The sequence below is a fragment of the Azospirillum oleiclasticum genome (genome assembly GCF_013423485.1).
Taxonomy (GTDB): Bacteria; Pseudomonadota; Alphaproteobacteria; order Azospirillales; family Azospirillaceae; genus Azospirillum; species Azospirillum oleiclasticum.
Genome location: NZ_JABFFR010000002.1, coordinates 1 through 56,501 on the forward strand (window position 1 = coordinate 1; position 56,501 = coordinate 56,501).

Consider the following 56,501-nt stretch of genomic DNA (forward strand, 5'->3'; position numbering starts at 1 on the left):
CGCGCGCTGATCGGCAGCGACTTCGCCTTGCGGCTGGTGGACGAGCAGGGCCGCGTCCTGGCCTCGGTCCAGACCCCTGCGGAGGTGTGGGGCGTCGTCGCCTCCGGCGATGGGCGGCTGGCGGTGGCGGCGCTCGGCGACGGAACGCTGCGCTGGTACAGCCTGAACGGCGGTGTGCGTCCGCTGGAGGAGCTGGCGGTGCTGTTCCCGCACGGTGGCGGGCGGCAGTGGGTTCTGTGGACGCCGGAAGCGCTGTTCGACCATTCCGACGATGGCGGGCAGGAGCTGGTCGGCTTCCACTTCAACAACACGAAGAAGACGGCGCCCCAGTGGGTGGAGTTCAAGCGCGTCTACGAGGTCCTGTTCAATCGGGAAATGGTGCGCGACCGGCTGCGGCAGGTGAACCGCGACGCGCTGACGGCGAAGGTGCAGCGCATCGGCGACTTGCGCGCTCTGACCCAGCGGGCTCCGAAGCTCACGCTCGTCGATTACTGCGTGGTCCAGCGCGACACGCGGGGCGTCTCGCGGGTGGCACCGGCGAACCAGCAGGGTGCCGTTTCGGCACCGGTTGAAAACTGCCGGCCCATCGACACGTCGCCGCTGACCCGCGCCTTTTCCCGCGTGTCGGCCGCCGCTACGGCGGCGCCGGGGGCGGGGGGTGATGCGGGCGGTCCCCGCTCCGTCCTCGACCTGCCGGAGGATGCCGGCGCGGTGCGCATCCGCTACAAGCTGGAGGCGGCGGGCGACGGCGTCGGCGATGTGCAGGTGTTCCACAACGACCGCGACGTGACCGGCAGCGGCACCCGTGGCTTCAGCCGCGTGTCGGCTCCTGGACCGGCCTCGGCGCCGTCCGCGGCCCCGGAAACGCCCGCGGCACAGGAGTTGCGCGAGGCGCTGGTGCGGGTCGAGCCCGGCTCCAACCGGGTAACGCTGCGCGCCTACAACAGCAACGGCGCCATTTACGAACAGTCGCCGGTGGTGGAGTTCGCGCTTGCCGCCCCGACACGGGCGGCCGAGCCTGCCGAGCCGCCGCCGCCGCCCGCGAAGCCGCGACTGATCTACATCGCGGCGGGAATCGATGCCTACCAGCCGCCCTTCCCGAGGCTGCAACGCGCGGCGACGGACGCGCGCACCTTCGCGAAGACGCTGCGCGAGCGGATGCCGGACGCGTATGACGCCGCGGAGTCGATCAAGCTGTCGCACGAACTCTACGACGGCGACGCCAGCCGCATGGCATTGATCGAGGCGCTGAGCGCCGTCGCACGGGAGGCGCGGGAGGAGGATACGGTGGTGATCTATCTCGCCGGCCACGGCGTCGTCGATCCGCTGCCGGAGGACAATGTCGACCTCTACTACTTCATCACCCAGAATGTGGCCGGCGGGGATACGGCGACCGTGGCGCGCGAGGCGCTGTCGGAACGCGACGCGATGAAGCTGCTGCGCGACATCCCCGCCCGGAACAAGGTGCTGCTGCTCGACACCTGTCATTCCGGAGCGGTGCAGGAGTTCACCAACTACGCGGCGTCCAAGATCGAGAAGCTCAAGGAGCGGGTGGGGCGCGGCCCCTACATCCTGGCGGCGGCGGCGGGTGACCAGACAGCGCTCGACAGCTCCGCCGACCGCTCACGCAGTGGTCCCTTCGCGCGCGCCGTCATCGAAGCCCTGGCGGAGACCAAGGGCGAGCCGGGCGAGACGGTGGACCAGATCCAGTTGGCCCGCTACATCCGGGCGAAGGTGCCTGTCTACGCTCAACAGGACCGCTGGAACCAGACGGCGGTGGTCAGCTTCGGCGGGGGCGACGTGGACTTCTTCCCGGTCGCTCAGGTGAAGTGAAGCACCCCCTCGCCCGCCGATTGCGGGAGAGGGGGTGCTCCCGCGCTTACGGGTTGATGGTGATCCGCTCGGCCGTGCCGCGTTCGCCGGTCATCACCGGGGTCTGCTTGGACTCGGTCACCGAGGCGACGCGGCGGGAGGTGGTGGAGAAGACGTCCACCATGGTTCCGGCCTTCTTGACACCGGCCAGCGATTCGATAAGCGCCAGCGTGAAGATGCTGCCCTTCGACCCTTCCAGGGCCGACTGGTCCTCGCGGGCGGCGGCCAGCGTCGTGCCCTTCGGCGTCATCTTCGGCACTCCCAGCGTGCGCGTCGCCGGTGCGGCGGTGCCGGGCCGGATTTCGCCGCGGATGAAGAACTTCGGCGTGGCGCCCATCAGCACGTCGCCGAAGCCCCGCTGCAGCCCGCCGCTGTGGCAGGCGTCGATGACGCTGAGCACTTGGCTGGTGCGCAGCCCGTTGACCCAGGTCGCATACTCGTCGTCGCGCACGAGGTCGCGGACCGAGGGGTTGGCCTTGCCCTCGACGTCGAAAGTGACGAAGGCCTCGTCGCTGCCGTCCTGCTCGTCACCGTTGTCGTCGGGGATCTGCGCCCCATGCCCGGAATAATAGATGACCACGAAGTCCTGCGGCTGCGCCGTCTTCTGCAACCACTCCATGCCCGCCTTGAACTGGTTGCGGTAAACGTCCTTGTAGACGCGGATGTTCTGGTTGGGGATCGAGAACATCGTCTTGAACACGTCGACGAACATGGCCGCATCCTGGTTCGACTTGGTCAGCGGCTCGACGTTCGAGCCCATCGCCAGGATGTAGAGCTGCGGGCGGGCCGCCTGCTGTTGCTGAGGTTGCTGCTGCTGCGGTTGTTGTTGCTGCTGCTGCTGCTGTTGCTGCGGTTGTTGTTGCTGCTGCTGTTGCTGCAGTGGGGTGGGAGCCGGTGGCGGCGGGGGCGGCGGCAGGGTGGAGCTGTTGTTGACCGGTGGCACCGGCGGCGGTGCGGCACCGTTGGGACCGACCACCTCGTAGGCGGTCTTGTAGGTGGCCCAACCCGCCGGGGTCTGCTGGCGCATCGCCTCGAAGGCGGAGGCCATCGCCGCGGGGTTGGGGAAGCCGGTGGCCTGTGGCTGCCGGTCGGGGGTGGCGGTCCAGGCGATGTAGAGCTCGTCGCGGCCCGGCGGTCCATCGACGCGGAAACGGAAGGGATCGCCGCCCTTGCCGGCGCAGTAGCGCTGTCCGCCCGTCACCTGCATCGCCACCGGATCGCCGCCGCTGTAGGCGTTGGGGAAGATGCGCGCCGTCTGCCCGCTGGATCCGACGTTCCACAGCGTGACATAGCCGGTGCGCGATGCGGCGAAACACAGCTCCAGAATGTCGCCGATTCGCGGTTGCCGGTGCGACACCGACAGCTCCAGCGCAATGTCCGGGTTGGCGTTGTACGGGACCGGCGTCAGCGTCCGCCCGTCCGTACCATCCAGCAGCGATTGGGCCTGCGCCACCGCGCCCGTGGCCGGTATGAGTGCGGCGAGCATGACCGAAGCCAGCAGGGAGCCGGTCAGGGAACGGGACATGGGGTGGTCTCCGCGGTACGGGGGAAGAAGGGCGGGCGGGGGCGCGGTGTCGGACTCGGCAGGCCGAAAGCGTACCTATGCAATTTCAGCGATTCAACTCCGACTCTCGAAATCCCGCATGTGTCCATCGCAACAGTGGTTGACCTTTGTTGCCAACAACATGGGCGTTACCTGAGGGGGTGGTTGATGGTACATAGGGGAAGGTTGCGGCGTCTGCCATTACGAAGCCGAACCGGTCCCGCCGCCGATTCCCTGGGGAAGCCGCAATGAGCCGCCATGGAACGCCTCCCGTGACGTCCCGCAACCTGCGAGTGGCCGCGCTGGCCGTGGCCGTCCTGCTGCCGATGGCCGGTCCGGCCCTGGCCGACTGCGCGGCCCTGCAGGAGAGCGCACGCAGCCTTCAGCAGGCGGGCGACGCCGACGGGCTGAAGGCGGTCTTCGAGAAGGTCGTGGTCGAGCCGGACTGCACCGCCGACTTCCGCACGGCGCTGGGCCGTGCGGTCCTGCGCGCGGTGGAGAAGCGGGTCGTCGCCATGGGGCGGGACGGAAAGCCGCTGGCCTTCTTCGAGCCCGAGCTGAAGGACGCGCTGCGCTACGGGCAGAGCTGGCTGGTGCACGCCTGGCTTGGCGACATCGCGGCCGAACGCAAGGACCATGGGGCCGCGACCCGCGGCTACCAGGACGCGCTGGCCGCCATCGACGACGAGATCGCGACGCCGAAGGCCCCGCCGCCGGAGGTGATCGAGCAGATCTTCCGCAAGGCCGAGCGCAGCCGGCTGCTGGCGGCCGACTTCGTGCCGGGGCCGACCACCCGCTCCGCCCAGCCGACCGGTCTTGCCGCCGCCAACCTGCGCGGCTTCAAGCCGACCAAGGTCGCCCTGCCCATCGAGTTCCAGTTCGACAGCGTCGCCTTCACCAAGAAGGGGCAGGCCGCCGCCGACGATCTGGCCGCCACCCTGCGCGCCCAGGCGCCGCCCGCGATCACGCTGATCGGCCATACCGACCAGACCGGCGCCCTCGACTACAACATGAAGCTGTCGAAGCGCCGGGCGGAGGCACTGGGCCACTACCTGCGCAGTGTGGGCTACGCCGGCACGATCTATGTGGATGGCCGCGGCCCGACCGAGCCGATGGCGCTGGACGATCCCGGTCAATACAGTGTCGAACAGGTCTACCAGATCAACCGCCGGGTGGAGCTGCGGCGATGAGGGCTCGTCTCGCTGCCATGGCTCTGCTCGCCGGTCTTGGTCTGGCGACCCCAGCGCGGGCGGAATTGGCCGGGCTGGTCGTCGGCATCGACGCCTACCGGCACATCAACCCGCTCCAGGGTGCGGTGAACGACGCACGCGACATCGCCGAGGCGCTGCGCACCGCGGGCTCGAAGAACGTCACGCTGCTGACCGATGCCCAGGCCACCCGCGACGCGGTGATGGCGGCGTGGGACCGGCTGCTGGCCACGACGAAGCCGGACGACGTGCTGATCCTTTCCTACGCCGGCCATGGCGGGCAGGAGCCGGAGCGCGTGAAGGGGTCGGAGGCGGACGGGCTGGACGAGGTGATCCTGCTCGCGGGCTTCGCCGAGAAGGGGGCCGGCACTTACGAACGCATCGTCGACGACGACATCGCGGTGATGCTCCAGCGCGCGGCACCGCGGCGGGTGATCTTCGTGTCCGACGCCTGCCATTCCGGTACCATGACGCGCAGCTTCGACCGGCGGGCGACGCCGCTGGGCACCCGCTTCGCCAACTACGGCGCCATCGAGGACGACGCCCTGCCGCCGCCGAGCCGGGAGGCCGCCAAGGCCGACCAGAAGGAGCAGCCGCACGTCACCTTCCTCGCCGCCGTCGCCGAGCACGAGCTGGCGCCGGAGGTGGCGATCGACGGGCGTCCGCGCGGTGCGCTGAGCTGGGCCTTCGCCCAGGCGCTGCGCGGCAACGCCGACCGCGACGGCGACGGCACGCTCTCCAAGGGCGAGTTGGAGATCTTCGTCCAGGAAGCCGTGCGGATGAAGGCCGCCGGGCGTCAGCACCCGCAGGTCTATCCGGCCGGGCAGCGCGGACTGGCGCTGCTCTCGTCGGGCGCGGCCCCGGCGGGAGTCGCGGCGGCTGTCGACGGACCGCGGCTCCCCCCGGCCGCCCCGCTGGCCCTGGCGGTGTCGGGCGGCGACGCCCGCTCGGTCGCCGGGCGGCTGAAGGGCGTCCAGGCGTCGGGTGCCGCCGAGGCGCGGCTGGTCTGGGACCCGTCCACCGGGGATGTGGTGACCGGGCAGGGCGACGTGGTCGCGGCTGTCCCCGGCTCGCCCACCGATCCGGCGACGCTCGACCGGCTGCAGCGGGTGGTGGACAAGTGGATCCTCATCGACCGGCTGGAAGCGGCGGCGGCGAAGCGCCCGCTCATCTTCACGCTGAAGCCGGGGGACGGCACCTATCGCCAGGGCGACGAGTTCACGCTGGAGATCGGTGGCCACCTGCGGCCCTATTTCTCCTTGTTCAATGTCGGGTCGGACGGCACCGTCAACTTCCTCTACCCGCTGAACAACGCCCAGATCCGCGATCCGCTGGACATCCCGCTGGACCGGGCGCAAAGCCTGACCCTGCGCGTCGATCCGCCCTTCGGCGCCGACCATTTCGTCGCCGTCAGCAGCGCCCAGCCGCTGACCGAGCTGCACCGCGAGCTGGCGGCGCTGGATGGCCAGCCGGCGGCGGCGCGGGCGGCGGATGCGCTGGACCGCGCGCTGCGCGGCAAGGCCGCGGAACTCGGCTGGCACGGCGTCTACAGCGTGGCGCGCTGACACGATTTTCCGGATGGAGCATCCCGCATGAAAGCGTCGCTTGCCCTGGCCTTCGGCGTCGCCGTTCTGGCTGCCGTCACCGCTACCCCCGCCGCGGCGGAAAAGCGCGCGCTGATCGTTTCCATCAACGAGTATGGCCGGCCTCAGTGGAAGCTGCGCGGAGCGGTGGCCGACGGTCTGAACATCGACCGGCTGCTGCGCGAAAACCTCGGCTACCGCCCGGACCAGATCCGGCAGCTCTTCGACCGGGCGGCGACGCGCGCGGGCATTCTGGCGGCCTTCCGCGAGTGGCTGATCCAGGGCACGCAGCCCGGCGACGACGTGTTCTTCTATTTCAGCGGCCACGGGTTCCAGCAGCCGGACACCGACGGCGACGAGGAGGACAAGCTCGACGAGACTCTGGTCGCCGCCGACGCCGGGCCGGACGGGCGGGGCGGTGTCGCCAATATGATCACCGACGACGAGATGGACCAGCTGCTCGGCGAGATCAAGGATCGCCGCGTTACCATGGTGATCGACAGCTGCCATTCCGGCACCATCAGCCGCGGCAGCTTCGGCGCGGTGGAGGGAGCCCGCAGCCTGCCCTGGATCCCCGAGATCGGCACGCCGGAGCCGGTGACCACCCGCGCCATCAGCCTGCATCGCGGCGAGGTCGGGTTCGTCGCGCAGAAGCCGGGCCGCATGGTGTGGACGGCCGTAGCCCCCTACCAGCAGGCGCTGGAGGAGCTGGACCACGAGCCGGTCAGCGGCGTCTTCACCAACCGCTTCATCAACGGGGTGCGGGAGAAACGCGCCGACGCCAACCGCGACGGTGTGGTCAGCGCGTCGGAACTGTTCGCCTACGTCCAGAAGGAGTCCGACGCCTATTGCCGCGCCCGGCCCGCCTGCAAGGCCGGCCTGACGCCGATGCTGGAGACGCCGGCCGGCGAGCTGACGACCGCCGTGGACGGCAGCCAGCCGCCGGGACCTCAGAACGTCGCCTACACGCCGCAGCAACCGCAGCCCCAGCCCCAGCCCCAGCAGGTGCAGAACGCGGCGACCGCGCTGCTCGCCGGCGACAACCAGGGCGGTGTGACGCTGGAGGTGCTGCCCGGCCCCACGGCCCGCATCGGGCAGGCCGTGCGCTTCCGCGTCACCAGCCGGACCGAGGGCGCGCTGATCCTGCTCGACGCCAACGCGGCGGGTGAGCTGGTGCAGATCTACCCCAACGAATACTCCCAGGCGCAGAACCGCAACGGCCGCATCCAGCCCGGCCGTCCCATCACGATCCCCGATCCGACCTATGGTTTCGAGTTCACGGCGTCCGATCCGGCAGGGCAGGGTACGCTGATCGCATTGGTGCTCCAGGACCCGGTCGATCTGTCGGCCCTGGTCAACCGCACCCGCGACCTGACGCCGATCCCGGCACCCGTCGATCACATGGCGCGGCTCGCCGAACTGCTGCGCAAGCCCTGGACCGACGGCGCCACCACCCGCGCGGCCCGCTGGTCGATGATCAGCGCGACTTACTCCATCACGCGCTGATCCCGCCACCGCGCGACGCAACGCCGCCCGCTGTTCCCCCGGTTGATGGGGCACGGCCGGTACAGCCATGCCTTACCGGCGATCAGCCGGAGCGGGACAACACGCTGGCGGCCGACGAGATGATCACCGCGATCGAACTGCCGCCGAACGGCTTCGCCGCCCATTCCATCTACCTGAAGACGCGCGATCGTGCCTCCTACCCCTTCGCGCTGGTGTCGGTGGCGGCGGCGCTGGAGATCGCGGACGGCACCATCCGGGAGGCGCGGCTGCCGCTGGGCGGAGTCGCCCACAAGCACTGGCGCGACCCGGAGGCGGAGGCACTGCTGGTCGGCAAGCCGCCGACCGCCGAGAGCTTCCGCGCCGCCGCGAAGCAGTTTCTGCTCGATGCCAGGGGCTGCGAGCACAACGCCTTCACGATCGACTTGGCTGAAAACGCCATCGTACGCGCCCATGGAAGAGGCTACCGGAGGGAGCGCGCCATGATCGCAACGCCCTGTGTCCCCGACGTGCTGTACAGCCCCGGCTCGACCACCGGCTCGGCCGCTTCATGAACCACGACTTCGCCGAGTACCACATCCCGGTGAACACCGACGTGCACGACATCGACGTGATCTTCGTGGACGAGCAGGACGAGATCGTGAACCCGCTGGGCGCCAACGGCGTGGGCGAGATCGGTGTGGTCGGTGTTCCCGCCGCCATCGCCAACGCCATCCACCGCGCCACGGGGGTGCGGGTGCGCGACCTTCCCATCACGGTGGACAAGATCCGGGCGGGCATGAAGACGTCGGGATGATGGGGCGCTCCCTCCCCCATGCGGGGGAGGGCTTCTCCCGAAGCGGGTTTGCAAACACTGGGGTGCAAGCGTCAACTCCCCCTTATCAATCAAAATTGTGGAGAGGGTGCCGTGCGGCATCCAGGCCGGGATCCGCCGGCGGTCGCCGCGCGTGCTCGCGCTCCATTTGGTAAGGGGAGGACGACCCATGGCCGACATCATGATGCGGACTTCGGACAGGCGCGACGCCACCTTGTCCATGGACCGCGTGACCGAGCTTGCCGGTGCGCTGCGGGGAACGGTGCTGACGCCCGGCACGCCCGACTACGATGCGGTGCGGCGCATCTGGAACGCGATGATCGACCGGCGGCCCGGACTGATCGTGCGTTGCGCCGGGGCTGCCGACGTCATGCAGGCCGTGCGCTTCGCGCGCGACAACGGCTTGCTGGTCTCGGTGCGCGGTGGCGGGCACAACATCGCCGGCAATTCGCTGTGTGACGGCGGGATGCTGATCGACCTGTCGATGGTGCGCTTCGTCCATGTGGATCCGGCCGGCCGGACGGCCCGGGTGGGGCCGGGTGCCCTGCTCTCCGATCTCGACCGCGAGGCGCAGGCTTTCGGCCTTGCCGTGCCATTGGGCATCAATTCCACCACAGGGATCGCCGGCCTGACGCTCGGCGGAGGCTTCGGTTGGCTGACCCGGAAGTACGGGCTGACGGTGGACAACCTGCTGTCCGTCGATATCGTGAACGCTGACGGCCGGTTCCTGCGCGCGTCGGAGGACGAGAACGCGGATCTGTTCTGGGGCGTGCGCGGCGGCGGCGGCAACTTCGGCGTGGTCACCGCCTTCACCTTCCGCCTTCATCCCGTCGGGCCGCAGGTTCTGGCGGGGCTGATCGTGCACCCCTTCGACGGCGCGGGCGACCTGCTGCGCCGCTTCCGCGACCTGGCGGCGCGGGCGCCGGACGACCTCACCTGCTGGGCGGTGCTGCGTCTGGCCCCGCCGCTTCCCTTCCTGCCGGCCGAGCATCACGGCAAGCCGGTGGTCGTGCTTCCCGTCTTCTACGCCGGCGCCGTGGAGGAGGGGTGGAGGGCCGTCGAGCCGATCCGCGCCCTGGGCCAGCCGCTGGGCGAGCATCTGGGGCCGATGCCCTACGTCGCGTGGCAGGCCGCCTTCGACCCGCTGCTCACGCCGGGCGCCCGCAACTACTGGAAGACGCACAACTTCACGGGGCTGGCCGACGGCCTCATCGACCGGCTGGTGGACCGCGCCCGGACGCTTCCGTCGGATCAGTGCGAGGTGTTCGTCGGCCATCTCGGCGGCGCAGCCAACCGCGTGCCCGCCGACGCCATGGCCTATCCGCACCGGGATGCGGAGTTCGTGATGAACGTCCACGCCCGCTGGAACGATGCCGGCGACGACGATACCTGCATCGCCTGGGCGCGTGCGGTGTTCGAGGACGCTACACCCTTCGCGACCGGGGGCGCCTACGTCAATTTCCTCACCGACGACGAGCAGCGGACCCGCGCCGCCTATGGCCCGAATTTCGACCGTCTGGCCGCGCTGAAGCGGACCTACGACCCGACCAACCTGTTCTGCGTGAACCACAACATCGCGCCGGCCGCCTGACCACCGGGGAAGGGGCGGTGGTCGCGGGAGGAGAAAGCCCGAGCATGAGTCCCTATCCGCCGCCCAATACCCCCGACAACCCGCTGCCCTCGCCCCTGCCCGAACCCGAACCGGCGGGTCCGGACATTCCGCCCGACCCACCCCCGGTTCCAGGAGAGCCGGTGCCGCCGGTCGCGGGGTGAACGTGGCCTTCAGCTCAGATCGTCCATGGCGTCCTGCAGCGACGGGTAGAGCGCCTCCACCAGCGAGCCGTCGACGCGCGCGGGCGGGCGCAGAATCTCGGCCGCCTCCAGTGCGCCGGCGAGCGTCAGGCCGTTGACCTCGACGAAGCCGCCACGGTCGCCGTAACGGCCGGCGATCCAGTCGGCTGCGGCGGGATCGCCGTCCAGCGTGTTGTTGGCGGACACCATCACGTGCGTCATGTCGTTGAGCCGGCGGAACCAGGCGAGACAGCCGTCGCCGGTGTCCATCGCTTTGAAGCCCGCCCCCTCCATCGCCCGGCGCACGGGCGGGCGCACCCGGTCGAGCGTGGCGGCGGATGGCGGCGCTGCGGCGTGCCCGGTGGCGGGGCCTAGTCCCGTCAGTTCTTCCATGGCCTGTCTTCCCGTGCGGTGATACCCGTTGGGTAACGTCCGCCGGGCTGGTCTTGTGCCGCTCACGGTCGCCGCCCCGCCGCGCTTGACAATCGGGCGTCGTCGGTGTGGTGTGGCGGCCCGCTTTCCTGCCGGATTCGTCGCTTTTCAAGGTGCTTCGACCATGCACGCCTACCGCACGCACACCTGCGGCCAGCTCCGCGATACCGATGATGGTGCCACCGTCCGCCTGTCGGGCTGGATCCACCGCAAGCGCGACCACGGCCAGCTCCTGTTCATCGACCTGCGGGACCATTACGGGCTGACGCAGTGCGTGGTCGACACATCCAACCCGGCCTTCCAGGTGGCCGAGAAGCTGCGCGTTGAGTCGGTGATCACCGTGACCGGCGTTGTCGTCAAGCGCACGGCCGAGACCATCAACGACAAGCTGCCCACCGGCCGCATCGAGGTGAAGCTGCGCGAGCTGACCGTGCAGAGCGAGGCCGAGACGCTGCCCATGCCGGTCAACCAGGACGCCGACGCGGGTGAGGAGGTGCGGCTGCGCTACCGCTTCCTCGACCTGCGGCGCGAGCGGCTGCACGAGAACATCCTGCTGCGCTCGCGCGTCATCGCGTCGATCCGCAACCGCATGATCGGCCAGGGCTTCACCGAGTTCCAGACGCCGATCCTGACCGCGTCGAGCCCGGAGGGTGCGCGCGACTACCTCGTGCCCAGCCGCAACCACCCCGGCAAGTTCTACGCGCTGCCGCAGGCGCCGCAGCAGTTCAAGCAGCTTCTGATGGTCGCGGGCTTCGACCGCTACTTCCAGATCGCGCCCTGTTTCCGCGACGAGGACGCGCGCGCCGACCGCTCGCCCGGCGAGTTCTACCAGCTCGACTTCGAGATGTCCTTCGTCACCCAGGAGGACGTCTTCGCCGCCATCGAGCCGGTGCTCTACGGCGTGTTCGACGAGTTCGGTGGTTACCGCCGCGCGACGATGCCGGCGGTGACCAAGCCGCCCTTCCCGCGGATCGCCTACGACGAGGCGATGCTGAAATACGGCTCCGACAAGCCGGACCTGCGCAACCCGCTGGTCATCACCGACGTCACCAAGGTGTTCAAGCGCCCGGATGTCGAGTTCCGCGCCTTCAAGGGCGTGATCGACAAGGGCGGCGTGGTGCGCGCCATCCGCGCCCCGCAGGTCCACGACAAGCCGCGCAGCTTCTTCGACAAGCTGAACGACTGGGCCAAGGAGCAGGGCGCCCCCGGCCTTGGCTACATCCTGTTCGAGGCGGCCGGCGGCAAGGGCCCCATCGCCAAGTTCGTGCCGGCCGAGGCGCAGGCCGAGCTGCGGCGGGTGGTCGGGCTGGAGGACGGCGACGCGGTGTTCTTCGTCTGCGACCAGCCGGGTCCGGCGGCCAAGCTGGCCGGGCAGGCGCGCACGCGGCTGGGCCAGGAGCTGGACCTGATCGAGAAGGACGTGTTCCGCTTCTGCTGGATCGTCGATTTCCCGATGTACGAGATGGACGAGGAGACGGGCAAGGTGGTGTTCAGCCACAACCCCTTCTCGATGCCGCAGGGCGGGCTCGACGCGCTGCTCAACAAGGACCCGCTGACGATCAAGGCCTACCAGTACGACATCGTCTGCAACGGCGTGGAGCTGTCGTCCGGCGCCATCCGGAACCATCTGCCGGAGGTCATGTACAAGGCCTTCGAGATCGCCGGCTATGGCGCGGAGGAGCTGGAGGCGCGCTTCGGCGGCATGCTGTCGGCCTTCAAGCTCGGCGCCCCGCCGCACGGCGGCTCGGCCCCCGGCATCGACCGCATCGTCATGCTGCTGGCCGACGAGCCGAACATCCGCGAGGTCATCCTGTTCCCGCTGAACCAGCGCGCCGAGGATCTGCTGATGCAGGCCCCGGCCCCGGTGCAGTCGGAGCGGCTGCGCGAGCTGCACCTGAAGCTCGACCTGCCCAAGCCGAAGACCGCGGGCGGTGCCGCTTCGGCGGGTGGGCCGAAGACTGCGGAGTGAGTTGCTGCAACGGGCCCCCACCCAAACCCTCCCCTATCTGGCGACGGGGGAGGGCTTAAAACTCCTCCCCCCGCGAAGTGGGGGGAGGTCGGGAGGGGGCCCCGACGCGACCACCCCGTCCTATGGCTCCCGATACCCCAGCGCGCGCAGCTCAAGCTGATAGCGGCGGGGGTCGTTGCGGAAGGCGATGGTGGCCTTTCGTCTCGACTCCGCCGGCAGGAAATCCAGCGTGACCGCGCTGGTCTCGATGGTGCGCCCGCCGTCCGTCAGGCGTCCTTCGATCTCCACCTCCTCCGCCGTGCGCCCGCCGCTGTTGCGGGCCGACAGCAGGACGCGGAAGCCCTGTTCGCCGGGCAGGACCTGATCCACCGACACCACGACGTCCGGCGGGGTGCCATCCTTCGTCAGGCCGGTGTGGATCAGATAGGCGATGCTGCCGGAGACCAGCAGCAGGCCGATGGCGGCGACGATCCACTCCAGCCGCGACACACCGGCGGCGTCGCGTTTCGGATCGATCGGGAGGTCGCGGCTCCCGGATTGCTCGGACATGGGGAACCCCGCTACAGGATCAGCCGGGCGGCGGCGGCGCCGACGGAGGCCGGGAAGCACAGGACCATCGCGGCCATCACCGCGCTCCGCACCCCCATACCGTCCAGCCGCCCGAACGACCACAGCACATACAGGCTCATCACCAGGCACACGGCGTAGCCGGCGACGGTGTAGCGAAGGAACAGGCTCCAGCCCGGCGCGTCCTCCGGCCGGTGCTCCTCCTGCCCCTGGAACCGCAAGGCGTAGACGAAGCCGTGCATCATCAGCAGCGACAGCAGCACCAGGGCCAGCGTGTGCCACACGGTCATCTGGAAGGAGATGACGATCATCTCCTCCGTCGGTGCCACGTTGAAGGCCAGGAAGGTGGCCCCCACCGCCATGATGAACAGCTCGGCGAAATAGCCCTTCACCCGCTGGCCCGGCGGCTCGGCGTCATTGACCGACTGGCCGAACTGGTTCTGCGCCAGCAGCGCCCCGATGGCTCCGGCCAGAGCCTGGAGCGACACCTTTCCGACGATCTCGTCCGCCGTCATGTCCGGGCCGATGACGCCGAAGCACAGCAGCACCGTGCCGGCGGCGGCGAAGCCGACGGCGTAGGCGACGAAAGCGTCGATCAGATCCTCGCGCCAATTGAAGGTGTCCTCGAAGCCGACATAGTGCGACAGCCCGACCAGCAGCGGCACGCCGGCCGCCAGCATCAGCGCCAGCCGGAGGCGGTCCATGTAGAAGCCGAGGTACCACATCTCCATGGTCATGAAGATCGGCAGCGAGAAGATGATGGCGCCCCCGAAGGCGCGGGCGAGGCCGATGCGGAACAGCCGCTCGCTTTCGGCGGCGGCGGATCGGCGGTCCTTGGCTGCGGTCACGCTTGTCATGCCGGACAAACGCGCGAACACCGCGGCAGGGTCCCTCAGGCGTCTCCGCCGAAGCCGCAGGCCGCGAGCGCGTCCCGCATATGCGCCGGGACCGGGGCGGTGACCGCGATCGGGTCGCGCTTGGGGTAGAGCGGAACCACGATGCCGCGCGAGTGCAGGTGCAGCGGCGTGCCCGGCCGGGCCTTGTCCCCGGCGTATTGCGGGTCACCCAGCAGTGGGCAGCCGAGATGGGCGGCGTGCACGCGGATTTGATGGGTCCGCCCCGTGCGCGGGTGGAAGGCCACCCAACTCAGCCCGTCCGCCCGGCCCAGCAACTCGTAATCGGTGACGGAGGGCTGGCCGTCGTCGGCCACCGTCATGCGCCAGCCGCCGCCCTTGCGGGACACCTTCTTCAGCGGCCGGTCGATGGTGCCGCGCTCCTCCGGCGGCTCGCCCACCAGCACCGCCCAGTAGGTCTTGCCGATCCGCCCATCCTGGAACAGCCGCCCGAGCTTCGCCAGCGCCTTGCGGTGGCGCCCCAGCACCAGACAGCCCGACGTGTCGCGGTCCAGGCGGTGAGCGAGCGCTGGCGGGGCGGGCAGCCCGAAGCGCAGCCCGTCGAACAGCGCCTCCAGGTTCGGCCCGCCGCCTGGGCCGGCGTGCACGGGCAGCCCGGCCGGCTTGTCGATCACCAGCATGAGGCCGTCGCGGTGGAGGATGCGGGATTGGAGGTCGTCGGGGGTCATGGAACCAAAGGGGCGCCGCGCCGGATGGCGTGTGGGGGTATCATAGGCGCCTGGCCGGAGAGCCGCAACCAAGGGGCGACGACGGTTCTGCCGCTTAAAGTTTCATTCAGATATTATATGTATACTTATTAAAGCCTGTCGATGCGTTCGACGGGCCGCAGCCGTCCCCGCAACGGCCCGCTCCGTTGCCGATTTCCAAAATCAAAGGATTCTTACGTTGGCACCTGATCCTACCTGCTTTTTGCGCGGCACCCACATCATGACCGACCGCGGGGCGCGCGCGATCGAGTCCCTCGCGATCGGCGACCGGGTTCTGTCCTGGAAGACCGGCGAGTACCGGCCCATCCGCTGGATCGGCCGCCGCACCGTCCGCACCGACGATCTGCTGACGGAGGAGGGGCGCCGGGTCCATCTGCCCGTGCTCATCCAGCGCAACGCCTTCGCGGAGAACGCGCCGTCGCGTGACCTGTACCTGTCGCCGGCCCACGGTCTGCTGGTGAAGGATTATGGCATTTCCGTGCGGCACCTGATCAACGGCACGACCGTGCGTCAGGTGGACGACATCCAGACCATCGAATATTTCCACATCGAACTGGACAGCCACGACGGCGTCTACGCCGAGAACATGGTCGCCGAGACCTACTTCGAGTCCGACAACCGCCACGCCTACGACAACGCCGGCGAATATGAGCGGCTCTACCCCGGCGACGACCCCCGGGTCCAGGAGCCCTGCGTCCGCATCGATGTGCCCGTCACCTTCGTGGCGGGCGTCCGCGCGCTGTTGAACAAGCGCGCCGCGCAGCTGGCCGCGGATGCGGCGGTCTGAGGCGTGACCCATACGGCGCGACGGCGCCGACGACGCGAGGCGGCCCCAGGGCCGCCTCGTTGCGTTTCCGGTCGTCGTAGCGGATGAATGGGCAGCTTCTTCCGGCCGGCAATCCCTGCCAGTCCGTTGCCGCCCATGGGGCAGAATCTGCCGTCCGTCGTGCCGCCACGGTCGGGGGGCGGGCGCCACCCCCGACCGTGGCGCCGATCCTCAGAACGGCATGATGATGTCGAAGAGTTGCTGGCCGTAGCGGGGCTGCTGCACGTCGGAGATCTGGCCGCGGCCGGCGTAGGAGATGCGGGCTTCCGCGATCTGGTCGTAGCGGATGGTGTTGGTGGCGGTGATGTCCTCCGGCCGGATCACGCCGGTGACCACCAGGTCGCGCACCTCGTAGTTCACCCGCACCTCCTGCCGGCCCTGGACCACCAGGTTGCCGTTCGGCAGGGTCTGGGTGACCAGCGCCGCCAGCTTCAGGTCCACCGTCTCCTTGCGGCGGATCTGGCCGGTGCCGCGGCTCGTCGAGGTGCTGGCGCCGTCCACCAGGTTGGTCGGATCGACCGCGTCGGGCAGGATGCCCTTCAGCTTGCTTTCCAGCCCCAGGAAGGCCGACAGGTCGGCGGTCTCGCCGTTGTTGCGGGTGCGGCTGGTGGAGTTGTCGATCTGCGCCTCGTCCTCGATGCTGATCAGCACCGTCAGCAGGTCACCCACGCGGGCCGCCCGCTGGTCCTTGAAGAAGGCCTTGGCCCCGGTGCGCCACAGCGAGTTGGGGTTGCGCTCGACCGGCAGCGGCGTCGGCATCGGCAGGCTGACCGGCTGGTAACCGGGCGCCGCCTGCGGGTCCTGGATCTTGGTGAGCTGCGGGCCCGAGCCGAGCTCGGACATCCGGGAGAAGGCGTTGCAGGCTGGCAGGCCGGCGGTGACGGCCGCGAGCAGGGCGAAGCGGAACGCGGTGCGGGCGAGGCGGCGGGTGGTCATCGGAGGTTTCTCCCGATCAATAGGTGGGGACGCCGGGCTTTGCCACGACGACGACGTTGGGGCCCGCGACCGTCGCTTCGACGATGCGGTTGGATTGGGTGTTCACGACGCGGATGACATCGCCCTTGCCGCCGTCCTGCAGGGCCTTGCCCTGGGCGCTCAGCGACATGGAGGGCGTGGAAAGGGTGATGACGACCAGCGCGCCCTTGTCGATCACGCGCGGCGACTGGATGTCGCGCAGCCGGACTGGCTGGTTCACCGGCACGCCGCGCTTGGGCGTCATGCCGACGAGGTCGTTCTCGGAGGTTGCGACGTCGCTGCCGGCCTGATCGGCGCGCACCTCGACCCAGGCGATGTCCTGGGCGGCGATGGCGTCTCCGGTGCCGATGCGGCGGTTCAGCACGGGCACCTCGACCACGCCATAGGCGCGTCCGGCGACCGGGAGCCGCACCGCCGGCTTGGTGCCGGGCACCACCAGCTCGGCGGCGAAACGGCCGCTGACCGGGTTGTAGTAGACATTCTCCGCCGTCAGCGACCCGGCCCCGGCGGGAGCGCGCAGCTCGACCGAACGGTTGTCGAACTCGATCCGCAGCCGGCCGGCGGTGATCTGACGGGACAGCTCGCGGCCCAGCACCGCCTCCGCATGGTCCTGCCCGTAGATCGCCACGGACTGGGCGGCCGGAACCTGGGCCCCGATGGTCTGGGCGGTGGCGGTCAGCGCGGCGGTGGCGAGGACCAGGGCGGTGCCGAGGAGGAGGGAGGCGGTGCGGATCATGGCGGCGGTTCCCCAGGAAGCGGCGCGGTCAGCGGAGCTGGCCGACGGTCTGCATCATCTCGTCGGTGGTCTTGATGACCTTGGAGTTCATCTCGTAGGCGCGCTGCGCGGTGATCAGGGTGGTGATCTCCTGCACGATGTTGACGTTCGACGTCTCCAGCGCCCCCTGCACCAGCCGGCCGAAGCCCGGCGCGCCGGGGTTGCCGACCACGCCGCCGCCCGAGGCGGGGGTCTCCATGAACAGGTTGTCCCCGATGGCTTCCAGGCCGGCGGCGTTGGGGAAGGTGGCCAGCTGGAGCTGGCCGACATTCTGCGTCTCCACCTGCCCGTCCGTCTTCACCAGCACCTCGCCCGAGGGGTTGATCGCCACGTCCACCGCGTCGGTCGGGATGGTGATCGCGGGGATCACCTGATAGCCGTCGGCGGTGACGATCACCCCTTCCGGCGAGAGCTTGAAGTTGCCGGCGCGGGTGTAGGAGGTGTCGCCGTTGGGAAGCTGGACCTGGAAGTAGCCGGCGCCGTTCACCGCCACGTCCAGCTTGTTGTCGGTGACGGTCAGGTTGCCCTGCTCCAGGATGCGGCCGATGGCGGCGACCCGCACGCCGGCACCCACCTGCACGCCGGTCGGCACGATGGTGCCGGCGTCCGACGAGGTGGAGCCGATGCGGCGGAAGTTCTGGTAGAGCAGGTCCTGGAATTCCGCCCGCTGCTTCTTGAAACCGGTCGTGGTGGCGTTGGCGATGTTGTTCGAGATGGTCTCGACGTTGACCTGCTGGGCCAGCATCCCGGTAGCGCCGATGGCGAGGCTGCGCATGGTGGTGTGTCCTCTCTTCGTCCCGGTGACCGGCTCAGACCACGCGCCCGAGGCGCTGGATCACGGTGCGGATGCGTTCGTGCTCGTTGTCGATGAAGCGCTGGTTCTGCTGGTACTGGCGCATGATCTCGATCATCGCGGTCATCTCCACCACCGGCTTGACGTTGCTTTGTTCAAGCAAGCCCTGTGCCACCTTCGTCTCGGGCGGGGCCGGCTGCGGATCCTCGTCGGTGACGTAGAGGCCGGAACCGACCTCGGTCATCAGCTGCTCGTTGCGGAAGGTGACGATGTTCAGACGGCCGACCGCACCCAGCTCGGTGGAGACGGTGCCGTCGCCGGCCAGTGTGATCTCGCGCGCACCCTCGGGGATGACCATGGGCTGGCCGTTGTCCGAGAGCAGGGGAAGGCCGCCGGCATCGACGATCTGGCGCTGGTCGTTCAGGTGGAAATTGCCGGCGCGCGTGTAGCGGCGGCCGCTGGCGGTATCGACCGTGAAGTAACCGGGGCCGTTCAGCGCGAAGTCCAGCGAGTTGCCGGTGTGGGTCATTCCCCCGTTGGTGATGTCGCGCGCCACGCCGCGGTCCTGCACGAAGCTGACCTGCTCGTGCATGCCCGGCCGCTCCAGGAATTCGGTGAACAGCATGCGCTGCTGCTTGAAGCCGGTGGTGTTCATGTTCGCGATGTTGTTCGAGACGACGTCCATCTGGCGGCGCAGAGCGGTCTGGCGCGACAGGGCGACGTAGATCGGATTTTCCATCGTGATGACTCCCGAGCTTCCGGCCGGCGGGTCCATCGATGCCGGTGCAAATCCCTATGCAGGCAGCGTGCCAACAACCGGGGGCGGGTCGCTCCGGTCCGGGACGGTGTGTGCCGGGCAAAAGCTGCCGCCATGCCGGCAGAAAGCTCCCGCTGGCGCCGGGCAAAACCTTCCCGTTTCCGGAATCGGCGGATTCCGGACGTGGTGCTGGCACGATCCACTCAAGATCCGTGCCGGCCGACCCGTTCAGGTTCAGGCGCTGGCGAAGCTGGGGATCGCGCCGTGCACGAAATCACGGACGGATGGGTTGATGTCGGCCACCGTGCAGGCGTGCAGATAGGCGCGCGACAGGACCTCGAGCGCGAAGTCCGGATCGTGGGAACGGCGGGCGAATTCCGGCAGGCCCATGGGCCTGCCGAACACGCCGCGCCAGAAGTCATGGTCGTTCAGCGGGCCGAAGTTCATCGCCCAGAAGCCGAAGCTGCGGCCGGTGTCCCCGGCCTCGCGGAGCAGCAGCTCGACATTGCGATGGCGGGGATCCGCGCGGATGCGGTCGTACAGCCGGTCGACCGCATCGGACTCCCCCTCCAGCACCTGGAGGAAGATGCCATCGAACTCGATCAGGAAGCCGGTGATGCCGAGAGCGCGGTTCTTGTGGGCGCTGGTGAGGCAGATTTGGGTCAGCTCGGAGAAGGGAAGCAGCGTTGCCGCTTCGCTGCGATACATGATGGTCAGCATTCTGCACCTTTTCCGCCGCGCCACGTCCCGCATAGATTGTGCGGTCCACCGCCTGGCGTCCATGGGACAATCCGTAGCAACGGGTGCCGGTGCCCGTGACCCCCTCCTCCCCGAAAAGGCTTTGTTAACTATCCCAAAGATAGGTTGGATTGCATCCGCCGACACCCCTTACGGCACTTCCGGAACACCCACGAATGACCGCTCACGCCGATAGCGATGACATGTCGGGCGGCGTGCCGCGCAAGAAATTCAGCGGCAAGAAGCTCGTCCTGTTCGTGATCCTGCCGCTGCTGCTGCTGGTGGGAACGGGTGCCGGCGTGTATTTCAGCGGCGTTCTCGACATGCTTCTCGGCCACAAGGAGGAGGAGCACCCCGCCCCGACCGAGGCGGCACCGCAGGAGCACGCCGGACCGCCGGTCTTCTACGACCTGCCGGACATGCTGGTGAACCTGAACACCGCCAACCGCCGGCCCGCCTTCCTGAAGATCAAGATCTCGATCCAGGTCGCCAAGCCGGAGGATGTTCCGGCGATCGAACATGTGCTGCCGCGCATCGTCGACAACTTCCAGGTCTATCTGCGGGAGCTGCGGCTGGAGGACCTGAAGGGATCGGCCGGCATGTACCGGTTGCGGCAGGAACTGCTGATGCGCATCACCGCCGCCGCCCATCCGGTGAAGGTGAAGGACATCCTGTTCCGGGAAATGCTGGTGCAGTGAGCCGGGGACGCGGAGACGAGACATGAGCAACCCCGACGAGCTGAGTGAAGAGGAACGGCTCGCCGCCGAATGGGCCGCGCTGGCGGAAGACGGCGGCGACATGGGCGGCGGTGACGACGGCGGCGGCTCCACCCGCGTCCTGAACCAGGACGAGATCGACAGCCTGCTCGGCTTCGACCAGGGCGGGGCCGGCGACGGCGACAATTCCGGCATCATGGCGCTGGTCAATTCGGCGCTGGTGAACTACGAACGCCTGCCGATGCTGGAGGTGGTCTTCGACCGCCTCGTCCGCATGATGTCCACCTCGCTCCGCAACTTCACCTCCGACAACGTCGAGGTCAGCCTCGACCAGATCTCGTCGGTGCGTTTCGGCGATTACCTGAACTCCATCCCGCTGCCGGCCATGCTGAGCGTCTTCAAGGCGGAGGAGTGGGACAACTACGGCCTGATGGTCGTGGATTCGGCGCTGATCTACTCGATCGTGGACGTGCTGCTGGGCGGCCGCCGCGGTACCGCGGCGATGCGCATCGAGGGCCGCCCCTACACCACCATCGAGCGCAATCTGGTCGAGCGGATGGTGCATGTGGTGCTGTCCGACCTGTCCGCCGCCTTCGACCCGCTGTCGCCGGTCACCTTCCGCTTCGACCGGCTGGAGACGAATCCACGTTTCGCCACCATCGCCCGGCCGGCCAACGCCGCCGTGCTGGTCAAGCTGCGCATCGACATGGAGGATCGCGGCGGCCGGCTGGAGCTGATGATCCCCTACGCCACGCTGGAGCCGGTGCGCGAGCTGCTGCTCCAGATGTTCATGGGTGAGAAGTTCGGCCGCGACAGCATCTGGGAAACCCACCTGGCGTCGGAACTGCTGGTCACCGACGTCGATCTGTCGGCGGTGCTGGACGAGATCACCATGACCCTGCACGACGTGCTGAACTGGCGCGTCGGCACACGGATCCTGCTGAACGCGACGCCCGACGGGAGCATCGAGCTGCGCTGCGGCGACGTGTCGATGTTCCAGGGCCGCATGGGCCGCAAGGGCGGACACATCGCCGTGCGGATCGAAAAGGAACTGCCGAAGCAGGAGGTCATGCGGCTATGACGCCCAACCTGTCGCTGTTGGTCGATCTGGTGATGGTCGGGCTGCTTGTCGCGACCATCGCCTACGCGATCATCCTGAACAAGCAGATCATCAAGCTGCGCGACAGCCGCAGCGAGCTGGCCGAGCTGATCCGCGGCCTGAACGAGGCGACCGCGCAGGCGGACTCCGGCGTGAAGGGGATGCGGCGGGCCGCCACCGACACCGGCGAGCAGCTTCAGCGCGCCATCGACAAGGCAGCCGCGCTGCGCGACGAGCTGACCTTCATGGTGGAGACGGGGGAGGCGCTGGCCGACCGTCTGAGTGCCACCGGCGGCGAGCGCCCGCGGGGCGCACCCGCGGCACCGGCCCAGCGTGGCGCGGGGCGGCAGGCGGTCGCCCCGCCGGTGCGCCCGGCCCCGGCAAGCCCGCTGATCGACGAGACGCTGTTGGCCGCGCGTGCCGAGGCGGCGCGGCGTGATCCGTCGGTGCCCCCGCCCGCGGGAGGGGACGCGCCGCGTCAGCGCGATCCCCAGGACACACTGTCGCGTGCCGAGCGTGAGCTTCTGCAGGCCATCGAGAACCGGCGCTGAGGGGGGATGCGATGACGACCACCACGACCCTCGACCGCAAGCCGCCGGCCACCACCGCCGACCCCGCCGCGCCGGCCCGCAGACCGGCCGTCGGCAAACCACCGGTCAAGGCGACGCCCACAGGGAAGATGCGGCGCAAACCCGCCCGCGAGCCGCTGGCCCGCCGTCTGGTCGCGCGGGCGCGGGGATTGCGGTTCCGGCTGTTGCCGGTGACCATCTTCGTGGCCGTCCTGATGCTCGGCCTGCGCGTCGGCGACCTCTGGCGCATCGCGACCCGGGACGCCCAGCTTCCCGAGTTCCCGGTGACCCTGGCCCAGGCACCGAGCCCGCCGGCTCAACAGCCGCAGCAACCGGCCCCGGCCGCACCGGGCGCCGCCGCGCGGCCACCGGAGCCGTCGCCCGGGCCGGCCGCCGCCGGTGGCGAGCGCATGGCCGCCGCCAATCCGCTGGGGCCGGTGGACAACAACGAGCTGCTGCAGCATTACGCCGACCGTCGTGCCGAGATCGAGCGCCGGACCAAGGAGGTCGAGCAGCGCGAGGCCCTGCTGGCGGCGGCGGAGAAGCGCATCGACCAGAAGCTCCAGGAGCTGGAGAAGGTGCGCGGCGAGATTCAGAAGCTGCTGCGCACCGGCGACCAGCGGCAGAGCGAGCAGCTCGACAGCCTCGTCAAGATCTACGAGACGATGAAGCCGAAGGAGGCTGCCCGCATCTTCGAGGAGTTGGAGATGCCCGTGCTTCTCGACGTCATCACCCGCATGAAGGAGACCAAGACCGCGCCCGTGCTGGCCGCCATGGACCCCTCCAAGGCCAAGGCCATCACCGCGGCCCTGGTGGAGCGGCGCGCGCTGCCGGCGGTGCCGCAGTGACCGTGCCCAGTTTGCAACAGTGTGTGGTTACTGCGGACCGATCCTGCATGTTTACGTGGCATTAACCGAAACAATTTAATGTAAAGTCTCGTCCCGTCGTCAGGCCGCACCGGTCCGGCCGGACGAACGGGAAAGTAGCCGCAGAGCGGCGTCGCGGGTGGTCCATGGCTGTCGACAAGAACTTGCCGATCCTGATCGTCGATGACTACAAGACGATGTTGCGCATCGTCCGTAATCTTTTGAAGCAGGTCGGCTTCGACAATGTCGAAGAGGCGATGGACGGGTCGTCCGCCTTGACCAAGCTGCGGGAAAGCCGCTTCGGGCTGATCATCTCCGACTGGAACATGGAGCCGATGACCGGGCTCCAGCTCCTCAGGGAGGTGCGGGCCGATGCCAAGCTCGCCGCCATCCCCTTCATCATGATCACCGCCGAGAGCAAGACCGAGAACGTGATCGCCGCCAAGGAAGCGGGGGTCAGCAACTACATCGTCAAGCCGTTCAACGCCGAGACGCTGAAGTCCAAGCTTCAGTCGGTGCTGGGCGCCTTCTGAGCCCGATCCGCACCGCGCACGCCGACTGAACCCGGAGGCAGAGAGATGACCCCCAGCAACGTCCTTGCGGAGCAGAAGCTTCTCCGACAGCGGATCGACGCCGCGCACGCCGAAGCGGCGCAACCGCTGTCGCGCGAGGAGGTGGGCGACATCGTCCGCGAGGTGCTGACGACCATGCAGGGCGACCTCTCCGCCCAGGATCTGGGTCTCTACAAGGAGCTGGAGTCGCTTGCCCGCTACATCCAGCACGCGCGGCGGGAGATCGCGGCGATCCGCCCGGCCGACATCCGCGACTGCCACCTGCCCACCGCGCACGACGAGCTGGACGCGGTGGTCGGCGCGACGGAGACCGCGACCTTCGCCATCTTCGACGCCTGCGACGCCATCGGGGTCATCGCCGGCGGCATCGACGGCGAGCAGGGCGTGAAGCTGACCGAGCAGATCACCCGCATCTTCGAAGCCTGCAACTTCCAGGACATCACCGGCCAGCGAATCACCAAGGTTGTGAAGGCGCTGAAGCACATCGAGGCAAAGGTCGACGCGTTGGTCGCCGCCTTCGGCGAATCGGCTCTGGGAGCGCTGGAGGCCGATCCCGAACCGGCCGGCGACGCGGCCCTGCTGCATGGCCCCCAGCTTCCTGGCAACGCCATCAACCAGGACGAGATCGACCGGCTGCTGGCGAGCTTCGACTGACGCCATGGCCACGCCGGGCAAAGCGCCACTGTCCGCGCTGCCCGCCGGCCGGGCCGTGCCGGGGGGGGCTGCGAACGGGCCGCTGGTGCTGCTGCTGTCGCTGTTCCTGTTGTTGCTGGTGTTCTTCATCGTGCTGAATGCCCAGGCCGTGCGCCGGCCGGAGCGCACGAGCGCCGTCCTGGCGTCCGTCGAGCGCGGCTTCCCGGAATTCAAGATCGACGCGCGGCTGCGTGACGGGACGGATCCGGTGGCGTCGCGATCCGGCACCGTCTTCGCGGCGGAGCGGCTGCACGAGATGGGCGAGTTGTTCGTGACCGCGGTCGCCGTGGCGCGCGTGAACGCGGTGCGGCCCGGCCGGCTGCTGGAGGTCTGGCTGCCGATCGATGCGTTGTTCCTGCCGGGCACCGCCACGCTGCGACCCGACCGGCAGGGGCTGCTGGACCGCATCGCCAACAGCCTGCGTGCCGACCGGCCGGGTGAGCGGATGGAGGTGGACGCGCTGCTCGCCATCGACGAGGGGGCGCTGAGCCAGCCGCCCGGCCCGGTGCAGCGCGCCGGTGCGCTGGCGCGCGCGCTGACCGGCGACGGCGCTCCTCCCGGCTCGGTCACCGTGGGCGTCGAGCGGGGAGATGCTGGAACGATCCGCTTCCTGTTCAGCCTGCGCGCGGCGGGGGAGGGGCGGCGATGATCCGGGTGCCGGGCTTCGACAAGGCGCGCGACAGCGCGGGGGCGGACAGCCGCCGCACCATCTGGCTGGTCAGCTTCACCGATCTGATCTCACTGCTGTTCGCCTTCTTCGTGCTGATGCTGGCGATGGCGGAGCCGGACGGGCCGCGCTGGGCGCGCATGGCCGACGGGCTGTCCGCCCGCTCCACCGCCTCCGCCCCGTCGGACCGGGTGCCGGACCCGCATGCCGCCTTCAACGCCGCCACGCTGGAGCCACAGTCGCGCGTCAGTCTGGATTATCTGGGCGCGCTGCTGCGCACCCAGGTGGCCGACCGCCCGGAGCTGGCCGGCGTGTTCGTCCAGCGCGAGGACGACCGCGTCGTGATCGTCTTCCCAGGCGAGCTGCTGTTCGAGCACAGTGGGTTGCTGATCGGTGAGCGTGGCCGGCGTGCGCTGCACACGCTGGGCGCGGTGGTCGGGCGCATCGGCAACCGGATCGAGGTGGTCGGCCACGCCGAGCGGGAGGACGCCGCCTCCGGTCAGGCGTGGGAGCGGTCGCTGGGACGCGCGGTGGCGGTTTCGGCCGCGTTGCGCGGCAGCGGCTACCGCGGTGATCTGGTGGCGCGCAGCGTGATGGTGCCGGGCGCGGCGCGCGGCGGGCCGCGCGTCGACGTCGTCGTGCGCGAGATGGAGGAGTGAGGGCGATGGCCCGCCGTGGGCTGGCAGCGTGGGTGTGGGTGGGCGCCGCCGGGGTGGCGCTGCTGACTGGTGCCGCGGCGATCGCGGCGCCGGTGCCCGTGCGCGCCTTCACCCAGCAGAACTACGCCCGCATGGTCTTCGACTGGCCGCAGAAGGTCGAGTTCACCGCGAAGGTCGAGGGCGAGAAGCTCGTCGTCACCTTCGACCAGCCCATCGAGACCTCGCTTGACCGCGCGGTGCGCAGCGTCAACCGCTTCCTGGCCGGCGGGCGCGTCGGGACGGACGGGCGCAGCGTGGAGTTCGACCTGCGGCGCCCGGTGACGCTGAAGAGCTTCCGCAGCGGCAACGCCGTCGCCATCGACCTGGTCCCGACGACCGCCGAGGCCGCCGCAGCAGCGCCAGCGGCGGGGGCACAAACCGCGGCCGCGACGCCCGCACCGGCCCGGTCGGCGGCGGCCCGCGTTTCGGTGCGCGCCGCCGACCATCCGAATTACACGCGCATCGTCTTCGACTGGCCGGCCGGTGCCGAATACCGGGTGCAGCGCGACGGCGCCGCCGTCACCGTGCTGTTCGACCGCCCCGGCGATCTCGACGCGGCGCAGGCGGAGCGGGCGAAGCTGCGCAACGTCCAGAACATCGAAAGCTATCGGCAGCCCAACGGCGCGTTGGCGATCACCTTCGCCGCCCCGCAGGATGCCGACATCCGAGACTTCAAGAACGGCAAGTCGGTCGTCATCGACGTTCAGAACGCCGGCACCCGCAAGGCGCCCGAGGCAGCGACCGCCGCCGCCCAGACCCCGGAACCGAAGCCCGCCACGCCTTCCGCCACGCCTTCCGCCCCGACATCCGCCCCGACATCCGCCGCTCAAGCCCCCGCCTCCGCCCAACCGGCGCCGGCGAACGCGTCGCCCCCGGCCGCCCCGCGGCAGGCTCCGGCCCCGACGCCCGCGTCGACCCCTTCGGGCCCCGCGGTCGCGGCGGCGAACGCGCCGACCGCAGCGGTGGCGGCACCGGCGGCCAGCCCGGCGGCGCCGTCGCCGGTCGTGGCGACGGGGCCGGCCATCGTCTTCGATCCGGGCGGCCCGTCCTCGATGGCCGTGTTCGCGCGCGCCGGGCATCTCTACATGGTCTTCGACAAGAGCCTGCCGATCGGCGCCGGCAAGGTGAACGGCCCGAACGCGGAACTGGTCGGCGGGGTGGAGCCGGTGCCGGCGACCGGCGGCAGCGCCTTCCGCACGCGTGTCGGCCCCTTCGTGTGGCCGAAGATCGAGCGGCAGGGCACGGTGTGGCGGATCACCCCCTCCACCCGCCTCGTCAACGCCGGTCCGCAGGAGCTGCGGGTGGAGCCGGACCCCGCCTTCCTGATGGGCGCACGTCTGCTGGTGCGGGCGAACGACGCCAACGCGGTGGTGCAACTGTCCGACCCCGACGTCGGCGACCGGCTGATGGTGGCGCCCCTGCCCACCGCCGGCCAGGCGGTGAGTGAGCCGCGCCGCTTTCCGGACGCCGAGCTTCTGCCCGCCTTCCAGGGCGTCGTCGTGCGTCCGCTGAACGACGATCTGGCGGTGCGCCCGGTGCGCGAGGGGCTGGAGATCGGTGCGCCGGGCGGGCTGCACCTGTCGCCGCTGGCCGACACCGGGCTGCGCCCGCCGGGCTCCCAGCCGCCGGCCCAGACCGCCGCTGCGGGTCCGGCCGGGCCTGCCGCCGGGCAGCGGCCGACCCGGCGCATCTACGAGCTGGACGCTTGGCAGCACGGCGGCGCCGAACACTACACCGATGCCCGCCAGCAGCTCCAGATGGCCGCGGCCGAGGCTCCCGACGACCTGCGCGCCAAGGCGCAGCTCGACCTTGCCAAATTCTATCTGGCGAACGGCTTCGGGCCGGAGACGCTGGGCATGCTGGAGGTGGTGCAGGGCACCCAGACGGGCGACCTGGAAGCGTGGCCGGAGTTCCGCGCCCTGCGCGGGGCCGCCCGCGTCCTGGCCGGCGACGGCGACGGCGCACTGGAGGACTTGAAGCTGCCGGCCTTTGCCAACAACCCGGAAATCGGCGTGTGGCGCGCGGCCGTGGCGGCGCAGAAGGGCGACTGGCCGGCGGCGGCGGCCGGCTTCAAGGCGGGCAACGCCTACCTCGCCACCTACCCGGAGCCGGTGCTGTCGCGGCTGGCGCTGCTGGCGGCGGAAGCGGCGCTGAAGACCGGCGACACCGCCAGCGCCCAGCGCCTCATCGACCGGGTGCTCGCCCGCGGCGGCGTGGATGCCGAGGATCGCGCCGACGTGCAGTATCTGCGCGGCGAACTCTACCGGCAGTTGGGCGAGCCAGACCGCGCGATCGAGCAGTTGAAGACCGCCTACGAGGGGCTCGACCGCTTCTACCGGGCCAAGGCCGGGCTGGCGCTGACCGATCTGGAACTGGCCGAGAACCGTATCTCCCCCGCCGCGGCGGTGGAGCGGCTGTCCGGCCTCACCTACGCGTGGCGTGGCGACGATCTGGAGTTGGCGATCCGCCAGAAGTTGGGCGAGTCGCTGCTGGCCGGCGGCCAGTACGCCGACGGGCTGAACTCCATGAAGGAGACGGCGGCCATCGTCGCCGACACGCCGAAGGCGGAGGAGATCACCCGCAAGATGCAGCAGAGCTTCGCCGACCTGTACAAGGACGGTGCGGCCAAGCTGCCGACCCTCGACGCGCTGAAGCTTTACGACCAGTTCCGCGAGCTCACCCCGCCCGGCCCGGAGGGGGACGAGGTGATCCGCCAGCTCGCCGAGCGTCTGGTGACGATCGATATGCTCGGCCGCGCCGCCGACCTCTACGAGCATCAGGTGCAGTACCGCTCGGCGGGCGAGGAGAAGGCCCGCCTCGGCACGAGGCTGGCGTCGCTCCGCCTGCTCGACCAGAAGTCGCAGGACGCCATCCGCGCGCTGGAGATGTCCAACGTCCCCGGCATTCCGGCCGACCTCGCCCGCGAACGCCGCCTGATGCAGGCCAAGGCGCTGGCCGAACTCGGCCGCGGAGACGAGGCGTTGCAGCTTCTGGCGGAGGACGACAGCCGCCCCGCCGACCTGCTGCGGGTGGACATCGCTTGGCGCGGGCAGAAGTGGGAACAGGCGGCCGTGGCGCTCGGCAAGGTCATCGGCGCGCCGCCCGCCCCGGAGGCGAAGCTCGAGCCCGCCGCCTCCCAGCTCGTGCTCAACCGGGCGGTGGCGCTGGCGCTGGCCGGCGACGGCACCGGGCTGAACACGCTGCGCAAGGATTTCGGTGGTGCCATGGCGAAGGGGCCCGACGCCGACGCTTTCCGCATCCTGACCCGGCCGGAACAGGCCACGGGGTTGATCGACGTGAACACCATCCGTTCGCGCGTCGCAGAGGTGGACGTGTTCAAGAACTTCCTCAAGGGCTACCGCACCCGGCAGGCGCAGGCACCCGCACCCGTGATGAACTGACCGGTTCCGCGGACGCCCGCTCGCACCTGCCATGCGCCGGTGCCGGTTGGCAGGGCGGAGGGTTGGGGCCTAGATGGTCGGATCGACGTGGAGATCCGCCCGACCATGACGACGTCCGCCACCACCGTTCCGTCCCGTCCCGCCGGCCCGAGCCTGCGCGCGAGCCTGCTTCTGCTCGCCGCGGTGGTGACGCTGTGGGGGGCGCACTGGCCGATCATGAAGGTGGGGCTGGCCCATGTCGGGCCGCTCTGGTTCAACGCCCTGCGCTTCCTCACCGGCGGCCTGTCGCTGTTCCTGGTGGTGGCGCTGCTCGGCCGGCTGCGCGTGCCACCGCGGCGGGACTGGCCGCTGCTGCTGTCCGTCGGGCTGGGCCAAATGATGCTGTTCGGCGTGCTGGTCATGTACGCGCTGCGCCACGTGCCGGCGGGGCGCTCGGCGGTGCTGGCCTACACCACCACCCTGTGGGTAACGCCCCTGTCGGTGCTGATCCTGGGGGAAACGGTGTCGCGCCGCAAGGTGGTGGGCACGGTGCTCGGGCTGGCCGGCATCGCCGTGCTTTTCAACCCGCTGACGCTGGACTGGAGTGACCGCGCCGTGGTGGTCGGCAACCTGATCCTGCTGGTGGCGGCGTTGGTGTGGGCGCTGTGCATCCTGCACATCCGCGCGTACCGCGGCCTCTCCTCCACCCTGGAGCTCGCACCCTGGCAGATGCTGCTGGCGGCGGTGCCGGTGACCGGGGCCGCCCTGTGGATCGAGGGGCCGCATCCGGGCGACGGCACCCTGACCTTCTTCCTGGTCGCCGCCTACGCCGGGCCGCTCGCCACCGGCTTCTGCTTCTGGGCCGTCAACCAGCTCACCGCCCGCCTGCCGGCGGCCACCTTCTCCAACGCCATGCTGGCGGTGCCGATGTCGGGCATCCTGTTCAGCGCCGCCGCACTCGGCGATCTGCCCAGCGGCCCGGTGCTGCTGGGCATGGCGATCATCCTGGCGGGAATGGCGACGGTGGTCGCGGCGGAGCGGCGGTAGCCCGGCACGGGGGCGTTCGCCCGGTTCAGGGCTTCGGCCGCAGCACGCAGGTGACCACGCGGACCGGGCGTCCGGCAACCTCCCCTTCTCCCACGCTGAATCCTGGCGTGCCCTGCCGGCATTCCTCATGGCCCGGCAGCGACACGACGAGGCTTGGAAGATCACTGGCGCGCAGGTTGGTGAGCAGCGGGTCGGCGCCGGTGACCACCACCTGCGTTCCGACGCTCACCGTCGCACCCTTGGGCTCCGACCGGATCAGGTATCCCGGCAACGGCGCGAGGGGCGCCGGGTGGGTGTGGGTGACAGGCTTGCCCGGCAGGGACGCCGCCGCCCCCAGCGTGCTGCCGGCGGCGACCGCCCCGCCCGGATTCCGATTCGCCATCAACGCGCCCAGCAGTGCCCCCGAATAGGCCTGCGCGCTGTTGTCCGGCGAGGCGCCGGGCACGGCCGGCGGGAAGGGCACGGCTTCGACGGTCACGTCCCGTTCGTTGTCGATCCGGCCGTCGCCGGTCAGGACCGGCTTGCCGTCCGGGCCGATCGACCGCAGGGCGAAGGCGGGCGGCGGCCCTTCCGTTGTCAGCTGGTCCGGGGCTGTCGTGCACGCCGTCAGCGCGAGCGAGGCGACCGCCGCGAGAAGAAGAGGTCCGATCGGCGGCCGGGCCATCGCTTGCTCCACCCTGTGTTCTTGTTCGACCGGCGCCGGGAGGAACCCCGCCGCGCGGCGCTGTCAAAGCGTCCCGAAGCTGCGCGCCAGCGAGCCGGCGATCAAGTACCAGCCGTCCACCAGGACGAAGAAAATGATCTTGAAGGGAATCGCCACCAGGGTGGGCGGCAGCATCATCATGCCCATCGACATCAGGATCGACGACACCACCATGTCGATGATCAGGAAGGGCAGGAAGAGCAGGAAGCCGATCTCGAACGCCCGCTTGATCTCGGAGATCATGAAGGCCGGCACCAGCACGTGGAGCGGCGTGTCCGCGGGGGTGGCGACGTTCTCGATGCGGCCCATGTCCATGAACAGCCGCAGTTCCTTCTCGTGGGTGTGCTTCAGCATGAAGTCGCGGAAGGGGGCGATGGCGCGGCGGAAGGCCTCCACCTCGTCGATCTGTTCGGCGATCAGCGGCTGGATGCCCTGCGTGTAGGAGCGCTCCAGCACCGGGGCCATGATGAAGAAGGTGAGGAACAGCGCCAGGCTGACCATCACCTGGTTGGGCGGCACCTGCTGCACGCCGAGTGCGGAGCGCAGGAAGGACAGCACGATGACGATCCGGGTGAAGGACGTCATCATGATCAGGATGGACGGAGCGAGCGTCAGCACCGTCAGCAGGCCCACGAGCTGGACGATGCGGCCGGTGGTCGACCCGCCGGCGTCCCCCAGGTCGAAGGTCATGCTCTGCGCCAGCGCCGGCCCGGCCCACAGCGCCAGCCCGATGGCGCTCGCCAGCGCCATCGGCAGGCCGAGCGCCACCCGGCGGAGAAGGGTGCGAAGCATCGGCCTCACGGCGCCGTCTCCGCCCGCGCCGCGGCGGCGACCGCGTCCTTGAAGCCGCTGCGGATGCCGCTCTCGATCACATGGTCGCCGTTGGTGCCGAGCAGGATCAGATGTTCCACATCATCACGGCGGAGCAGGACGAGGCGGCGGCGGGTGTCGAGCGGCGTCACCTCGACGATGGAGACGCGGCGCTGGCGCGGGTTGCCGGGCATGGCGTGACCGAAGCCCAGCCGCCGGAAGATCACGGCGACGATCCCGATCAGCGCCAGCACGAACATCAACGCGAAGGCGAAGGTGAGGTATTGCTGGAGATCCATGTGCGCTCAGGGCTGCCCGTCGTAGGGGTCGGTGCCGGGGACGGGTTCCGGGACCGGGTCGCCGGTCACGATCGGGCGGCCATAGGCGGCGGCGGCGCGCTGGCGCGCCGTGTGGGGGTCGTTGCGGCCCTCGGCGGCGGCGGCGAGCGTGTCGCGCTGCCGGGTCAGCGCACCGGTGAGGCCGTCGAGCGCCGCCAGCATCTGTTCCAGCGCCTTGAGCTGCCCGCGGGCCGGTGCCGGGGGCAGGGCGGACGCCGCGGCGCAGAGCTCCGCAACACGGGCGTCGAGCCCGGCGAGATCGACGCGGGCGCCGGCGTCCGCCTGCACCCGCGCGCCCTCCAGCACCGCCGTCACCGCGGCGATGCCGCGGGTCACCTCCTCGGGCGTCATTCCGGATCTCCCAGGGCGGGTAGGGGCGGGGGCAGCGTGCCGTTGGCGCGGTAGACGTGGGCGAGGATCTCGGCGACCGCGACGATCGCCTCCACCGGGATTTCGCTGTCCAGCTCGATCGCCGACAGGATCTCCACCAGATCGGAGTCCTCGCGTACCTTCACTCCGTTGGCGAAGGCCAGCTCCAGGATCTGTTCGGCCAGCGTGCCGCGGCCGGTGGCGACCACCTTCGGCAGGGCCTGCCTGCCCTGTTCGTACTTGAGCGCGACCGCCACGGGGCGTTGCGGCTTCGGCCTTTGGTGCGGGGGCGGGGCGGGCAAGGCGGTGTCCGGATCCGGGGCCAGAATGTGCGGCCATCCTGTCGTCATATGCTTAATGAATGCTGAAAGCCGTGTTGCGCGGCTGGTGGGCCTGCCGGCCGATTTCCTCTTGCCGGTCCCGCTCCCGCCACGCCACATCTCGGGAGCCGACGCTACGCCGGAGCCAAGGAGCACCCCCATGACCCCCGAGGAACGCACCCTCCTCACCGACCTCTTCGAACGCCTGCGGCAGGCGGAGACGGGGCCGCGCGATGCGGACGCCGAGCGGCTGATCCGCGACTCCATCCAGGCGCAGCCGGGCGCCCCCTATTACCTGGCCCAGACGGTTCTGGTGCAGCAGCACGCCCTGACCGCGGCGCAGGCGCGCATCGAGGAGCTGGAGCGGCAGCTCCGCGACGCCGCGCCGGCACCGCAGGGCGGCGGCAGCTTCCTCGGCGGTCTGCTCGGCGGTGGGCGCAGCCCGTGGGGTGGCGGCGCGGCGCGCCCGGCGGCACCGCCCCCGCAGCCCGCGCCGCAGCCGCAGCGCGGCCCGTGGGGGGCACCATCCGGCGGCTACGGCCCGCAAGGCTACGGCGTGCCGCCCTACGCGCCGGCCCCGGTGGCCTATGCGCCGCCGCGCGGCGGCGGGTTCCTCAGCGGCGCCATGCAGACGGCGGCGGGCGTGGCCGGTGGCATGCTGGCGGCGTCCGCCATCTCGTCGTTGCTGCACGACAGCCCCGGCCCCTTCGGTGAGGCGCTGGCCGCCGAGCCCGCCCATCACACCGCCGACCCGGGAGCCCACCCCACGGCCGACGATCCGGCCCAGGACGACGCCGGTTACCAGGAGGCGGATTACCAGACCGACGACGTTCCGGACGACGCGGGCGGTGATTCCGGCGGCGACGGCTGGATCTGAACGTGGGCGACACTCTGAACCACTTGTAATCCGGCGGACAGGCGGCGGTGAGGGGGCGGGGCCTATCTAGGAGGGGAGGCCGGGCGATGGACCCGGCCAAACTTTCCCGATACGGAGTTCCGCTCCCATGACCGAGACCACCCAGCCCACCCCGGCCCGGCGGCGCCTTCGCAACACGGTGGCCGCGCTGATGCTGGGGACGACGGTCCTGACCGGCACCGCGCTCGTCGCCGGCTCGCCCGCCTCCTTTGCCGCCACCAGCGTCACCGAACCCGCCAACGCCAACACCGCGGCCCAGCTTCCCGGCAGCTTCGCGCCGCTGGTGCGGAAGGTGCAGCCGGCGGTCGTCACCATCATGGCCGCCCAGGGTGGCGGACACGCCGAGCGCACCGCCGAGGCGGAGCGTGGCGCCCCCGATCTGCCCTTCCCGCCGGGCTCCCCCTTCGAGGAGTTCTTCCGCCGCTTCCAGGATCAGCTCGCTCCCCAGCAGCGCCCGGAGCCGCGCGGTGAGCGCGGCGGGGTGTCGCTGGGCTCCGGCTTCATCATCGACGCGGGTGGCTATGTGGTCACCAACAACCACGTCGTCGATGGCGCCCGCGAGGTGACGGTCACGCTGGACGACGGCACCCGCCTGCCGGCGCAGGTCGTCGGCCATGACGAGAAGACGGATCTGGCGCTGCTGAAGGTGTCGTCCGACACGCCGCTCCCCTATCTGGCCTTCGGCGACAGCGACAAGGCGGCGGTCGGCGACTGGGTGCTCGCGGTCGGCAACCCCTTCGGGCTTGGCGGCACGGTGACCACCGGCATCGTCTCGGCGCGCGGGCGCAACATCAACGCCGGCCCCTACGACGACTTCATCCAGACCGACGCGGCGATCAACCGCGGCAATTCCGGCGGCCCGATGTTCAACGCCGCGGGCGAGGTGATCGGCATCAACACGGCCATCTTCTCGCCGTCCGGCGGCTCGGTCGGCATCGGTTTCGCGATTCCCTCCAACCTCGCCAAGTCGGTGGTGGCGCAGCTCCGCGACCATGGGCATGTCGAGCGTGGCTGGCTGGGTGTGGCGGTGCAGCAGGTGACGCCGGAGCTGGCCGCCGGTCTCGGCCGCGACAAGGCTGAGGGTGCGCTGGTCGCCCAGGTCACCCCCGGTAGCCCCGCCGACAAGGCCGGCCTGCACCAGGGCGACCTGATCCTCGGCTTCGACGGCAAGCCGGTGCACAGCATGCGTGACCTGACACTGCGCGTCGCCGAGACGAAGTCCGGCGAGTCGGTTCCGGTGCAGGTGCTGCGCGACGGGTCGGAGCGCACGGTGACGGTGGAGATCGGCCGTCTGAAGGAGGAGCGTGTGGCCTCGGCCGGCGGCCATCGTGGCGAGTCGGCGTCGGCGACCACGGTGAACGGGCTGGCGCTGGCCCCACTCACCGCCGCGGCGCGCGAGCGGCTGGGCATCGGCGCCGAGGTGAAGGGGGTGGTGGTCACCCGCGTGGATGGCGACGCCCCGATCCAGCCCGGCGACGTGATCGAGAAGGTCGGTGACGCCGCGGTCTCCAGCCCCGCGGAGGTGTCGAAGCACGTGCAGGAGGCGGAAAAGGCCGGCCGCAAGGCGGTCCTGCTGCTGGTCAACCGCGACGGCGCCGATACCTTCGTGGCCCTTCCGCTGCGCGCGGCGTGACGCGACCCCTTGGCCGCCGCCTTTCCGGGACGTACATAGATGGACATGAAAGTCCTCGTGATCGAAGACGACCGCCAGGCGGCGGCCTATCTCGCCAAGGGTCTGAAGGAGGCCGGGCACGTCGTGGACGTGGCCAACGACGGCAAGGAGGGCCTGTTCCTTGCCGGGGCCGAGTTCTATGACGTGATGATCGTCGACCGCATGCTTCCCGGCCGCGACGGGCTGTCGCTGGTCGAGATCCTGCGGGCGACCGGCAACGACACGCCCGTGCTGTTCCTGTCGGCGCTCGGCAGCGTCGACGACCGGGTGAAGGGTCTCAGGGCCGGTGGCGACGACTACCTCACCAAGCCCTTCGCCTTTTCCGAGCTGCTGGCCCGCATGGAGGTGCTGGCGCGGCGGCGCGGCGGGGCGGCGCCCCAGACCCGGCTGAGCGTCGGCGATCTGGAGATGGACCTGCTCTCCCGCACGGTGAAGCGGGCGGGGCGGCCGATCGAGCTGCTGCCGCGCGAGTTCGCGCTGCTGGAATACCTCATGCGCAACGCCGGCAGCGTGGTGACCCGTACCATGATGCTGGAGAATGTCTGGGACTATCACTTCGATCCCCAGACCAACGTCATCGATGTGCACATCGCGCGGCTGCGCCAGAAGATCGACAAGGATTTTCCGGCCCCGCTGATCCACACCGTGCGCGGGGCCGGCTACAGCCTGCGCGTGCCGGATGCCTGATCGGGCGTCGGTGCGGCTGCACCTCACCACCACCTTCAAGCTCTCGCTCCTTTATCTCGGGCTGTTCGTCGCGTCGGTCAGCGTGATCCTGTGGGCGGCCTACCGTTCCACCGCCGGCTTTCTGGAGCAGGAGATCGGCGAGACCATCACGGTGGAGGTCGAGGCGCTGAAGGACCAGTATCTCCGCGCCGGGCTGCCGGGGCTGGTGGAGGTGGTGCGGGCCCGCAGCTCCATCCCGCACAACAACTCCATCTACCTGCTGCTGGCACCCAACGGGCAGATCCTGGCCGGCAACCTGTCGGGCTGGCCGGACGGCACCTGGCACGAGGACGGCACGGTGCATTTCAAGGTCGCGGAGTATGGCGGCACCGAGGACCATCCGGCGACCGCCCAGGCGGTCGGCTTCACCCTGCCGGGGCAGTTCCGGCTGCTGGTCGGGCGCGACATGAGCGAGATCGACCAGCTCCGCGACCGCATGGCGGCGTCGCTGGGCTGGATCCTCACCATCACCGCCGCACTCGGCCTGATCGGCGGCGGGCTGACCAGCCGCAGCGCGCTGCGGCGGATCGAGGCGATCAACCGCACCACCCGCCGCATCATGGCCGGCGATCTGTCCGGTCGCGTGGCGGGGGTGGGCAACGGCGACGAGATCGACCGGCTGGCCGGCAACCTCAACGCCATGCTCGACCAGATCGAGCGGCTGATGAACAGCGTGCGGCAGGTGACGGACAGCATCGCCCACGATCTGCGCACCCCTTTGAGCCGCCTGCGCACCCGCATCGAGCTGGTGCTGCTGAAGGAGACCGACGATCCCGAGGTCTACCGCGCCGCCCTCCAGGAGTCGCTGGTGGAGGCGGACCGGCTGCTCGACACCTTCAAGGCGCTGCTGTCCATCGCCGAAGCCGAATCCGGCACCCGCCGCAACGATTTCAGGCCGGTGGAGCTGGCCGACACCGCGCATCTCGTGGCCGACCTCTACGAGCCGCTGGCGGAGGAGTCCGGCCTGACCTTCACCGCCGAGGTGCGCGGCCGGCCGCTGGTGCAGGGCAACGACCAGCTCCTCTCGCAGGCGATCGCCAACCTGCTGGACAACGCCATCAAATACACGCCGGCCGGCGGGCGCGTGTCGCTGGTGGTGGACGGCAAGACGGCGAACCAGGGGGCAGCGATCACCGTGACCGACAGCGGCCCCGGCATCCCGCCCGAGATGCGCGAGAAGGTGCTGGGCCGCTTCGTCCGGCTGGACCAGTCCCGCAACACGCCGGGCAACGGTCTGGGCCTCAGCCTCGTCGCCGCGGTCGCCCGCCTGCACGACGCCCGTCTGGTGCTCGACGACGCCAACCCCGGCCTGAAGATCAGCCTGATCCTGCCGCCGCAGGCGGCGGTGAAGCGGATCGAGAGCGTGGCGGCGTAAACGGCGGGGATCAGGCTCCTGCGTTGCCTGGCCGGACGAAGGCGGCCCGCGCCCTGTCCACCGCGTCGCGCACCACGCAGCCTTCGGCGTGATCGTTGATCAGCCCCATGGCCTGCATGAAGGCGAAGACGGTCGTCGGACCGACGAAGGACCAGCCACGCTTCTTCAGGTCCTTCGACAGGGCGACCGAGGCGGGCGAGGTGGATGCGCTCTGCGGGGGGCCGAGCTCGGCGGAGGATGGCTCGAAACGCCAGACATGGGCGGCCAGCGATCCCTCCGTCTCCACCAATTCCAGCGCGCGGCGCGCGTTGTTGATCACGGCTTCGATCTTGCCGCGGTGGCGGACAATGCCGTCGTTTTTCAGGAGCCGGTCCACGTCCGCCGCCGTGAAGCCGGCGATCCGCTCGAACGCGAACCCCTCGAAGGCGGCCCGGAAGTTCTCCCGCTTGGCGAGGATTGTGCGCCAGCTCAGGCCGGACTGGAATCCCTCCAGGCACAGCTTCTCGAACAGGCGATGGTCGTCATCGACGGGAAACCCCCATTCCGTGTCGTGATAGGCGAAGAACTCCGGTGCCGCCGCGCACCAGCGGCAGCGCGGGCGTCCGTCGGGTCCGGGAATCGTGGTTGTCATCGCTCAGGCTTTCAGAAAGGCCAGACGATCATCGACACGGCCCGGCGTGATCGCGACGATGTCGGCATCGACGACGGCCTCGCTCACGAAGGGATCATCCCGCAGCCGCGCTTCGAGGTCCCCGCGCGTGATGTTGTGGGCGAGGACCGCACCGCCGGCGCCGCCGTCCAGGCCGCCAACCAGCAGAAAGACGCCATCGGCAAAGCCGCGCCGGATCCAGGCGTTGTGGCCGTCCATGTGCGCGGGGGCCTGCGCCCTGTTTGCGGAGAATCGGAGCGTGACGAGGAACATGGGGCGAGGCTCCTTCAAGGCTGCGGTCTGGTCTCGGAAGTTGGGCGGTCCTGGTGGGGGCGCTGGGCTTCCACCCAGGCGAGGAGGTCCTCCACCTCCCGCTGGATGAAGCCCTCGTCCTGGAAGGCCGTCGCCAGGGTCGCGATGCCCTGGCTGCGCATCAGCGCGTGCAGGGCGAGCGCGTCGGCATCGGCCTCGCGCCCGAGTGCGGCGAACTGGAGGGACAGCCAGCGGCGGAACAACATGAAGAGCTTGGCCGCATCGTCCTTCGCGACGTGGCGGAGCTTGGACAACTCGTCGCACAGGGTGCCGACGGGGCAGCCGTACAGCATGATCCGCGCGCGGTTCATGATGAGGATGCGGACGAAACTGCGGATGCGCTCCACCGGGTCTGGTGTCGCCCCCTCCCAGCCATCCAGCATCGCTTCCGTGTTGGCAAGACGCAGGGCGATCACGGCGCCGAGCAGATCGTCCTTCGTGCGGAAATGATAATAGAAGTTGCCGCGCGAGAGGCGAACCGCCGCGGCGATGTCCGCGAAGGAGGTCGCCTCGAACCCCTGCTCGTAGAAGAGCCGGTCGGCGACCTCGACGATCTGCGCCCGTGTGATCGCTGCCCCCATCCCTTTGCCGTCTTGCCCTTTTTCTAGGTCAATCGTCCCAGATGTTTGTAGGACGGTTGACCTAGAAACGCAACCGTGTTCACCGGCCGCCCGCGCAAAAAAAGCCCGCCTTGCGGCGGGCCAAGGGCAACATCAGCGAGAATGACTCCAGTGAGCGGAACCTCGATGGCGTCACACTGAATGTAGATGCCCGTTCGCTCCCTTACAGTCTTCATCTCCGTACTAAGCCGTTCGGTGGGGGTGGGGCGCAGGGATGGAAGCTGCGGCACCCGGCGGGGTTCTGGACGTTGTCTCGCGAGGAATGCGCGGAGGAACGGGATGGACGGCAGGGTCGGGGTAGAGCGGGAACGGGCCGGACGGCCGGGTGCGAACTGGGACGAGCTGCGCGTCTTCACCTGGAAGGTGCTGATCGTCGCCCTGATCGGCGGCTTGCTGTTCGTGGGTTGGCAGGTGGCGGACGCGCTGCTGCTGGTGTTCGCCGGGGTGCTTCTGGCGATCCTGCTGTTGCGGGCGACGGGGGGTGTGCGCGGGTTGACCGGGTTGTCGCAGGCGCCCGCCTTCGGGATCGTGCTGGTGGTGCTGGCGGCGGTGACGGTGGCCGGCTTCTGGTTCATGGGATCGACGCTGGCGGCGCAGTTCTCACAACTGTCGGACCAGCTTTCGGCCGGCATCAAGCAGCTTCCCGAGGAGGTGCGCAGCCAGATCACCGACGGGTCGCTGTCGACGGCTCTGATCAGCCGGCTGCGCACGGCGGCCACGGGGCTGATGACCTTCCTGGCCGACGTGGTCGTCGTGGTGTTCGCGGGGATCTATCTGGCCGCCTCCCCCGGCCTGTACCGGCGCGGGCTGGTGCTGCTGGTGCCACCCTCCGGTCACGACCGCGCGCACGAGGTGCTGGACGCGACCGGTGAGGCGCTTTGGAAATGGCTGATCGGCCAGCTGATCTCCATGGCTCTGGTCGGCATGCTCACGTACGCGGCGCTGCTGACGCTGGGCATGCCGGCGGCGCTCGCCCTGGCGGTGGTGGCCGCGGCGCTGGAGTTCATCCCGCTGATCGGCCCGATCCTGGCGGCCATGCCGGCCATCCTCATCGGCTTCGCGGTGGGTCCGACGACGGCGCTGTGGGTGGCCGGCGCCTACCTCCTCATCCAGCAGGTGGAGGGCAACCTGATCCAGCCGCTGGTGCAGAAGAAGGTGGTCAGCCTGCCGCCGGTGATCACCATTGCGGCGGTGGTGGCGGCCGGCACGCTGTTCGGGGTGATGGGCCTTTTTCTGGCGGCACCCCTGGCGGTGGTGACCCTGGTGCTGGTGAATTTCCTGTATGTACGGGACAGCCTGGGCGAACGCCCGCGCTTCCCCGACTGACCCGGCGCGGAACCCGGCGCCGTCCGGACGGTTCACATCGGCTGTACCCAGATGGTTCGGGAAGGGCACCATGGCGCATGTTCTGGAGATCCGCGGCAACGCCGTCGTCGGCAACGACGACAGGGACGACACCTATCTGCCCCCGGGCACGCCCATCCAGCGGCCGGACGGCCATTACGTCAGCTTCGGCATGGATGTCGAAGGCCCTTACAGCCGGGACGAGGCGGAGGCCCGATTGCAGCGGCTGAAGCGGGCGACGGACGAGGAGCTGGGCCGCTGAACGCCGCCGCCGTCACCCTCCGTTCAGGCTTCGGCGGACGGTGGCCTGCAGTGTCTCCGGCTGGATCGGCTTGTGGAGCAGGGCGCACTGCGCCGCGGCGGCCTCCCGCAGGCGGTCGGACGAGGTGTCGCCGGTCAGCAGGATGCCGGGCAGCTCCTGGCCCAGGCGGGCGCGCGCACGGTCCATGACCTGGAGCCCCGTCTCGCCATCCGGCAGGCGGTAGTCGGCCAGCACGATGTCGGGCATCAAGCCGCCCTCGATGCGGTCCGCCGCCTCCGCGGCGGTGCCTGCCTCGACCACGCGGTAGCCCCAGTCCTCCAGCATCAGGGTCAGGGCCATGCGGATGACCGCGTCGTCCTCCACCAGCAGGACCAGCCCGTCGGCGGCGGGCGGACCGGCGACCGGTGCCTCGCTCTCCGCCGGCTCGACACGCGGCGGCGGGGCGGCCGGGACCAGTGGGAAGCTGATCAAGAAGCGCGAGCCGCGTCCCAGCACGGAGGTCACATCGATGGACCCGCCGAGCATCGCGACGAGGCGGCGGGCGATGGACAGCCCCATGCCGAGCCCTTCGCTGCGGTTCCGGGCGGCGTTGCCCACCTGGTAGAAGTCCTGGAAGATCCGGTCGATCTGGTCCTCGGCGATGCCGATGCCGGTGTCCCACACCTCCAGCCGCACCCGCCCGTCGCGCCGCCGCGCGCCGAACAGCACACGGCCATGGCGGGTGTAGCGGATGGCGTTGGACAGCAGGTTGCGGATGACGCGCTCCAGCAACGGCCCGTCGGTGGGCAGCGTCAGTTTCACCGGCACGGTGTCGAGCCGCAGCCCCTTGGACGCCGCCACCGGCGCGAATTCCCGGTGCAGCCGGTCCATCATGTGGCCGAGGGGAACCGGCGCGATCACCGGCGTGACCAGCCCGGCCTCCAGCCGCGAGATATCGAGAAGAGCATCCAGAAGCCCACCCAGCGACACCACCGTGTCGCGCAACTGCTCGGCCAGGCGGCGCGTGTGCGGTGCGAGGTCGTGCTTCAGCACCAGCCCCGCCAGCAGCAGCAAGGCCTGCACCGGCTGGCGCAGGTCGTGGCTGGCGGACGCGATGAAACGCTCCTTGGCGCTGAGCGCGGCGGACAGGTCGCGCTCCAGCGACTTCAGCGCGGTCACGTCGGTCACCGCGGACACCACGGATTCGACGCGGCCGGCAGCGTCCATCACCGGATAGCTGGACAGGCGCAGCCACAACGTCTCGGCCCCGCCGTCGTCGCCGGTGACGCCGACGACCCGGTCGATCACCGCACGGCCGTTGCTCACCGCCTCGGCGGCCGGGGAGAAGCCGGTGAGGCGCAGACCGTCGGCCCCCACGAAGCGGCGCCCGGTGGACGCGCCGTCGGCCGGGAAGCGCGGGCCGTCCAGGGCCGCGCGCGGATCCACCAGCGGTTCGGCCGGGCCGGTCAACAGCCGCTCGCCCATGCCGTTGGCGATCAGCACGCGGCCGCCCGCGTCGCGCATCACCAGCGCCTCGTGCAGCGCCTGCACCATCGTGCGGTGGCGCTCCTCCGACGTGCCCAGCGTGCGCTGGGTCTCGATGCGGGCGGTGACGTCGCGCAGAGCGATGACGCCGCCGGTGATGCGCCCGAACTCCAGGATGGGGGAGACGGTGAACTCGGCGATCACGCTGCCGCCGCCCTTGCGGTGGACGCGCTGCTCCGACACCTGCCGGGCGCGGCCATCGGCGAGCGCCAGCATCACCGCGTCCGTACCCTCCGACGAGCCGTCGCCGACGAAGAGCTGGGTGACGCTGCGACCGGCCAGCTCCGACGCCGGGAATCCGGTGATCGTCTGCGCCGCGGTGTTGGCGAAGGTCATGCGCGCGTCGGCGTCCAACCCGATGATGCCGTCGGCCACCGATTGCAGGATGTGGTGGTAGGCCGCGCGCGCCCGCTCCGCCTCGTCGCGTGCGGCCTGCACGGCGCGCATCCAGGCGTTGCGCTCGGTCACGTCGGTCACCGTGAACAGCAGATCGCCCTTCTCGCCGTCCTCCAGCGCCACCGGGTGGGCGTCGGTGAGGCCGTCGATGCTGCCTTGCGCGCCGATGTAGCGGTACTCCTGCCGCGTCCAGGTGCCGGTGTCGCGCAGACGCTGGAGCGACGCGAACAGGCGGTTATGGTCGACCGGATCGACCAGCAGGGTCAGCGGCCGGCCGCGCAGACGGCGCTGTCCCAGCCCGAACTGACGCTCCGCCGAAAGGTTCGCCTCACCCACGATGCCGGCCGCGTTGACCGTGAAGCAGGCGAGCGGCAGCGACCGGAAGAGCTGCATATACTCCTGGCGCGACGCTTCCAGCGCTTGCTGGGCACCGCGCAGCTCCTCGTTCTGGATCTCCAGCTCGGCCTGATGGACGTACAGCTCGTGGACCACCTCCTTGAAGGTGGAGGCCGGAACCCTGGCCGTTTCGAAACTTCCATCCACGAGGAGCTCTTCGGCGCGGCGGCGCAGACGCTCGACCCGACTTTCGCTCACTGTGCGGCCTCCATGCCGTCGGCAAGCTTCAATTCCATCATCTTCCTACGGGTGATGTTGATGTGGCTGACCACGACCCCGCCCACCGGCGAGTCGAGGCGGGCGGCGTACATCAGGAACCAGCGCCGCTCCTCCGCGGAGTGGCAGGGATACTCGACGACGAACTGCTCCGAACGGCCGGCCAGGATGGCGGCCAACCCCTCGCGCACCGCGCGGCGGACGCCGTCCTCGTCCTCCTCCGGCTCGCAGGCGCAGACGTTCAGGTAGTTGGTGCCCACGCCGCAACGTTCCAGTTCCGGCGCGCCGTTCTGCCGGGCGAAGCGGTCCCAGGCGGCGTTGGTCATGGTGATCACGCCATCGCGGTCGAGCACCGCGATGTGCTCGGGCAGGCTGTCGATGACCGACTGAAGCCTTTCCCCGGCTTCCTTGGTCACCGTCACATCGACGAAGGTGATCACCACCCCCGCCACCAGCCCGCGGTCGGTCAGGTAGGGAAGGATGCGCGTCTGGATCCAGCGCCCGTCGCGCACGCGCACGTGCCGCTCGATGGGGGTGTGCTCCCGGAAGACGGTGCGGATGTCGGCCAGGAAGTCGGGGTAGTCGATGTTGGTCGACAGATGCGTGATCGAGCGGCCGATGTCGCGCGGGATGATGTTGATGAAGCCGGTCGCCGCCGGCGTGAAGCGGCGGATGACCAGATCGCCATCCAGGAACACCGTACCGATGGCGGTCGAGCGCAGCAGATTGTCGAGGTCGTTGGTGATCTCCGTCAGCTCCTCCACCTTGGCCTGGTATTCGGAGTTGACGGAGTAGAGCTCCTCGTTGACGGACTGCAGTTCCTCGTTGGTGCTCTGCAGCTCCTCGTTGGAGGCGAGCAACTCCTCGTTGGTGGCCTGGAGTTCCTCGTTGGCGGTCTCCAGCTCCTCGATGGTGGCCTGGAGGTTCTCGCCGCGCGACATCAGCTCCTGTTCAAGCCCGCGGATGCGCTCGGCCGCGTCCTCGTTCAGGTCGAAATCGCTGTCCATGCGCTCGGGCGGGGCGGAAACCGGTTCCAGCAGCATCAGAGCGTAACGTGAGCCGGTCTTGCGCGACGTGAAGGGCCGGATGCGCAGGCTGGCGGCGGTCATGCCCTCGCGGTCCTTGACCGGAATGTTGGACAGCGCGAACTCCTCGCCCATGCGGAAGCAGCGGGTGAGCGCGGTGCCGGCGACCAGCCCGACCGAGGAGGGCAGCAGCTTCAACGCGTTCAGCGTCGCCTCGCCGGACGGCATGCGCAGGTAGCTGCTGGCATCGCCGAAAACGTGCAGGATCGCCATCTGCTCGTTCACCAGAAGGGTGGGCGGCACATAGATGTTGATCAGCGTGGCGATCGCTTCGTCGATGGCGGCACTCTGTTCCAACGCCGCCGCGGCCGGGGCGGTGCCGCTGTGGCCGGTCACGGCGAGTGGCAGTGGGGCCGACATCGGGCGCGGCAACCTCAAGGAGCCGACCCGCAGGCTCTGGAAGATCTTGGCGCGGCTGTCCACCGTGTGGAATTCGGACGACAGATCGCCCAGCGACTCGCTGGTGCCGAGGAACAGGTGCCCGCCCTGCCGCAGCGCGTACTGGAACAGCCCCAGCACCTTCCGCTGGAGCGGCGTGTCCATATAGATCAGCAGGTTGCGGCAACTGATCAGGTCGATCTTGGTGAAGGGCGGGTCGCGCATGATGTTGTGGACGGCGAACACCACCATCCGCCGCACATCACGCGACACGACGTAGCGGTCGCCGCGCTGCGTGAAGTAACGGCTCAGCCGGTCCGGGGCCACGTCCTCGGCGATCGACAGGGGGTATTCGCCAAGGCCGGCGACCTCGATGGAATCCTGATCGATATCGGACGCGAAGATCTTCACATCCACGTGGCGCCCGGTCCGTTCCATCGCCTCCAGCAGGAGGATGGCGATGGAGTAGGCCTCCTCTCCCGTGGCGCAGCCGCACACCCAGACGCGGATCATGTCGTTCGACGCGCGCTGCCCGATGACGCCCGGCAGCACCCGCTCGGCCAGGGCCTTGAAGGCACCGTCGTCGCGGAAGAAGCGGGTGACGCCGATCAGCATCTCCTTGTAGAGGGTGACCGCCTCCGCGCTGTTGCGGCGGAGCAGGGCGGCGTAGTCCTCCATGCTGTCGAGAGCCGCGGTGTGCATGCGCCGTTCGATCCGCCGCAGCAGCGTGGCCACCTTGTAGTGTGAGAAGTCCACGCCGGTGACCGCGCGGATGGCGGCGACGATCTGCGCCAGCGGGTCGATGCCGGTCGCCGACCCTCGCAGGACGGGCAGGGGGCGCGTGCGGATCAGCGTCCGCTTGGAGTGTTCCAACAGCTTTGCCGGGATATCCTCGGCGCGCAGAACCGCGTCCACCTTGCCGGTGGCGATGGCGCTGCGCGGCATGCCGTCGAACTGCGCACTGTCCGGTTCCTGCACGGCGGTGAAGCCGCCGGCGGCCTTGATCGCCATCATACCGCGGGTGCCGTCCGATCCGGTGCCGGACAGGATCACGCCCATGGCGAAGCTGCCCTGGTCCTGGGCCAGCGCGGTGAAGAAGATGTCGATGGGCAGACTGATCCCGCTCGCCGACTCCTTCATGGCGAGCTGGAGATGCCCCTCTTCGATCGACAGGGTCTTGGCCGGGGGCAGCAAATAGACCGTGTTGCGCTCCACCTCCATCCCATGCTCGGCCTGGACGACGTTCATGGTGGTGTGCTTGGCCAGCAGATCGACCATCAGGCTCTTGTGAGCCGGCGACAGATGCTGGATCACCACGAAGGACAGGTCGCTGGCGGGCGGCACGTGGTCGAAGAATCGCTGCAACGCCTCCAGGCCGCCGGCTGAGGCACCGATCCCGACGATGCAGCACGCACGGTCGCGGTCGGCGGGATCCGCAGCGCCATCGGGGATCGTCACGGTCGGGCCGCTGTCATCGGGGCTTGCAGGCATTGCGTGCGGGGTTGGCTCTTGATCGATGGCATTACCAATCATCACCTTGGAATATAGACGTTCCGCCGCACGAGTACAGCCGTGACGGGAGCGGGGCGGCGCAACGAGCTATGTTTGTGGTTCATTGGACTACGAATATCGGCCAAGGTTTCGTCGAAAGGCGTAATCATTGTTCAATGTCCAACCAATCTCCATGGAACGGCAACACTCGGCTTTCACGGCCAAGAGGAGATGGATGCGACACGCCCGTTGGCAAAGTACACGGATGCATGAATTCGATTGCGTGCGCAAGAGCTATCCTTTCGGAAAAGCCATAGGAGTTCTGTGGTTGGCTCCTATATCTTGTCCATTGCCGGCGGGTGGCGGTTCGGCCGTATGGCGGAAAGGGCCGGCCGTAGCGGATAGTCGAAACCCGGCAAGGGGTCGCCGTCGAAATTGCTTCGTATTATAATGATCCCCGCGCAGCGTGCGCAGCGGTGGTCGGCGGGGCGGGCATGGTTTGGACAACGGGTCGAAGGGCGGACTTCCTGCCCTGGCGGCGAAAGAGGCTCCGGGATGTCGTGGCGTTGGCTGGCGCGCTTCTGGTGGTCGGCCTCGCCTTCCTGCTGAGTGTCCTGATCGGCGGGCGGTCGGAGCGCCAGCTCGAGCGGGAGATCGGCCGTTCGCTGGCCGAGGCGGCGTACCTGCTGGTCGATAAGCTGGCCACCGACATGTCGACGAGGGCCAACCAAGTCGGAATCCTCGCGAAGATCGACGGCATGCGCGACTGGACCATCGCCCAGAAGGTGATGGACGAGCTGAAGGCCAAGGACCGGACCCTGTCCTGGATCGGCGTGATCGACCGGAGCGGCGTCGTCCACGCGGCGAGCGACGGAATCCTGATCGGCGCCAACCTCACGGCACGACCCGTGTTCCACGAGGGGGTGAAAGGACTGTTCATCGGCGATGTGCACGACGCCGTCCTGTTGGCGACGCTGCTGCCGAACCCGACCGGGGAGGCGATGAAGTTCGTCGATGTCGCCACGCCGTTGATCGACGGGACCGGAACGACCGTGGGGGTGCTGGCCGCTCATTTCTCGTGGAACTGGGCGCGCGAGGTGCAGGACACGCTGTTGAAGCCCATGGGCGACCGGCGGGGGTTGGAGACCTTCATCGTCGGCGCGGACGGGGTCGTGCTGATGGGACCATCGGGCACGGTGGGAAAGACGCTGTCCATCCCCAGCGTCGCCGCGGCGCGGACGCAGGGGATCGGGTGGGCGGTGGAACCTTGGCCGGACGGTGGGACGTACGTCACGGGTTACGCGCGGGAGTCTGGGCGCCCCGGCTATGACGGGCTCGGCTGGACCGTGCTCGCCCGCCAGCCGGCGGAGGCCGCCTACGCCGACGCGGCCGCCCTCCGGCAGGAAATCCGGCTGTGGGGATTGGGATTGGCGGCGGTCTTCAGCGCCCTGATTTGGTACGCCGCCGGTCTGGTCACGCGCCCGCTGCGCGCCATCGCCGACGCCGCCGAGCGCCTGCGGAAGGGCGAGCCCGGCGTGCAGATCCCGGAGATCACGCGCGGCGTGGTGGAGGTGCGTGATCTTTCCCGGTCGTTGCGCACGCTCGTGGCGAGCCTGACCGACACCCGGCTTTCCCTGGCCCAAATGGAGGATGCCGCCTATCAGGACCGGCTGACGGCGCTGCCCAACCGCCGGTTCTTCGAGCAGTACGCGGAATCGATCACGGCCTGGAAGAACGGCCCGCCCGTCACGGTGCTGGTGATGGACCTCGACGGCTTCAAGCCGATCAACGACACGCTGGGGCATCACGCGGGCGACGCCGTGTTGCGTCAGGTGGCGGCGCGCATCGCCTCCTGTCTGCGCTCCGAGGATGTGGTGGCGCGGCTCGGCGGTGACGAGTTCGTCGTGGTGATCTCCGGCGAGTTGGACAAGGAACCGCCGGATGCCGAAGAGATCGCGGGCCGCCTGATCGCCTCGGTCAACGAACCGGTGCTGGTTGCCGGGCAGGCCGTACGCGTCGGGTGCAGCATCGGCATCGCCGTCTGGCCCGCGCACGGCGCCACCCTGTTCGATACCGTCGCCCGCGCCGACGAGGCGCTGTACGCGGCGAAACGCGCCGGCCGGAACATGGCCGTACGTTACGCAACCGGGGAGCGTACGGCGCAGAACGCGGCCGGTTGACGCCGGCCGCGCATCCGGGATCTCACCGCTTCTTGTTCGCCATGGCGCGGGCGAAGGCCTCGGCCAGGGCGCCGTCGGCCGGAGCGGCGGGCTGCGGCTTGGCGGCGGGCTTCGCCGCCGCGGCCCCCGGTGCCCCGTGCCTGGGTGCGGCCGGTTTGGATGCGGCCGGCCTCGACGCCGGCGCGGACGGTGCAGGGCGCCGCTGATCCTGCCGGGGGCGTTCCGGCCCGCCGCGTTCCGCACCACGCTCGGCCCCGCGGGACGGCGGACGCTGGGCGGCGGCGTCCTGCAGGCGCATGGTCAGGGCGATGCGCTTGCGGGGCAGATCGACCTCCAGCACCTTGACCTTCACCACGTCGCCCGCCTTCACCACCGTGTGCGGGTCCTTCACGAAGCTCTGGGCGAGCTGGGAGATGTGGACGAGGCCGTCCTGGTGCACGCCCACATCCACGAAGGCGCCGAACGCGGTGACGTTGGTCACCACACCTTCCAGCGTCATGCCGGGCTGGAGATCCTTCAGCTCGTTGACGCCTTCCTTGAACTCGGCGGTCTTGAACTCGGGGCGCGGGTCGCGGCCGGGCTTCTCCAGCTCCTTCAGGATGTCCTCGACGGTGGGCACGCCGAAGCGCTCGTCGGTGAACTCCTCGGCGTTGAGCGAGCGCAGGAAGCGCGCGTCGCCGATCAGGCTGCCCAGTTCGCGGCCGGTGCGCTTCAGGATACGCTCCACCACCGGGTAGGCCTCCGGGTGAACGGCGGAGCTGTCGAGCGGCGTATCACCGTCGCGGATGCGCAGGAAGCCGGCCGCCTGCTCGAAGGTCTTCGGCCCCAGCCGCGCCACGTCGAGAAGCTGACGGCGGGTGCGGAAGGCGCCGTTGCGGTCGCGGAACTCCACGATGTTTCGGGCGATGGTCTCGTTCAGGCCCGACACGCGGGTGAGCAGGGGGATGGACGCGGTGTTGAGATCGACGCCAACGGCGTTCACGCAGTCCTCGACGACCGCGTCCAGCGAGCGGGCCAGCTTGCCGGCGGCGACGTCGTGCTGGTACTGCCCGACGCCGATGGATTTCGGCTCGATCTTCACCAGCTCGGCCAGCGGGTCCTGGAGCCGGCGGGCGATGGACACCGCACCGCGCAAGGACACGTCGAGCTGCGGGAACTCCAGCGCCGCCACCTCCGACGCCGAATAGACGGAGGCGCCGGCCTCCGACACCATCAGCTTGGTGAGCGTGAGCTCCGGATGGCGCTTGAACAGGTCGGCGGCCAGCTTGTCGGTCTCGCGGCTGGCGGTGCCGTTTCCAATGGCGACCAGCTCCGCCTTGTGGCGGACGGCCAGCGCCGCCAGCACGGCGATGGAGCCGTCCCAGTCGTTGCGCGGCTGGTGCGGGTAGATGGTGGTCGTTTCCACCAGCTTGCCGGTGGTGTCGATCACCGCGACCTTGACGCCGGTGCGGATGCCGGGGTCGAGCCCGATGGTGACGCGCGGGCCGGCGGGGGCTGCCAGCAGCAGGTCGTGCAGGTTGCGGGCGAAGACGCGGATCGCCTCGTCCTCGGCCTTCTCCCGCAAGGTGCCCATCAGGTCGGTCTCGATGTGCGGGCCGGCCTTGAGCTTCCAGGTCCATCGTACGACATCGACCAGCCAGCGGTCGGCGGGACGGCCCTGGTCGCGGATGCCGGTGTGGGCGGCGATGGCACCCTCCGCCGGGTGCTGCGCGCCCTCCGCCACCTCCAGATCGAGCCGCAGGTCGAGCACGCCCTGCGCCCGTCCACGGAACAGCGCCAGCGCGCGGTGCGACGGCACCTTGGCCCACGCCTCGTCGAAGGCGAAATAGTCGGAGAACTTGGCGCCCTCGGCCTTCTTCTCCTCGATCACCTTGGAGAAGACCCGGCCGCGCTCCGCCATCATGGTGCGCAGGCGGCCGACCAGCTCCGGATCCTCGCCGAACCGCTCCACCAGGATGTGGCGGGCGCCATCCAGCGCCGCCTTGGCGTCCGCCACCCCCTTCTCCGCGTCCACGAAGCCGGCGGCCTCCGCCTCCGGTGTCAGGGACGGATCGGCGAGCAGCCGGTCGGCCAACGGCTCCAGCCCCGCCTCGCGCGCGATCTGCGCCTTGGTGCGGCGCTTCGGACGATAGGGGAGGTAGAGATCCTCCAGCCGCGTCTTGGTGTCGGCCTCGCGAAGCTGGCGCTCCAGCTCCGGCGTGAGTTTGCCCTGCTCGCCGACGGATTCGAGGATGGTCGCCCGCCGCTCTTCCAGCTCGCGCAGGTACCCGAGTCGCTCCTCCAGCGTGCGGAGCTGGGTGTCGTCGAGGCCGCCGGTGGCCTCCTTCCGGTAGCGCGCGATGAAGGGAACGGTGGACCCTTCGTCGAGCAGCGCCACGGCGGAGGCGACCTGGGCTTCACGGACCTGAAGCTCGTCGGCGATGCGCTGGGAGATGGTGGTCATGGGCATCGGATGGCGTTGTTGGGGGATGCGTCGGGACAGGGACGGGCCGCTCTATACCCCGAAGCGTAGCGCCGAGGCCAGCGGCGATATGGCCTACAACCGAACAGCGGTCCACGAATTTGGATTATGGGTCTGAAATTAAGTATTATAAAAGAAAAATTTTCTGTCCTTTACCAGTCGTTAACCAGGGTGATGTAGAACTATCCATGCAACTTGGTTGCGTTTCCTCCCGAACCAAAGACTTGAGCGGCTCCACTGTCTCCACGGTGGGGCCTCTTTTTTTGTCGGTATTGCGGTCGGGGCCGCCAGCCGGGGTGCTGGATGGACAGGGTTCTGTGACCTGTTTCGGACATTGCGCCGATAGTTCGTTTGTTAACTGTGCGTTCAGGGAATGGGCGCAGCATGTCCCCTGCAACTTGGTTGCGTTTCCTCCCGATCAAACTTGGCGGCCCGGCGCATCGTCGTCCGGGCCGCTCTGTTTTCGGGGATCGGTGTTTCCGCTTGCGTTCACGCTTCGAAACACCCTTACTTGGGGCACGGTTTTCCCGGCTCGGTCATAATCCCTTGGGCATCGTCCTTTCTGCCATCGCCATGTTCCTCGTGGCTGCGGCGGCGGGCGTTGCGCTGCGACGGTTGTCGCATGCGCCTCTGCTCGTCTATGGCGTCACTGGTGCGGTCTGTTCGCTGCTTGTCCTGTGGGCGGTGCTCCGCCTCGCCGGCGGGGCGGGGGTGGAGCAGGCTGTCCTGCCCCTGGGGCTGCCCTGGATGGCCGCGCACCTGCGCGTCGATGCGCTGTCGGCCGTGTTCCTCCTCGTCGTCAATCTCGCCGGCGCCACCGCCTGCCTGTTCGGCTGGGGCTACGACCGGGCGCACGCCGCGCATGGTCACGGGGGCGATCAGGGACCGGTGCTTCCGGTCTTCCCGCTGTTCCTCGCCGGCATGAACCTCGTTCCCGTGGCCGACGACGCCTTCGTCTTCCTGGTGTCGTGGGAGTTCATGTCGCTCGCCTCCTGGCTGCTGGTGCTGGCCACCCATCGGGAGGAGGAGACCCCGCGCGCCGCGCGCCTCTATCTGATCATGGCCAGCTTCGGCACCGTCTGCCTGCTGCTGGTCTTCGGGCTGCTGGCCGGCGCCCACGGCGATTACAGCTTCGACGCCATCCGCGCGCAGCCGCCGGCACCCTGGGCCGCCGGGCTGGCGGTGGTGCTGGTGATGGTGGGGGCGGGATCGAAGGCCGGGCTGGTGCCGCTGCATGTCTGGCTGCCGCTGGCCCACCCGGCCGCCCCGAGCCACGTGTCGGCGCTGATGTCGGGCGTGATGACCAAGATCGCGGTCTACGCCATGATCCGCGTGCTGTTCGATCTGGTGGGGGAACCGGCCTGGTGGTGGGGCGGGCTGCTGCTGGCGGCCGGTGCCCTGACCGCTGTCATGGGCGTGCTCTACGCCCTCATGCAGGACGACCTGAAGCGCCTGCTGGCCTATTCGACGGTGGAGAACATCGGCGCCATCGTCATCGCGCTGGGTCTGGCGCTGGTGTTCAAGGCCGGGCACACGCCGGTGATCGCGGCTCTGGCCCTGTCGGCCGCGCTGCTGCACGTGATCAACCACAGCCTGTTCAAGAGCCTGCTGTTCTATGGCGCCGGTGCGGTGCTGTCGGCCACCGGAACGCGCGACCTGAACCGGCTGGGCGGCCTGATCCACGCCATGCCGACCACCGCCTTCCTGGTGCTGGTCGGCTGCACCGCCATCGCGGCCTTGCCGCCGTTGAACGGCTTCGTCGGCGAATGGCTGCTGTTCCAGGCGATCCTGAACGCACCCGCTCTGCCGGAGTGGGAGTTGAAGATCGGCATCGCGGTGGTGGGCGCGGCGCTGGCGTTGTCGACCGCGCTCGCCGGGGCCTGCTTCGTGCGGCTCTTCGGCACCGCCTTCCTGGGCCGCCCGCGGTCGCCGGAGGCGGCCGGGGCGCACGACGTCGGCTCTGCCATGCGGCTGGGCATGACGGTGCCGGCGGTGCTGTGCGTGCTGATTGGCGTGCTGCCGACGCCGCTGCTGCGCCTGTTCGAGCCGGCGATCCGGCTGATGGTGGAGGCCGGGCCCTTCGACGACCGCGCCTACCAGCCCTGGTTCTGGCTGGCGCCGACCTCGGCCATCGGCAATTCCTACAACGGGCTGGTCATGCTGGTGGTCATCGCCGGATTGGGCATCGTGCTGGTGGCGGGCATCCACCGCTGGGCGTCGGCGCGGGTGCGCCGCTCGATCCCCTGGGGTTGCGGCTTCACCGATCCCGACCCGGCGGCGCTGTCGCAATACAGCGCGTCGAGCTTCGCGCAGCCGATCCGCCGCGCCTTCGGCACCACCGTCTTTGCCGCCCGCGACCTTGTGGAGATGCCGGAACCGGGGGACACCCGCCCGGCAAGACTGACGGTTTCCTGGCGCGACCCCGCCTGGGAGTGGGTGTTCGTCCCCGTGGTCCGGAGCGTGGAGCGGTTGGCGGATTGGTTGAACGGGCTGCAGTTCCTGACCATCCGCCGTTACCTGATGCTGATGTTCTTCGCGCTGGTGACGCTGTTGGCGATCGTGGCGGTGGTGCAGCGATGACGGCGATCCAGGCGGTGTTCCTGCAACTGGTGCAGATCGGGCTGGTGCTGGCGGCGGCGCCGCTGCTGACGGGCTGGGTGCGCTGGGTGAAGGCGCGGCTGGTCGGGCGGCGCGGGCCGTCGGTGCTCCAGCCCTACCGCGACCTGCTGCGGCTGCTGCGCAAGGAGGTGGTGCTGGCGCACAACGCCTCCTGGCTGTTCCGCAGCGTGCCCTACCTGATGTTCGCCGCGCTGTGGCTGGCGGCGGCGCTGGTGCCGACCTTCACCACCCAACTGGCGCTCGCCCCGACCGCCGACCTGATCGCGCTGATCGCGCTGCTCGGCCTCGCGCGCTTCTATCTGGCGCTGGCGGGGATGGACGTGGGCACCAGCTTCGGCGGCATCGGCGCCTCGCGGGAGATGATGATCGCCGCCTTCGCCGAGCCCGCGATGCTGATGGTGGTCTTCTCCGTCGCCATCCTGGTGCGCACCACCTCGCTGGCCGAGATCGCGGTCACCATGACCGACGGGGTGGGGTTGCGGGTGTCGCTGGCGCTGGCGCTGATCTCGCTGCTGATGGTCGCCATCGCCGAGAACGCGCGCATCCCCGTCGACAACCCCGCCACGCATCTGGAGCTGACGATGGTGCACGAGGCGATGGTGCTGGAGTATTCCGGCCGCCATCTGGCGCTGATCGAAGCGGCGGCGATGATGAAGCTGCTGCTGTACGTGTCGCTGATCGCCTGTGTCTTCGTGCCCTGGGGCATCGCGCTGCCGGGCTCCAGCGGGGCGGCAGCGCTGGGCGGACTGATCACCTTCGCCGCCAAGCTGGCGGCCGGCGGGGTGGCGCTGGCGGTGTTCGAGACCTGGATCGCCAAGATGCGCGTGTTCCGCGTGGGCGAATTCCTGGGCGGCGCGCTGCTGCTGAGCCTGCTCGGCGCGATCTTCCTGTACGTGTCGCGGGGGGTGTAGGCGATGGATATCGGGTACGACGCCGCGCACATGCTGGGTGCGGTGGTGCTGCTGATGAGCTTCGCGCTGCTCTACCAGCGCCGCATCTTCTCGGTGATCACCGTCTTCACCTTCCAGGCCCTGGCGCTCGCCACCGCCGCCGCGTGGCAGGGCTATGCGCAGGGGGAGCCGCACCTGTACGTGACCGCGCTGCTGACCCTGGTGCTGAAGGCGATCGCCATCCCGCTGGCGCTGCACCGGATCATCCTGCGGCTGAACATCCAGCGCACGGTCGATGCGGCGCTGTCGGTGGGGCTGACCATGGTGGCCGGGGTGTCGCTCGTCACCTTGTCGATCCTTCTCGTGCTGCCGGTGACGACCGACGCCGCCACGCTGACGCGCGAGGGGCTGGCGCTGTCGCTGTCGGTGGTGCTGCTGGGGCTGCTGATGATGATCACGCGGCGCAACGCGGTCAGCCAGGTGGTGGGCTTCATGTCCATCGAGAACGGGCTGATCTTCGCCGCCATCGGGGTGGCCGGCATGCCGCTGATCGTGGAGATGATGGTGGCCTTCTCGGTCATGGTGGCCTTTATCATCTTCGGCATCTTCCTGTTCCAGATTCGTGAGCGGTTCGACACGCTGGACCTCCAGAAGATCGACAGCTACCGCGGGGAGAGCCGGTGATGGGCATGGCCGTGGTCACGCTGGTCCTGGCGATCCCACTGCTGGCAGCACTTGGGCTGGTTCTGGTGCCGGGATACCGGACGCCGGCGCGGCTCAACATCGCCGCGTCGGCCGCCACCTTCCTGGCCTCGCTCACCCTGTTCGTCGTCGAGCCGGCGGCGACCAAATGGTTCGTGCTCGACGCCTTCAACATCTATCTGATCGCGCTGACCGCCTTCGTCGGGCTGACCACCTCGCTGTTCTCCGCCGGCTACATCGCGCACGAGATCCGGATCGGCAAGCTGAAGCCGCTCCAGCTCCGCTTCTACCACGCGATGTACCAGGCCTTCCTGTTCACCATGCTGCTGGCGCTGTCGGCCAACAACCTGGGCGTCATGTGGGTGGCGGTGGAGGGGGCGACGCTGACCACGGTGCTGATGGTCAGCCTGTACCGCACCGCGGCCGGCATCGAGGCGGCGTGGAAGTACTTCATCCTGTGCGGCGTCGGCATCGCGCTGGCGCTGTTCGGCACCATCCTGATGTACATGGCGGCGCAGCCGGTGATGGGGCCGGGCATGGCGGCGATGACCTGGACCGAGCTGATGGTCCGCATGCCCGAGGTCAACCCCAAGGTGCTGAACCTCGCCTTCGTCTTCCTGCTGATCGGCTACGGCACCAAGGTGGGGCTGGCGCCGCTGCACGCCTGGTTGCCGGACGCGCACGCGGAGGGGCCGACGCCGATCTCCGCCGTGCTGTCCGGGCTGCTGCTGAACGTCGCCATCTACGCGGTGCTGCGCTTCAAGATGCTGCTGGCCGCCAACGGGGCCGCCATCGCGCCGGGGCCGCTGATGGTGGCGATGGGGCTGGGCTCGCTGCTGCTGGCCGGCTTCATGCTGTACCGGCGGCGCGACATCAAGCGCTTCTTCGCCTACAGCTCGATCGAGCACATGGGCATCATCACCTTCGCCTTCGGCATGGGTGGGCCGCTCGCCAATTTCGCCGGGTTGCTGCACATGGCGATGCACAGCCTGACCAAGTCGGCCATCTTCTACGCGGTCGGCCACGCCACCCAGATCAAGGGCACGCAGCGGATGGACGCCATCCGCGGGCTGACGGTCAGCCACCCGGCGCTGGGCTGGGGGCTGCTGGCCGGGGTTGTCGCCATCGCCGGGCTGCCGCCCTTCGGCATCTTCATGAGCGAGTTCCTGCTGGTGACCAGCACCTTCGCGCGGCAACCGCTGCTGGCCCTGCCGCTGGCCGCCGGCATCTTGATCGCCTTCGGCGCTCTGGTGCTGCGGGTGCAGCAGATCTGTTTCGGCGCGCCGGACGGGGTGTCGAAGGCGGTGCCGGTGGCGTGGTCGCTGCTGCCGCTCTACGCCCATCTCGGGCTGGTGCTGGTGGCCGGCGTCTGGATTCCGGGCCCGCTGGTGGCGTGGTTCCAGACCGTCGCGGCCCTGCTGGGCTAAGGGCCAGAGGTAGGGGGAGAGGCGTCATGGTGATGGTGTTCTCGGGCGACCAGCCGCTGCACCGGGTGCTCGCCGGGCTGGGCGAGCGGGTGGAGGGGCACCGGCCCTTCCCGCGCTTCCGCCTGCACCGCGCCGACTGGCGCTCCATGGTGGACGAGCTGTCGGCCAACCGCTGGACCCTGCTGGGCCTGTGGGGGGAGCCGCGCACCGTGCATGTGGCGCTGCGCGCCGACATGACGGGGGAGG

General features: G+C 69.5%; 52 protein-coding genes (1 of these 52 running past the window's edge). 31 read left to right on the forward strand and 21 right to left on the reverse strand.

Translation table 11 applies throughout. The features are described 5' to 3' along the window. Positions 1–1,833: caspase family protein (locus tag HL658_RS04255; protein WP_180287621.1), on the forward strand; the 1,833-nt coding region annotated here is incomplete at its 5' end. Positions 1,834–1,879: 46 nt separating this feature from the next. Here HL658_RS04255 and HL658_RS04260 read toward each other — a convergent pair. Then, on the reverse strand, positions 1,880–3,397 hold the full coding sequence (locus HL658_RS04260) for a caspase family protein (protein ID WP_180280609.1): 1,518 nt from the start codon (positions 3,395–3,397) through the stop codon (positions 1,880–1,882). 290 nt (positions 3,398–3,687) lie between these two features. Between HL658_RS04260 and HL658_RS04265 the strand changes: the two genes are divergently transcribed. The 6 genes from HL658_RS04265 (at position 3,688) to HL658_RS04290 (ending at position 10,114) form a co-directional block, all read left to right on the forward strand. After that, positions 3,688–4,605 (forward strand): OmpA family protein, encoded by a 918-nt coding sequence (locus HL658_RS04265; RefSeq protein WP_180280610.1) that lies wholly within the window; start codon positions 3,688–3,690, stop codon positions 4,603–4,605. Continuing rightward, on the forward strand, positions 4,602–6,188 hold the full coding sequence (locus HL658_RS37620; protein ID WP_180280611.1) for a caspase family protein: 1,587 nt from the start codon (positions 4,602–4,604) through the stop codon (positions 6,186–6,188). The genes HL658_RS04265 and HL658_RS37620 overlap by 4 nt, the downstream gene beginning before the upstream one ends. A gap of 27 nt (positions 6,189–6,215) precedes the next feature. Further along, positions 6,216–7,712 (forward strand): caspase family protein, encoded by a 1,497-nt coding sequence (locus HL658_RS04275; protein ID WP_180280612.1) that lies wholly within the window; start codon positions 6,216–6,218, stop codon positions 7,710–7,712. A 119-nt stretch (positions 7,713–7,831) separates the two neighbouring features. Continuing rightward, complete coding sequence (locus HL658_RS04280; protein ID WP_180280613.1) at positions 7,832–8,263, forward strand: FAD binding domain-containing protein; 432 nt, start codon at positions 7,832–7,834, stop codon at positions 8,261–8,263. Beyond that, complete coding sequence (locus HL658_RS04285; RefSeq protein WP_211109654.1) at positions 8,260–8,505, forward strand: hypothetical protein; 246 nt, start codon at positions 8,260–8,262, stop codon at positions 8,503–8,505. Before HL658_RS04280 ends, HL658_RS04285 begins: the two co-directional genes overlap by 4 nt. Before the next feature lie 187 nt (positions 8,506–8,692). After that, the gene (locus HL658_RS04290) at positions 8,693–10,114 is read left to right on the forward strand and encodes an FAD-binding oxidoreductase (protein WP_180280614.1); all 1,422 of its coding nucleotides are present in this window, start codon (positions 8,693–8,695) and stop codon (positions 10,112–10,114) included. 191 nt (positions 10,115–10,305) lie between these two features. Here HL658_RS04290 and HL658_RS04295 read toward each other — a convergent pair whose 3' ends face one another. Beyond that, positions 10,306–10,707: a hypothetical protein gene (locus tag HL658_RS04295; RefSeq protein WP_180280615.1), complete on the reverse strand. Its 402-nt coding sequence runs from the start codon at positions 10,705–10,707 to the stop codon at positions 10,306–10,308. 163 nt (positions 10,708–10,870) lie between these two features. Between HL658_RS04295 and aspS the strand changes: the two genes are divergently transcribed. Continuing rightward, entirely contained in the window at positions 10,871–12,715 is a 1,845-nt protein-coding gene (aspS, locus tag HL658_RS04300; protein ID WP_180280616.1) for an aspartate--tRNA ligase, read from the forward strand. A gap of 120 nt (positions 12,716–12,835) precedes the next feature. On the opposite strand, the gene HL658_RS04305 is transcribed toward aspS, so the two are convergent. From HL658_RS04305 to HL658_RS04315, 3 genes are read right to left on the reverse strand one after another with little or no spacing between them, the layout of a single operon-like run. Continuing rightward, positions 12,836–13,264, reverse strand: a complete 429-nt coding sequence (locus tag HL658_RS04305; protein WP_180280617.1) for a TIGR02588 family protein — start codon at positions 13,262–13,264, stop codon at positions 12,836–12,838. An 11-nt stretch (positions 13,265–13,275) separates the two neighbouring features. Then, positions 13,276–14,130, reverse strand: coding sequence for a TIGR02587 family membrane protein (locus HL658_RS04310; RefSeq protein ID WP_343055001.1), 855 nt, complete (start codon positions 14,128–14,130; stop codon positions 13,276–13,278). A 44-nt stretch (positions 14,131–14,174) separates the two neighbouring features. Then, positions 14,175–14,864, reverse strand: coding sequence for an RluA family pseudouridine synthase (locus HL658_RS04315; RefSeq protein WP_180280619.1), 690 nt, complete (start codon positions 14,862–14,864; stop codon positions 14,175–14,177). A gap of 241 nt (positions 14,865–15,105) precedes the next feature. Between HL658_RS04315 and HL658_RS04320 the strand changes: the two genes are divergently transcribed. Further along, complete coding sequence (locus tag HL658_RS04320; protein ID WP_281378674.1) at positions 15,106–15,690, forward strand: Hint domain-containing protein; 585 nt, start codon at positions 15,106–15,108, stop codon at positions 15,688–15,690. A 210-nt stretch (positions 15,691–15,900) separates the two neighbouring features. On the opposite strand, the gene flgH is transcribed toward HL658_RS04320, so the two are convergent. The 5 genes from flgH to HL658_RS04345 form a co-directional block, all read right to left on the reverse strand. Further along, positions 15,901–16,665, reverse strand: coding sequence for a flagellar basal body L-ring protein FlgH (gene flgH / locus HL658_RS04325; protein ID WP_180280621.1), 765 nt, complete (start codon positions 16,663–16,665; stop codon positions 15,901–15,903). A gap of 16 nt (positions 16,666–16,681) precedes the next feature. Continuing rightward, positions 16,682–17,440, reverse strand: coding sequence for a flagellar basal body P-ring formation chaperone FlgA (flgA, locus tag HL658_RS04330; protein WP_180280622.1), 759 nt, complete (start codon positions 17,438–17,440; stop codon positions 16,682–16,684). A 28-nt stretch (positions 17,441–17,468) separates the two neighbouring features. Further along, a complete protein-coding gene (gene flgG, locus HL658_RS04335; RefSeq protein WP_180280623.1) occupies positions 17,469–18,254 on the reverse strand; it encodes a flagellar basal-body rod protein FlgG in 786 nt (261 codons plus the stop codon). Between the two features lie 34 nt (positions 18,255–18,288). Next, positions 18,289–19,011 carry a flagellar basal-body rod protein FlgF gene (gene flgF, locus HL658_RS04340; protein WP_180280624.1) on the reverse strand — a complete coding sequence of 241 codons (723 nt, stop codon included), beginning with the start codon at positions 19,009–19,011 and terminating at the stop codon, positions 18,289–18,291. Between the two features lie 252 nt (positions 19,012–19,263). Then, a complete protein-coding gene (locus HL658_RS04345) occupies positions 19,264–19,749 on the reverse strand; it encodes a BLUF domain-containing protein (protein ID WP_180280625.1) in 486 nt (161 codons plus the stop codon). A 194-nt stretch (positions 19,750–19,943) separates the two neighbouring features. On the opposite strand from HL658_RS04345, the gene HL658_RS04350 reads away from it, so the two are divergent. The 10 genes from HL658_RS04350 (at position 19,944) to HL658_RS04395 (ending at position 30,074) form a co-directional block, all read left to right on the forward strand. Then, positions 19,944–20,465: a flagellar basal body-associated FliL family protein gene (locus HL658_RS04350; protein ID WP_180280626.1), complete on the forward strand. Its 522-nt coding sequence runs from the start codon at positions 19,944–19,946 to the stop codon at positions 20,463–20,465. A 22-nt stretch (positions 20,466–20,487) separates the two neighbouring features. Next, complete coding sequence (fliM, locus tag HL658_RS04355) at positions 20,488–21,564, forward strand: flagellar motor switch protein FliM (RefSeq protein WP_180280627.1); 1,077 nt, start codon at positions 20,488–20,490, stop codon at positions 21,562–21,564. Further along, on the forward strand, positions 21,561–22,133 hold the full coding sequence (locus HL658_RS04360; RefSeq protein WP_180280628.1) for a DUF6468 domain-containing protein: 573 nt from the start codon (positions 21,561–21,563) through the stop codon (positions 22,131–22,133). The genes fliM and HL658_RS04360 overlap by 4 nt, the downstream gene beginning before the upstream one ends. A gap of 11 nt (positions 22,134–22,144) precedes the next feature. Then, positions 22,145–22,999, forward strand: coding sequence for a MotE family protein (locus HL658_RS04365; RefSeq protein ID WP_180280629.1), 855 nt, complete (start codon positions 22,145–22,147; stop codon positions 22,997–22,999). A gap of 164 nt (positions 23,000–23,163) precedes the next feature. Beyond that, positions 23,164–23,550, forward strand: a complete 387-nt coding sequence (locus tag HL658_RS04370; protein WP_180280630.1) for a response regulator — start codon at positions 23,164–23,166, stop codon at positions 23,548–23,550. A 45-nt stretch (positions 23,551–23,595) separates the two neighbouring features. Then, positions 23,596–24,243 carry a protein phosphatase CheZ gene (locus HL658_RS04375; RefSeq protein WP_180280631.1) on the forward strand — a complete coding sequence of 216 codons (648 nt, stop codon included), beginning with the start codon at positions 23,596–23,598 and terminating at the stop codon, positions 24,241–24,243. Between the two features lie 4 nt (positions 24,244–24,247). Next, a complete protein-coding gene (locus HL658_RS04380; protein ID WP_180280632.1) occupies positions 24,248–24,931 on the forward strand; it encodes a hypothetical protein in 684 nt (227 codons plus the stop codon). Further along, positions 24,928–25,608, forward strand: coding sequence for an OmpA/MotB family protein (locus tag HL658_RS04385; protein ID WP_180280633.1), 681 nt, complete (start codon positions 24,928–24,930; stop codon positions 25,606–25,608). Before HL658_RS04380 ends, HL658_RS04385 begins: the two co-directional genes overlap by 4 nt. Positions 25,609–25,613: 5 nt before the next feature. After that, positions 25,614–29,048, forward strand: coding sequence for a tetratricopeptide repeat protein (locus HL658_RS04390; RefSeq protein WP_180280634.1), 3,435 nt, complete (start codon positions 25,614–25,616; stop codon positions 29,046–29,048). Positions 29,049–29,153: 105 nt separating this feature from the next. Further along, entirely contained in the window at positions 29,154–30,074 is a 921-nt protein-coding gene (locus HL658_RS04395) for a DMT family transporter (RefSeq protein ID WP_246337308.1), read from the forward strand. A 25-nt stretch (positions 30,075–30,099) separates the two neighbouring features. On the opposite strand, the gene HL658_RS04400 is transcribed toward HL658_RS04395, so the two are convergent. From HL658_RS04400 to HL658_RS04420, 5 genes are all read right to left on the reverse strand, one after another. Continuing rightward, positions 30,100–30,738 carry a hypothetical protein gene (locus tag HL658_RS04400; RefSeq protein WP_180280635.1) on the reverse strand — a complete coding sequence of 213 codons (639 nt, stop codon included), beginning with the start codon at positions 30,736–30,738 and terminating at the stop codon, positions 30,100–30,102. 63 nt (positions 30,739–30,801) lie between these two features. After that, entirely contained in the window at positions 30,802–31,569 is a 768-nt protein-coding gene (gene fliP, locus HL658_RS04405) for a flagellar type III secretion system pore protein FliP (protein WP_180280837.1), read from the reverse strand. Between the two features lie 5 nt (positions 31,570–31,574). Continuing rightward, on the reverse strand, positions 31,575–31,886 hold the full coding sequence (locus tag HL658_RS04410) for a flagellar biosynthetic protein FliO (protein ID WP_180280636.1): 312 nt from the start codon (positions 31,884–31,886) through the stop codon (positions 31,575–31,577). A 6-nt stretch (positions 31,887–31,892) separates the two neighbouring features. Then, on the reverse strand, positions 31,893–32,276 hold the full coding sequence (locus HL658_RS04415) for a hypothetical protein (RefSeq protein WP_180280637.1): 384 nt from the start codon (positions 32,274–32,276) through the stop codon (positions 31,893–31,895). Next, positions 32,273–32,551, reverse strand: coding sequence for an EscU/YscU/HrcU family type III secretion system export apparatus switch protein (locus HL658_RS04420; protein ID WP_343055002.1), 279 nt, complete (start codon positions 32,549–32,551; stop codon positions 32,273–32,275). The genes HL658_RS04415 and HL658_RS04420 overlap by 4 nt, the downstream gene beginning before the upstream one ends. A 223-nt stretch (positions 32,552–32,774) precedes the next feature. On the opposite strand from HL658_RS04420, the gene HL658_RS04425 reads away from it, so the two are divergent. The 4 genes from HL658_RS04425 to HL658_RS04440 all read left to right on the forward strand — a co-directional run bounded on the left by HL658_RS04425 (position 32,775) and on the right by HL658_RS04440 (position 37,303). Further along, positions 32,775–33,491: a DUF2076 domain-containing protein gene (locus HL658_RS04425; RefSeq protein ID WP_180280639.1), complete on the forward strand. Its 717-nt coding sequence runs from the start codon at positions 32,775–32,777 to the stop codon at positions 33,489–33,491. A 127-nt stretch (positions 33,492–33,618) separates the two neighbouring features. After that, positions 33,619–35,163 (forward strand): DegQ family serine endoprotease, encoded by a 1,545-nt coding sequence (locus HL658_RS04430; RefSeq protein WP_180280640.1) that lies wholly within the window; start codon positions 33,619–33,621, stop codon positions 35,161–35,163. 45 nt (positions 35,164–35,208) lie between these two features. Next, positions 35,209–35,889, forward strand: coding sequence for a winged helix-turn-helix domain-containing protein (locus HL658_RS04435; protein WP_180280838.1), 681 nt, complete (start codon positions 35,209–35,211; stop codon positions 35,887–35,889). Continuing rightward, on the forward strand, positions 35,882–37,303 hold the full coding sequence (locus HL658_RS04440) for a sensor histidine kinase (RefSeq protein ID WP_180280641.1): 1,422 nt from the start codon (positions 35,882–35,884) through the stop codon (positions 37,301–37,303). The genes HL658_RS04435 and HL658_RS04440 overlap by 8 nt, the downstream gene beginning before the upstream one ends. 10 nt (positions 37,304–37,313) lie before the next feature. Here HL658_RS04440 and HL658_RS04445 read toward each other — a convergent pair whose 3' ends face one another. Genes HL658_RS04445 through HL658_RS04455 form a run of 3 tightly spaced genes read right to left on the reverse strand, consistent with a single transcriptional unit; the run spans position 37,314 to position 38,845 of the window. Next, positions 37,314–37,934, reverse strand: a complete 621-nt coding sequence (locus HL658_RS04445) for a DNA-3-methyladenine glycosylase I (protein ID WP_180280642.1) — start codon at positions 37,932–37,934, stop codon at positions 37,314–37,316. 3 nt (positions 37,935–37,937) lie between these two features. Further along, entirely contained in the window at positions 37,938–38,225 is a 288-nt protein-coding gene (locus tag HL658_RS04450) for a YciI family protein (protein ID WP_180280643.1), read from the reverse strand. Positions 38,226–38,239: 14 nt separating this feature from the next. Continuing rightward, complete coding sequence (locus HL658_RS04455; RefSeq protein ID WP_180280644.1) at positions 38,240–38,845, reverse strand: TetR/AcrR family transcriptional regulator; 606 nt, start codon at positions 38,843–38,845, stop codon at positions 38,240–38,242. 318 nt (positions 38,846–39,163) lie between these two features. Here HL658_RS04455 and HL658_RS04460 point away from each other — a divergent pair, with 318 nt between their 5' ends. Beyond that, a complete protein-coding gene (locus tag HL658_RS04460; protein ID WP_180280645.1) occupies positions 39,164–40,210 on the forward strand; it encodes an AI-2E family transporter in 1,047 nt (348 codons plus the stop codon). Positions 40,211–40,280: 70 nt separating this feature from the next. Continuing rightward, positions 40,281–40,490 carry a hypothetical protein gene (locus HL658_RS04465; RefSeq protein ID WP_180280646.1) on the forward strand — a complete coding sequence of 70 codons (210 nt, stop codon included), beginning with the start codon at positions 40,281–40,283 and terminating at the stop codon, positions 40,488–40,490. A 12-nt stretch (positions 40,491–40,502) separates the two neighbouring features. Here HL658_RS04465 and HL658_RS04470 read toward each other — a convergent pair whose 3' ends face one another. Next, positions 40,503–43,004 (reverse strand): PAS domain S-box protein, encoded by a 2,502-nt coding sequence (locus HL658_RS04470; RefSeq protein ID WP_180280647.1) that lies wholly within the window; start codon positions 43,002–43,004, stop codon positions 40,503–40,505. After that, positions 43,001–45,943: a chemotaxis protein CheB gene (locus tag HL658_RS04475; RefSeq protein WP_343055003.1), complete on the reverse strand. Its 2,943-nt coding sequence runs from the start codon at positions 45,941–45,943 to the stop codon at positions 43,001–43,003. Before HL658_RS04475 ends, HL658_RS04470 begins: the two co-directional genes overlap by 4 nt. A 599-nt stretch (positions 45,944–46,542) precedes the next feature. Between HL658_RS04475 and HL658_RS04480 the strand changes: the two genes are divergently transcribed. Continuing rightward, positions 46,543–48,156: a diguanylate cyclase domain-containing protein gene (locus HL658_RS04480; protein ID WP_180280649.1), complete on the forward strand. Its 1,614-nt coding sequence runs from the start codon at positions 46,543–46,545 to the stop codon at positions 48,154–48,156. A gap of 22 nt (positions 48,157–48,178) precedes the next feature. Here HL658_RS04480 and HL658_RS04485 read toward each other — a convergent pair whose 3' ends face one another. Then, positions 48,179–50,599 (reverse strand): Tex family protein, encoded by a 2,421-nt coding sequence (locus HL658_RS04485; protein ID WP_180280650.1) that lies wholly within the window; start codon positions 50,597–50,599, stop codon positions 48,179–48,181. Between the two features lie 564 nt (positions 50,600–51,163). On the opposite strand from HL658_RS04485, the gene hyfB reads away from it, so the two are divergent. The 5 genes in view from hyfB to HL658_RS04510 are tightly spaced (at most 26 nt apart) and all read left to right on the forward strand, a layout consistent with a single transcriptional unit that may run on beyond the window. Further along, on the forward strand, positions 51,164–53,197 hold the full coding sequence (gene hyfB, locus HL658_RS04490) for a hydrogenase 4 subunit B (protein WP_246337310.1): 2,034 nt from the start codon (positions 51,164–51,166) through the stop codon (positions 53,195–53,197). Further along, positions 53,194–54,147, forward strand: coding sequence for a respiratory chain complex I subunit 1 family protein (locus HL658_RS04495; RefSeq protein ID WP_180280652.1), 954 nt, complete (start codon positions 53,194–53,196; stop codon positions 54,145–54,147). Before hyfB ends, HL658_RS04495 begins: the two co-directional genes overlap by 4 nt. A 3-nt stretch (positions 54,148–54,150) precedes the next feature. Further along, a complete protein-coding gene (locus tag HL658_RS04500) occupies positions 54,151–54,810 on the forward strand; it encodes a hydrogenase-4 component E (RefSeq protein WP_180280653.1) in 660 nt (219 codons plus the stop codon). Further along, on the forward strand, positions 54,810–56,255 hold the full coding sequence (locus HL658_RS04505) for a hydrogenase 4 subunit F (RefSeq protein ID WP_425485318.1): 1,446 nt from the start codon (positions 54,810–54,812) through the stop codon (positions 56,253–56,255). Before HL658_RS04500 ends, HL658_RS04505 begins: the two co-directional genes overlap by 1 nt. Positions 56,256–56,281: 26 nt before the next feature. Continuing rightward, a protein-coding gene (locus HL658_RS04510) for a hydrogenase large subunit (protein WP_246337311.1) crosses the window boundary here: on the forward strand, positions 56,282–56,501 show its start. The gene runs 1,361 nt beyond the window's last position; only the first 220 of its 1,581 coding nucleotides appear in the window; its start codon is at positions 56,282–56,284; its stop codon lies beyond the right edge, outside the window.

Excerpts from the sequence above, each read along its gene's own strand:
- HL658_RS04260 (WP_180280609.1), bottom strand. The coding sequence starts at position 3,397 with ATGTCCCGTTCCCTGACCGGCTCCCTGCTGGCTTCGGTCATGCTCGCC.
- HL658_RS37620 (WP_180280611.1), top strand. The coding sequence starts at position 4,602 with ATGAGGGCTCGTCTCGCTGCCATGGCTCTGCTCGCCGGTCTTGGTCTG.
- HL658_RS04275 (WP_180280612.1), top strand. The coding sequence starts at position 6,216 with ATGAAAGCGTCGCTTGCCCTGGCCTTCGGCGTCGCCGTTCTGGCTGCC.
- HL658_RS04280 (WP_180280613.1), top strand. The coding sequence starts at position 7,832 with ATGATCACCGCGATCGAACTGCCGCCGAACGGCTTCGCCGCCCATTCC.
- HL658_RS04285 (WP_211109654.1), top strand. The coding sequence starts at position 8,260 with ATGAACCACGACTTCGCCGAGTACCACATCCCGGTGAACACCGACGTG.
- HL658_RS04290 (WP_180280614.1), top strand. The coding sequence starts at position 8,693 with ATGGCCGACATCATGATGCGGACTTCGGACAGGCGCGACGCCACCTTG.
- HL658_RS04295 (WP_180280615.1), bottom strand. The coding sequence starts at position 10,707 with ATGGAAGAACTGACGGGACTAGGCCCCGCCACCGGGCACGCCGCAGCG.
- aspS (WP_180280616.1), top strand. The coding sequence starts at position 10,871 with ATGCACGCCTACCGCACGCACACCTGCGGCCAGCTCCGCGATACCGAT.
- HL658_RS04305 (WP_180280617.1), bottom strand. The coding sequence starts at position 13,264 with ATGTCCGAGCAATCCGGGAGCCGCGACCTCCCGATCGATCCGAAACGC.
- HL658_RS04315 (WP_180280619.1), bottom strand. The coding sequence starts at position 14,864 with ATGACCCCCGACGACCTCCAATCCCGCATCCTCCACCGCGACGGCCTC.
- flgH (WP_180280621.1), bottom strand. The coding sequence starts at position 16,665 with ATGACCACCCGCCGCCTCGCCCGCACCGCGTTCCGCTTCGCCCTGCTC.
- flgA (WP_180280622.1), bottom strand. The coding sequence starts at position 17,440 with ATGATCCGCACCGCCTCCCTCCTCCTCGGCACCGCCCTGGTCCTCGCC.
- flgG (WP_180280623.1), bottom strand. The coding sequence starts at position 18,254 with ATGCGCAGCCTCGCCATCGGCGCTACCGGGATGCTGGCCCAGCAGGTC.
- flgF (WP_180280624.1), bottom strand. The coding sequence starts at position 19,011 with ATGGAAAATCCGATCTACGTCGCCCTGTCGCGCCAGACCGCTCTGCGC.
- HL658_RS04345 (WP_180280625.1), bottom strand. The coding sequence starts at position 19,749 with ATGCTGACCATCATGTATCGCAGCGAAGCGGCAACGCTGCTTCCCTTC.
- HL658_RS04350 (WP_180280626.1), top strand. The coding sequence starts at position 19,944 with ATGACCGCTCACGCCGATAGCGATGACATGTCGGGCGGCGTGCCGCGC.
- fliM (WP_180280627.1), top strand. The coding sequence starts at position 20,488 with ATGAGCAACCCCGACGAGCTGAGTGAAGAGGAACGGCTCGCCGCCGAA.
- HL658_RS04360 (WP_180280628.1), top strand. The coding sequence starts at position 21,561 with ATGACGCCCAACCTGTCGCTGTTGGTCGATCTGGTGATGGTCGGGCTG.
- HL658_RS04365 (WP_180280629.1), top strand. The coding sequence starts at position 22,145 with ATGACGACCACCACGACCCTCGACCGCAAGCCGCCGGCCACCACCGCC.
- HL658_RS04370 (WP_180280630.1), top strand. The coding sequence starts at position 23,164 with ATGGCTGTCGACAAGAACTTGCCGATCCTGATCGTCGATGACTACAAG.
- HL658_RS04375 (WP_180280631.1), top strand. The coding sequence starts at position 23,596 with ATGACCCCCAGCAACGTCCTTGCGGAGCAGAAGCTTCTCCGACAGCGG.
- HL658_RS04380 (WP_180280632.1), top strand. The coding sequence starts at position 24,248 with ATGGCCACGCCGGGCAAAGCGCCACTGTCCGCGCTGCCCGCCGGCCGG.
- HL658_RS04385 (WP_180280633.1), top strand. The coding sequence starts at position 24,928 with ATGATCCGGGTGCCGGGCTTCGACAAGGCGCGCGACAGCGCGGGGGCG.
- HL658_RS04390 (WP_180280634.1), top strand. The coding sequence starts at position 25,614 with ATGGCCCGCCGTGGGCTGGCAGCGTGGGTGTGGGTGGGCGCCGCCGGG.
- HL658_RS04395 (WP_246337308.1), top strand. The coding sequence starts at position 29,154 with ATGACGACGTCCGCCACCACCGTTCCGTCCCGTCCCGCCGGCCCGAGC.
- HL658_RS04400 (WP_180280635.1), bottom strand. The coding sequence starts at position 30,738 with ATGGCCCGGCCGCCGATCGGACCTCTTCTTCTCGCGGCGGTCGCCTCG.
- fliP (WP_180280837.1), bottom strand. The coding sequence starts at position 31,569 with ATGCTTCGCACCCTTCTCCGCCGGGTGGCGCTCGGCCTGCCGATGGCG.
- HL658_RS04410 (WP_180280636.1), bottom strand. The coding sequence starts at position 31,886 with ATGGATCTCCAGCAATACCTCACCTTCGCCTTCGCGTTGATGTTCGTG.
- HL658_RS04415 (WP_180280637.1), bottom strand. The coding sequence starts at position 32,276 with ATGACGCCCGAGGAGGTGACCCGCGGCATCGCCGCGGTGACGGCGGTG.
- HL658_RS04425 (WP_180280639.1), top strand. The coding sequence starts at position 32,775 with ATGACCCCCGAGGAACGCACCCTCCTCACCGACCTCTTCGAACGCCTG.
- HL658_RS04430 (WP_180280640.1), top strand. The coding sequence starts at position 33,619 with ATGACCGAGACCACCCAGCCCACCCCGGCCCGGCGGCGCCTTCGCAAC.
- HL658_RS04435 (WP_180280838.1), top strand. The coding sequence starts at position 35,209 with ATGAAAGTCCTCGTGATCGAAGACGACCGCCAGGCGGCGGCCTATCTC.
- HL658_RS04440 (WP_180280641.1), top strand. The coding sequence starts at position 35,882 with ATGCCTGATCGGGCGTCGGTGCGGCTGCACCTCACCACCACCTTCAAG.
- HL658_RS04445 (WP_180280642.1), bottom strand. The coding sequence starts at position 37,934 with ATGACAACCACGATTCCCGGACCCGACGGACGCCCGCGCTGCCGCTGG.
- HL658_RS04450 (WP_180280643.1), bottom strand. The coding sequence starts at position 38,225 with ATGTTCCTCGTCACGCTCCGATTCTCCGCAAACAGGGCGCAGGCCCCC.
- HL658_RS04455 (WP_180280644.1), bottom strand. The coding sequence starts at position 38,845 with ATGGGGGCAGCGATCACACGGGCGCAGATCGTCGAGGTCGCCGACCGG.
- HL658_RS04460 (WP_180280645.1), top strand. The coding sequence starts at position 39,164 with ATGGACGGCAGGGTCGGGGTAGAGCGGGAACGGGCCGGACGGCCGGGT.
- HL658_RS04465 (WP_180280646.1), top strand. The coding sequence starts at position 40,281 with ATGGCGCATGTTCTGGAGATCCGCGGCAACGCCGTCGTCGGCAACGAC.
- HL658_RS04485 (WP_180280650.1), bottom strand. The coding sequence starts at position 50,599 with ATGACCACCATCTCCCAGCGCATCGCCGACGAGCTTCAGGTCCGTGAA.
- HL658_RS04495 (WP_180280652.1), top strand. The coding sequence starts at position 53,194 with ATGACGGCGATCCAGGCGGTGTTCCTGCAACTGGTGCAGATCGGGCTG.
- HL658_RS04500 (WP_180280653.1), top strand. The coding sequence starts at position 54,151 with ATGGATATCGGGTACGACGCCGCGCACATGCTGGGTGCGGTGGTGCTG.
- HL658_RS04505 (WP_425485318.1), top strand. The coding sequence starts at position 54,810 with ATGGGCATGGCCGTGGTCACGCTGGTCCTGGCGATCCCACTGCTGGCA.